The organism is Coriobacteriia bacterium (genome assembly GCA_031292615.1).
Lineage (GTDB): Bacteria > Actinomycetota > Coriobacteriia > Anaerosomatales > JAAXUF01 > JARLGT01.
Window position 1 is genome coordinate 1 of sequence record JARLGT010000008.1, and the last position, 41,592, is coordinate 41,592.

Annotated in this window: 37 protein-coding genes and 2 pseudogenes; 2 read left to right on the plus strand and 37 right to left on the minus strand. The window is 65.7% G+C overall.

The window, feature by feature from the left end:
* The 9 genes and pseudogenes from rpmE to P4L93_00500 all read right to left on the minus strand — a co-directional run.
* Nucleotides 1-342, minus strand: a 342-nt coding sequence (gene rpmE, locus P4L93_00460) for a 50S ribosomal protein L31 (GenBank protein MDR3685424.1), incomplete at its 3' end; no start/stop codon positions are given.
* An 85-nt stretch (nucleotides 343-427) separates the two neighbouring features.
* Nucleotides 428-1,714, minus strand: a pseudogene (rho, locus tag P4L93_00465) (transcription termination factor Rho).
* Nucleotides 1,715-1,785: 71 nt separating this feature from the next.
* Nucleotides 1,786-2,448, minus strand: a complete 663-nt coding sequence (gene fsa, locus P4L93_00470; GenBank protein MDR3685425.1) for a fructose-6-phosphate aldolase — start codon at nucleotides 2,446-2,448, stop codon at nucleotides 1,786-1,788.
* Between the two features lie 46 nt (nucleotides 2,449-2,494).
* Entirely contained in the window at nucleotides 2,495-3,400 is a 906-nt protein-coding gene (locus P4L93_00475; GenBank protein ID MDR3685426.1) for a 2-phosphoglycerate kinase, read from the minus strand.
* A complete protein-coding gene (locus tag P4L93_00480; GenBank protein MDR3685427.1) occupies nucleotides 3,397-4,749 on the minus strand; it encodes a 2,3-diphosphoglycerate synthetase in 1,353 nt (450 codons plus the stop codon). The genes P4L93_00475 and P4L93_00480 overlap by 4 nt, the downstream gene beginning before the upstream one ends.
* Nucleotides 4,746-5,543 (minus strand): metallophosphoesterase, encoded by a 798-nt coding sequence (locus P4L93_00485; GenBank protein ID MDR3685428.1) that lies wholly within the window; start codon nucleotides 5,541-5,543, stop codon nucleotides 4,746-4,748. The genes P4L93_00480 and P4L93_00485 overlap by 4 nt, the downstream gene beginning before the upstream one ends.
* A 21-nt stretch (nucleotides 5,544-5,564) precedes the next feature.
* Nucleotides 5,565-6,758, minus strand: a complete 1,194-nt coding sequence (gene sppA, locus P4L93_00490; protein MDR3685429.1) for a signal peptide peptidase SppA — start codon at nucleotides 6,756-6,758, stop codon at nucleotides 5,565-5,567.
* 112 nt (nucleotides 6,759-6,870) lie between these two features.
* Nucleotides 6,871-7,788 carry a homoserine kinase gene (thrB, locus tag P4L93_00495; protein MDR3685430.1) on the minus strand — a complete coding sequence of 306 codons (918 nt, stop codon included), beginning with the start codon at nucleotides 7,786-7,788 and terminating at the stop codon, nucleotides 6,871-6,873.
* Nucleotides 7,789-9,075 carry a homoserine dehydrogenase gene (locus P4L93_00500; protein ID MDR3685431.1) on the minus strand — a complete coding sequence of 429 codons (1,287 nt, stop codon included), beginning with the start codon at nucleotides 9,073-9,075 and terminating at the stop codon, nucleotides 7,789-7,791.
* A 297-nt stretch (nucleotides 9,076-9,372) separates the two neighbouring features.
* On the opposite strand from P4L93_00500, the gene P4L93_00505 reads away from it, so the two are divergent.
* Nucleotides 9,373-9,957, plus strand: a complete 585-nt coding sequence (locus P4L93_00505) for a hypothetical protein (protein ID MDR3685432.1) — start codon at nucleotides 9,373-9,375, stop codon at nucleotides 9,955-9,957.
* Nucleotides 9,958-10,167: 210 nt separating this feature from the next.
* On the opposite strand, the gene lysA is transcribed toward P4L93_00505, so the two are convergent.
* On the minus strand, nucleotides 10,168-11,529 hold the full coding sequence (lysA, locus tag P4L93_00510) for a diaminopimelate decarboxylase (protein ID MDR3685433.1): 1,362 nt from the start codon (nucleotides 11,527-11,529) through the stop codon (nucleotides 10,168-10,170).
* Between the two features lie 62 nt (nucleotides 11,530-11,591).
* Nucleotides 11,592-13,298 (minus strand): arginine--tRNA ligase, encoded by a 1,707-nt coding sequence (gene argS, locus P4L93_00515; protein MDR3685434.1) that lies wholly within the window; start codon nucleotides 13,296-13,298, stop codon nucleotides 11,592-11,594.
* Nucleotides 13,299-13,438: 140 nt separating this feature from the next.
* On the opposite strand from argS, the gene P4L93_00520 reads away from it, so the two are divergent.
* Nucleotides 13,439-14,377, plus strand: a complete 939-nt coding sequence (locus P4L93_00520; GenBank protein MDR3685435.1) for an FAD-dependent oxidoreductase — start codon at nucleotides 13,439-13,441, stop codon at nucleotides 14,375-14,377.
* Here the strand turns inward: P4L93_00520 and P4L93_00525 are convergent.
* The 26 genes and pseudogenes from P4L93_00525 to P4L93_00650 all read right to left on the minus strand — a co-directional run.
* Complete coding sequence (locus P4L93_00525) at nucleotides 14,374-14,970, minus strand: hypothetical protein (GenBank protein ID MDR3685436.1); 597 nt, start codon at nucleotides 14,968-14,970, stop codon at nucleotides 14,374-14,376. The genes P4L93_00520 and P4L93_00525 overlap by 4 nt on opposite strands.
* A 28-nt stretch (nucleotides 14,971-14,998) precedes the next feature.
* Nucleotides 14,999-15,517, minus strand: coding sequence for a hypothetical protein (locus tag P4L93_00530; GenBank protein MDR3685437.1), 519 nt, complete (start codon nucleotides 15,515-15,517; stop codon nucleotides 14,999-15,001).
* Between the two features lie 13 nt (nucleotides 15,518-15,530).
* Entirely contained in the window at nucleotides 15,531-15,995 is a 465-nt protein-coding gene (gene rlmH, locus P4L93_00535; protein MDR3685438.1) for a 23S rRNA (pseudouridine(1915)-N(3))-methyltransferase RlmH, read from the minus strand.
* Nucleotides 15,992-17,572, minus strand: a complete 1,581-nt coding sequence (locus P4L93_00540) for a trypsin-like peptidase domain-containing protein (GenBank protein ID MDR3685439.1) — start codon at nucleotides 17,570-17,572, stop codon at nucleotides 15,992-15,994. The genes rlmH and P4L93_00540 overlap by 4 nt, the downstream gene beginning before the upstream one ends.
* 173 nt (nucleotides 17,573-17,745) lie before the next feature.
* Nucleotides 17,746-19,119, minus strand: a complete 1,374-nt coding sequence (locus tag P4L93_00545; protein MDR3685440.1) for an NADH-quinone oxidoreductase subunit N — start codon at nucleotides 19,117-19,119, stop codon at nucleotides 17,746-17,748.
* Nucleotides 19,120-20,580 (minus strand): NADH-quinone oxidoreductase subunit M, encoded by a 1,461-nt coding sequence (locus P4L93_00550; GenBank protein MDR3685441.1) that lies wholly within the window; start codon nucleotides 20,578-20,580, stop codon nucleotides 19,120-19,122.
* A gap of 3 nt (nucleotides 20,581-20,583) precedes the next feature.
* The gene (nuoL, locus tag P4L93_00555) at nucleotides 20,584-22,509 is read right to left on the minus strand and encodes an NADH-quinone oxidoreductase subunit L (GenBank protein MDR3685442.1); all 1,926 of its coding nucleotides are present in this window, start codon (nucleotides 22,507-22,509) and stop codon (nucleotides 20,584-20,586) included.
* Between the two features lie 3 nt (nucleotides 22,510-22,512).
* On the minus strand, nucleotides 22,513-22,824 hold the full coding sequence (gene nuoK, locus P4L93_00560; protein MDR3685443.1) for an NADH-quinone oxidoreductase subunit NuoK: 312 nt from the start codon (nucleotides 22,822-22,824) through the stop codon (nucleotides 22,513-22,515).
* Nucleotides 22,825-23,334, minus strand: a complete 510-nt coding sequence (locus P4L93_00565; protein ID MDR3685444.1) for an NADH-quinone oxidoreductase subunit J — start codon at nucleotides 23,332-23,334, stop codon at nucleotides 22,825-22,827.
* Entirely contained in the window at nucleotides 23,327-23,887 is a 561-nt protein-coding gene (locus P4L93_00570) for an NADH-quinone oxidoreductase subunit I (GenBank protein MDR3685445.1), read from the minus strand. Before P4L93_00570 ends, P4L93_00565 begins: the two co-directional genes overlap by 8 nt.
* Nucleotides 23,884-24,894, minus strand: a complete 1,011-nt coding sequence (gene nuoH, locus P4L93_00575; GenBank protein MDR3685446.1) for an NADH-quinone oxidoreductase subunit NuoH — start codon at nucleotides 24,892-24,894, stop codon at nucleotides 23,884-23,886. The genes P4L93_00570 and nuoH (P4L93_00575) overlap by 4 nt, the downstream gene beginning before the upstream one ends.
* Nucleotides 24,891-26,591 (minus strand): NADH-quinone oxidoreductase subunit D, encoded by a 1,701-nt coding sequence (locus P4L93_00580; GenBank protein ID MDR3685447.1) that lies wholly within the window; start codon nucleotides 26,589-26,591, stop codon nucleotides 24,891-24,893. Before P4L93_00580 ends, nuoH (P4L93_00575) begins: the two co-directional genes overlap by 4 nt.
* A pseudogene (gene nuoB, locus P4L93_00585) lies at nucleotides 26,563-27,018 on the minus strand (NADH-quinone oxidoreductase subunit NuoB). The gene P4L93_00580 and the pseudogene nuoB overlap by 29 nt, the downstream one beginning before the upstream one ends.
* Before the next feature lie 41 nt (nucleotides 27,019-27,059).
* On the minus strand, nucleotides 27,060-27,401 hold the full coding sequence (locus P4L93_00590; protein MDR3685448.1) for an NADH-quinone oxidoreductase subunit A: 342 nt from the start codon (nucleotides 27,399-27,401) through the stop codon (nucleotides 27,060-27,062).
* Between the two features lie 262 nt (nucleotides 27,402-27,663).
* Complete coding sequence (locus P4L93_00595) at nucleotides 27,664-29,130, minus strand: NADH-quinone oxidoreductase subunit M (GenBank protein MDR3685449.1); 1,467 nt, start codon at nucleotides 29,128-29,130, stop codon at nucleotides 27,664-27,666.
* A 12-nt stretch (nucleotides 29,131-29,142) separates the two neighbouring features.
* Entirely contained in the window at nucleotides 29,143-30,603 is a 1,461-nt protein-coding gene (locus P4L93_00600) for an NADH-quinone oxidoreductase subunit N (protein ID MDR3685450.1), read from the minus strand.
* A 3-nt stretch (nucleotides 30,604-30,606) separates the two neighbouring features.
* Nucleotides 30,607-32,073 carry an NADH-quinone oxidoreductase subunit M gene (locus tag P4L93_00605; protein MDR3685451.1) on the minus strand — a complete coding sequence of 489 codons (1,467 nt, stop codon included), beginning with the start codon at nucleotides 32,071-32,073 and terminating at the stop codon, nucleotides 30,607-30,609.
* Nucleotides 32,070-33,986 (minus strand): NADH-quinone oxidoreductase subunit L, encoded by a 1,917-nt coding sequence (gene nuoL, locus P4L93_00610; protein ID MDR3685452.1) that lies wholly within the window; start codon nucleotides 33,984-33,986, stop codon nucleotides 32,070-32,072. The genes P4L93_00605 and nuoL (P4L93_00610) overlap by 4 nt, the downstream gene beginning before the upstream one ends.
* A gap of 3 nt (nucleotides 33,987-33,989) precedes the next feature.
* Nucleotides 33,990-34,298 (minus strand): NADH-quinone oxidoreductase subunit NuoK, encoded by a 309-nt coding sequence (gene nuoK, locus P4L93_00615; protein MDR3685453.1) that lies wholly within the window; start codon nucleotides 34,296-34,298, stop codon nucleotides 33,990-33,992.
* Nucleotides 34,295-34,867, minus strand: a complete 573-nt coding sequence (locus tag P4L93_00620) for an NADH-quinone oxidoreductase subunit J (protein MDR3685454.1) — start codon at nucleotides 34,865-34,867, stop codon at nucleotides 34,295-34,297. The genes nuoK (P4L93_00615) and P4L93_00620 overlap by 4 nt, the downstream gene beginning before the upstream one ends.
* Nucleotides 34,864-35,364, minus strand: a complete 501-nt coding sequence (locus P4L93_00625) for an NADH-quinone oxidoreductase subunit I (GenBank protein ID MDR3685455.1) — start codon at nucleotides 35,362-35,364, stop codon at nucleotides 34,864-34,866. Before P4L93_00625 ends, P4L93_00620 begins: the two co-directional genes overlap by 4 nt.
* Entirely contained in the window at nucleotides 35,364-36,431 is a 1,068-nt protein-coding gene (nuoH, locus tag P4L93_00630) for an NADH-quinone oxidoreductase subunit NuoH (protein ID MDR3685456.1), read from the minus strand. The genes P4L93_00625 and nuoH (P4L93_00630) overlap by 1 nt, the downstream gene beginning before the upstream one ends.
* Complete coding sequence (locus tag P4L93_00635) at nucleotides 36,428-38,131, minus strand: NADH-quinone oxidoreductase subunit D (GenBank protein ID MDR3685457.1); 1,704 nt, start codon at nucleotides 38,129-38,131, stop codon at nucleotides 36,428-36,430. The genes nuoH (P4L93_00630) and P4L93_00635 overlap by 4 nt, the downstream gene beginning before the upstream one ends.
* Complete coding sequence (locus P4L93_00640; protein MDR3685458.1) at nucleotides 38,128-38,643, minus strand: NADH-quinone oxidoreductase subunit B; 516 nt, start codon at nucleotides 38,641-38,643, stop codon at nucleotides 38,128-38,130. The genes P4L93_00635 and P4L93_00640 overlap by 4 nt, the downstream gene beginning before the upstream one ends.
* Before the next feature lie 8 nt (nucleotides 38,644-38,651).
* Entirely contained in the window at nucleotides 38,652-39,008 is a 357-nt protein-coding gene (locus P4L93_00645; protein MDR3685459.1) for an NADH-quinone oxidoreductase subunit A, read from the minus strand.
* A gap of 233 nt (nucleotides 39,009-39,241) precedes the next feature.
* Nucleotides 39,242-41,592 (minus strand): hypothetical protein (locus tag P4L93_00650; protein ID MDR3685460.1); only part of this gene is annotated, 2,351 nt, incomplete at its 5' end.

Below are 41,592 nucleotides of genomic sequence, written 5' to 3' on the forward strand. Positions count from 1 at the left end.
CTCCTCACGAGAGGCCTTCTCGACACGGACGGCCTTGGCGGCTTCCTTGGCCTCGCGCTCGACCTTGGCCTTGGCGACAGCCTCGTCGGCGGCCTTCTGGCGAGCGACCTTCGCAGCAGCTTCGCGCTCGAGAGCGGTAGCGGCGGCGTTGCCGAACTTGTCGGAGAAGCGCTGCACGCGTCCACCGGTGTCGACGAACTTTTGCTTGCCGGTGTAGAAGGGGTGGCACTCCGAGCACAGCTCGACGTGCAGATCGGGCTTGGTGGAGCGGGTCTTGAACGTGTTACCGCACGAGCAGTGGACGGTTGACTCCACGTACTCCGGGTGGATTCCTGGCTTCACTCTTCAAACACCTCCGTGTATGGCTCGGTTTCCGACCGAGCCCGGGGACAGCGGGCGCTAGTGTAGCATCGAGCGTGCCGATGCGCTACAGGTCGATACCGTTGTTCTTGGTTTGCGCCTGCTTGGCCATGCGAACCAGGAACTCCTGGTTGCTAGTGGTCTGCTTGAGGCCCTTGATGAGCATGTCCATCGCGCGCTCGGTGCTGTCGATGCCGTGAAGTACTCGGCGAACTCCCCACACGAACGGAGCCTCCTGCGGATCGAGGAGCAGCTCCTCCTTGCGGGTGCCCGACGAGATGACGTCTATAGCCGGGAAGATGCGGCGATCGGCCAGCCCGCGGTCGAGGCGCAGCTCCATGTTACCGGTGCCCTTGAACTCCTCGAAGATGACCTCGTCCATCTTGGAACCGGTGTCGACCAGCGCGGTCGCCAGAATGGTGAGCGAGCCACCGAACTCGATGTTGCGCGCGGCGCCGAAGAACTTCTTTGGCGGGTAGAGCGCCTGGGAGTCCACACCACCGGACAGGATGCGGCCGGACGCCGGCTGTGCCAGGTTGTACGCGCGCGCCAGTCGAGTGATCGAGTCGAGTAGGATGACCACGTCGTGGCCGCTCTCAACCAGGCGCTTGGCGCGCTCGATGACCAGCTCGGCGACGGCGATGTGGTTGTCGGCAGGCATGTCGAACGTCGAGCTGATGACCTCGCCGTGAATCGAGCGCTCCATGTCCGTGACTTCCTCAGGACGCTCGTCAACGAGCAGACACATGAGGTGGACATCGGGGTCGTTGGCGCTGATGGCCGCGGCGATGTCCTTCAGGACGGTCGTCTTGCCTGCCTTGGGCGGCGAGACGATCAGGCCACGCTGGCCCTTGCCGATCGGAGCGACCATGTCGATGGTGCGCGCCGTCATGAACTCCTTGCCGTGCTCCATGCGAAGGCGCTGGTCCGGATAGACCGGCGTCAGGTCGGCGAACTTCCTGCGGCCACGGTTGGCCTCGGGCGGCGCGTCGTTGATGGCGTCGAGGCGCTGGAGGGCCGGGTACTTCTCGGTCTCCTTAGGCGGACGGACCTGACCGCGGATCATGTCGCCGCGGCGAAGCTCGTTGCGGCGAACGACCGACATCGAGACGTAGACGTCGTGGTCGCCGGGCAGGTAGCCGCCCGTGCGCACGAAGCCGTAGCCCTCGGGCAGGACGTCGAGGACGCCGGTGATCTCGATGAAGCCCTCGGACTTGACCTTGGCTTCGAGGACCGCGTCGACGATCTCGTCTTTCTTCTTCAGCGGCTTGGTGTCGATGTTCAGTTCGGCAGCCATGGCGCGCAGTTCGGCTACCGTCTTGACCATCAGATCTTCGCGCTTGACCGAAGGCTGAGGCGGCTGCTCTTGCTGTCCGCCACCCTGCCCACTGCCGCCGCGGCGACCGCGCTTGCGAGGACGTGCGCTCATGCGTTCTTCACTTTCTCCCAGTCGGCCAGGAACGATTCCAGGCCGCGATCCGTCAGCGGATGCTTGACGAGATTCTTGAGCACCCCGAACGGCACGGTTGCGATGTCGGCGCCGATAAGCGCCGCCTGCACCACGTGGTTCGCGCTGCGTACCGATGCTGCAATGACCTCAACCTTGTGGCCGAAGTCGTAGTTCTCCAGCGCCCGGACCGTGTTCTCCAGGTGCATGATGCCATCTTCCGAGATGTCGTCGAAGCGACCGACGAACGGGCTGATGTAGCTGGCGCCCGCCCGTGCCGAGAGAAGCGCTTGCGGAACCGAGAAGCACAGCGTCATGTTGACCGTGATGCCCTTCTCGTGAAGGATCTTGGTCGCCGCCAGACCCTCGGGCATGACCGGCACTTTGACGATGAGGTTGGGCGCGATCGCCGCAAGCTCTTCGCCCTCACGGACGATCTCGTCGCGAGTCAGACCAACGGTCTCGCCACTGACCGGTCCATCGCAGATCTCGCAGATCCGCTTGAGGTGGTCATGGAAGCCGGACAGCTTGCCGCCCACACGCGAGTACAGCGTGGGGTTGGTGGTGACGCCGGCCAAGACTCCCCAGCTCGCCGCCTCTTCGATCTCGGCAATGTCCGCTGTGTCCAAGAAGAACTTCACTCTGCGAACCCTCCTCCGTGTCGCGTACCGGCTGCCGGGCCGGATGTCAGTCCTCTGCGATCGCCGCGCTGACCACTGTCTCGAGTGTGTCGGCGATGGTGCGGTCGAGCTGATGGCTGTAGATCACCGGGATGTCGTGCTCCCGGGCAAGGTCTTCGATGTAGCGGCCAAGCACCCTGATGCTCTCGAACTCGTCCTCGTAGCGCCTCTGCGGTCTGGTGCCATGAGTCTGGGCTTCTCGGATGTAGAAGTGGCTCCGGTGCGACTGTTCGTCGTCCACGCCGATGACAAGCTGGACCACCCGTACGTTCGCGAACTTGTGGGGGTCAAGGTATCCCGGCACGAGGTGGACTCCCTCGATCACCGTCGAGATGCCCTCGAGCGCGGCGCGAGAGATCAGCGCCTTGACGCCGGTGTTTACGACAGCCGACTGCTCTCGGAATCCGACGACTACGGGATTGGCGCCTTCCGGCACCGGGACTCGCAAACCTCGCCACGCTGAGAATGCGCTCTCGTAGATCGCAGGCATGAGGTCCTTGGTGAATATAGCACGCATGACTTCCCGAATGGAATCCGTCGACGAGATGCGGTTGATACCGAGCCGGTGCGCGACCTCGGTGGCGATTGTCGACTTCCCTACCCCAGTCGTCCCGCCGATCAGAACTACAAGCGGCCGCTCGAGGTGCGAAAGCTGGCGCAACGTCAGGTAGCGGTCGGCGTAGTGCTGGCCCTCGATGGCATTCAGGCACTCAGCGGCAATCGCCCTCAGCCGCGCCGAGGTGATGGTGGTCTCGTCGCGATTGCGCAGGTCCTCTTGGATAGCGCTGGCTACGGCGTAGGCACGACTCGGCGGCAGACCGGTGCCCATGAACGACTGTGCGAGCAAACCCTTGGAGAACGGCAGCCCGTGAGCCTTGTCCGAGATGGTGATGATCTTGTGCTCTTCGGTCACTGCGAGGCCTCGTTTCTTGCGCATCCCCGTTCGATTGCGAGCTGTGCGACGCGTGCGATCTGCGCGCCCAGGTCGCTGCCGTCCACCGCGACGGGCACGTTGTCGCACAGCACCGTCGGCACGCCAGCCTCCTCGCCCGCAATGGCCACAACGTCGATGGCGGCAGCCTTCAGCTCCGTGAGCAGCACGTCGTAGCCGCCGAGGCAGGCGTCCATGTCGGCGCCCAGGCGCATGCGGTCCGAGAGGTGCGCGCTCGCGCCGACGACGTGACAGCCGTGCTCGGCGGCAAGATGGGCGGCAAGGCTCGGCACGACCTCGGACGGCGCGGTCGTGGCGAAGAAGACGCGCTTGCCGGCGACCGACTCGATAGGGCGCGGCCGGAAGGTGGTCGCGATCACGGGCAGGTCCGGGCGCTGCGCCGCGATGATCGCGCGGATGCTGGCGACCTCCTCGGCGGTGGCGACCGGCTCCTCGGCACCGGCGATCACCACGAGGTCGGCCTGCGCGAGTCGGTACGGGCCGAAGTAGTCGCGCACGTACGTCTCGCCGCGCCCCGCGCCCACCACCAGCACCGCCGCGTCGAATGCGACCGGCGGAATCGCGGCGCCAGAGCCTTCGGCGATGAGTAGCTCCTTGCCGAGCGAATCGGCGAGCGCCGCTCCCTCGCGTACGTTGCTGAAGAACGTCGCGCCCGCCATGCCGCCACCGCAACGGCGGCAGCCGACGGTAGTCACGCGGCTCATGACGGCATCCTCGTAGTTGTCGGACGAGGCGTGCTTGCCCTGGCGCGCCAGCGCGAGCAGGTCGGCAGTTGTCAGCGCAACCTCGTCGCCGCGAATCAGCTCAGGCTCGGCCGGGCCGCCTCGGCCCATCGCGAGCACGACGACATCGCGGCCGCCAGCCTTCAGGCGACGCGCGATGTCGGCACTGAGGGCGGTCTTGCCCACGCGCTTGCCGGTGCCGACGATCGCCAGCACCGGCGTCGCGGGTTCTGCGAGCGAGCGTTGTGGCTCGAAGCCGAAGTCGGCGCCGCGGTAGGCGACCCCGTGCGCGAGCGCCACGCTCGCCAGCTCGAAGCGCTGCGCCGAGGAGAGCACAGGCTCGTCGGACAGGTCGATAACGAGCTCGGGTGCCCAATGCGCGAGCGCTGTCGCGAGTGTGGCGGCGGGCGTGGGGCCGGTGACGAGCGGGACGCCGTAGGTGTCGAGTCCGCGCTCCAGGTCGATCTTCTCGGTACCGCCGAGGAAGGCTGCGGCCACCACTTCGTGCTCGCGAGCGAGCTGTTCGAGCGCGAACCGGACGACCGGCGGGTAGTGCTCGCCGTCGATCAGCGCGACCACGCGACTCACGGCTCGTTCCCCACGACGTCGTCGGCGCGCCAGCCGCATACGCTCTTGTGGATGCCGTGATAGTCCGCGGCCGTCTCGGCGTCGACGAACGGCTCCTTGCGAAGGACGCGCACGTGGTCGCCGTCATCGTCGATCTCGATGATGTTGTAGCTGGGGCGCACGCGCCCACGCAGGCGATGCGTGCAGCAGGTGCCCGCGTTGATGATGAGCATGTCTTCGAGGCGCCAGACGTTGGGAACGTGCTTGTGGCCGCAGAGCACCAGATCGACATCTGCGTCGGCGAGCACGCGCAGCAGGTCGCCCGCGTCGTGAACGATATTGCGCTCGCGCCCCGTTCCGGGAACCGGCACCAGGTGGTGGTGCATCGCGACCACCTTGATCTGCTCGGGGTTCTCGGCAAATCGCTCGGCGAGCCAGCGATGCGCCTCGCGGCCGATGCGGCCGGAGTCGAGGTCCGGCTCGCTGGAGTCCAGGCCGATCAGCCGCATCTCGGGGGTGACCAGATCGCAGCGCCTCGCGCCGAACAGCTCCTCGAAGTGGACGTCGCCCACGTTGCGAGCGTCGTGATTGCCGATCAAGACCATGCGGCGCTCGGCGGTGATGCGATCGAGCATGTGCTGAGCCTGCCGAAACTCGCCGCGGTAGCCCATGTCGGTCAGGTCGCCGGTGACGACCACGATGTCCGGGTCCAGCGCGTTGAGCTCGTCGACCACGCGCGTGGCCAGCGACGGGATGTGGTAGCGCGAGCCGCAGTGCAGGTCCGAGATGTGTGCGATGACGGTCTTGTCTGCCATGTCGTGTCCCTTGCCGGAGGGCTACTTGGCGAGCGTCGTGCCTCCCACTGACGCGGGATTGGCCGGGCTCGCGGCTGCGATCGCCTTGAGCTGGCTCTCTATTCCCAGCAGCGACGAGAGCAGGTTGCCCAGCGAATCGGTCGAGTTGTAGACGTCCTCTTGGTAGTTGCCGTCCTTGATCCCGCCCAGCTTGGCCGCCGTCTTCAGCGCGTCCTTGTACGTCCCGATTTGATCGACCAGTCCCATCGTCTTGGCCTCATCGCCGTTCCAAGCCCAGCCAGTCGCCATGCTCACGACCTTGGCGCGCGGCAACTTGCGTCCGGAAGCGACGATGTCGATGAACTGCCCGTACACCTGGTCGATCTGGCCTTGGAGCATCGCCGTTTCGGCAGGTGTGAGATCGCGGAACGGGCTACCGGCGTCCTTGTACTTGCCGGCCGTCAGCACCTTAAACGACACCCCCACCTTGCCGAGCAGTGCCGAAGCGTTGGGGATCTCCATGATCACGCCGATGCTCCCCACCGCCGAGCCGGGGCCGGCCACGATCTTGCTCGCTTGCGACGACATCATGTAGGCGCCCGACGCGTCGACGTCGCCAACCGAGATGACCACCGGCTTGCGCGTGATCTCGTCCTTCACGTACGCGGCGATCTCTTCACTCGCGGCAACCGTGCCGCCTGGCGAGTTGACTCGCACGACGATGGCTTTGACGTTCGAGTCGCTGTCGGCACGGTCCAGCAGCTTGAGGAAGCTCTCGGGTGTGATGACGCCCGCGCCCGCCGAGCCGGCGATCGTGCCGTCGAACGGGATGACGGCGATAACGTTGTTGCCTCCACCGATGCCATCACGCCCGCCGCTCCCCAACGCCGAGACGAGCGACACGACGCTGACGATGACGATCAGGACGACCGCGATGCCCACGAGCCACCACAGCCACGCCAAGCTCGAGCGGCGGGCCGGCGCGGGGCCGACCATGCCGGGTGCGGGCTGCGCGTAGCTCGGCGGGTAGGCCGGCGGAACGTCGCCGCCGGGCTGCGCGTACGCCTGCGGCCCGTACGTGGGCGCCGCGTATGGCGGCTGCGGCGCGCCGGCGTGAGGCGGCTGCGAGTACGGGGGGTACGGCGGGTAGGCAGCCTGCTGGGGTTGCGGGCCTGGGCCGGGCCCCATCGGCGGCAGTGGGGCGTTGGGTGTGGTGGCGTCGTCCGGTGCAGTCATGCGAGCCTCCGGGTCAGATCACTTGGGCACGAGAAGGGCGCGAGGTGCGCGGGATACAACGTTTGTTCCCCAGCCGCAGCACGAGCGTGCGCGGCGAGTTCGTGGCGTGGCTCTAGAGAAAGCGCGCGCCGGCACGGTCGACTCGGAGTGCCTCGGGCGAGCGGCGTGTGCCGAGCGCACGCACGCGGTCTGCCGAGCGCTCGGCGACCACGGCGGCAAGCGCGTGAGCGATCTCGTCGGTGTCGCCAGCCACAAGGGCGATGACCGTGGGGCCGGCGCCGGAAAGCGCGACGCCGGCAGCGCCTGAATCGCGCAGGATGCTGTAGACCTCCTGGAGGTCTGAGACAGCCGACGCTCGATACATCTCGTGGAGCCGATCCTCGAGTGCCGCGCCCAGCAGTTCGGGGCGCCCGGTGGCGATGGATGCCGCGAGCAGGCCCGCGTGGGCGACGTTGAAGGCAGCGTCGGCGTGCGGGACCGCCTCGGGAAGCATCTTGCGCGCGGTGCGCGTCGAAAGCTCGCCGGTCGCGACCACCACCACAGCCGCCAGTCCCCGAGCGGGCTGGAAGCGGGCGAAGTGCGGCTTGGCGCCGTCGTTCCAACACACGGTAAATCCGCCCACGAACGCGGCAGCGACGTTGTCGGGATGCCCCTCCATCTCGGCGGCGAGTTCGAGAAGGCGCTGCTGGCCCAACTCGACCTCGGCGAGTCGCTCGCCCAGCAGCAGCCCTCCCACGATGGCGGCCGCCGAGGAACCCAGGCCGTTGCCCAGCGCGATATGGTTGACGCAGTCGATTGAAGCGCGCAGCTCGGGACGGCCGGCCTCGGCGAACGCTCGCGCCATCGCCTGTGCGACGCGGTTGCGGCCGTCGGTGCGTAGGTGACCCACGCCCTCGCCCTCGACGCGCACGCTCCACTCGGGGGCAAGCTCGGCCTCGAAACGGTTGAAGACGTCGAGCGCCAGCCCGAAGCTGTCGAAGCCCGGGCCGAGGTTGGCCGAGGTTCCCGGGACGAGAACCGCTTCTCCCACCTAGAGCTCCTCGACGCGGATGACCGACGCGATGCCGTTGACGACGTCGAGCGCCTCGATCTCGGCGAGCGCCGAGCGGACGTCCGCCTCACGCGCCTGGTGCGTGACGTAGACGATCTGCGCCAGGCCGCCCTCGGCACGCTTCTGGATGACACTGCCGATCGAGACGCCGTGATTGCCGAAGACGGTCGCGACTGCGGCGAGCACGCCGGTCTTGTCGGCGACGGCAAGGCGGATGTAGTACTCGCTGACGAGCTCGGCTATGTCGCGCACTGGCAGCTTCTCGGTGCAGGTGCAGCCCACGAGCGGCGCGCAGTCAGTCTGAAGTCGACGCGCCTCCTCGATCAGGTCGCCCACGACCGCCGAGGCAGCCGGCAGCGAGCCGGCACCCTCGCCGAAGAACATCGTTTCGCCTACGGCATCGCCCACGACGTAGATGGCGTTGTAGACGCCGTTGACGCTGGCGAGCGGGTGCGTCGACGGGATCATGGTCGGGTGCACCCGCACGTCGACGCCGGTGGGCGTGCGGCGGGCGATCGCGAGCAGCTTGATGGTGTAGCCCATCTCGCGGGCGTAGCTGATGTCTTCCGGCGCCAGCGAGCGAATCCCTTCGGCGGGAACCTGCGGCATGACCACTCGGCTGTTAAACGCGATCGAGGAGAGGATCGCGATCTTGGCAGCGGCGTCCAAGCCATCGACGTCGGCGGTGGGGTCGGCCTCGGCGAAGCCCTTGGCCTGCGCCTCAGCGAGCGCGGTGTCGTAGTCCAAGCCATCCTCGCCCATGCGGGTGAGCATGTAGTTGGTGGTGCCGTTGACGATGCCCATCACGGTTTGGATCTCGTTGCTGGTCAGCGAGTGCTTCAGCGGACCGATGATCGGGATGCCGCCTCCCACGCTGGCCTCAAACAGGATGTCGACGCCGTTGGCCTCAGCTGCTGCCATGACCTCCTCGCCGTGGCTTGCGAGCAGCGCCTTGTTGGCGGTGACCACGCTCTTGCCCGCGCCCAGCGCGGAAAGCACGACTTCGCGGGCGATGCCCGTGCCGCCAATCAGTTCGATGATGACGTCGATGGACGGGTCGTCGATGACGGCCTGCGCCTCGGTAACGCACTGCTCGGGCGCAAGGCCAAGGTCTGCAAAGCGCGCCGTGTTGCGGTCGGCGAACTTGACGAGTTGGATGTCGACACCGGCACGACGGCGGAAGTCCTCGCCGTGACGATGCAGAATCTCGACGACACCCGAGCCAACGGTGCCAAGGCCGATCAAGCCGACTCTCACAGTGCGCATGACGTTTCCTCCAACAGTGATGTGCTCGGCACCCGCCGAGCAACGCGACGACTATTGTAGCCGACCGCCAACGCGAGACGACCGCCAAACGGCCTCATCAACATCGGCCCTCGCGAAAGCCGCCTGGGCCAAGCCATCGGCGTGCGAAATGAGACCCCGGTCGTTGAGTATCAGTTAGAGAAGGCTAACTCTCGATTCATGGCGTCGTCACGAGCCGCCTTCATCCTCCGAGATGACCCGCAAGGGCGGTGGGCCAACCTTCTCACCGCGACTATGCACTTTCGGAGGTGCAACCGTATGAACAGGCGTTTGCTCGTGCCCGCGACGTACAGCTTCAGCGCTCCGGGAGCTACGGCCGTTGCCGTGTTCGACGGAACGACCAAACTCTTTACGTTCACCGCAGCATCGGGGCAGTTCAGCGTCCCGACAGGCAAGACCTACTCGCTCTTCGCCGTGACGGGCCCGACCACTAGCGACGGCGTCGGAACAACGAGCGTCAGCCCCGCGGCGCTGCAGGTAGACACGACCGCTCCGGTCACGACCTCCAACGCTGTCGCGACTTACGACTCGATCGCTGCCATCATGCTGAGCGCGACCGACTCCGGCTCAGGCGTGGCCGCCACGTACTACAAGCTCGACGGTGGCGCTCAGGTCGCTGGCACGTCGATCAGCGTGACCGCGATTGGCTCGCACACGCTCGAGTTCTGGTCGGTCGACGTCGCGGGCAACATAGAGGCGCATCAGACCGTGGACTTCACGATCACGGCGCCGGTGCCCACCCCCACCCCGACTCCCACGCCCGACCCCACGCCCACGCCCAATCCGACTCCGGGCCACGACCACTCGGGGCATCGCGGTGAGCACCACCGCAGCAAGCGGTGACGCGAGGTGCCGCGTTCTGACGAGGCTACCTTCACTGCACGGCCGCAGGACGATAAGCGGTCACGCTTGGTCGGACTCCCTTCCCCGCACGCGCCGTGCGAGTAGATGAGTCGCTGACGGGTGACAGAACGAAGGCCGGTCCCCGGGTCGGGGGCCGGCCTTCAGCGTGGGTGCTCCGCGACGTGGCGCCGAACGAAAGCGTTTTGGCACCTAGCCCAGTTCGCACTTCATCAGGTCGTCGTAGGTCTCTCGGCGGATGACGAATCGCCACTCTCCGTCGCGCACGAAGACCACGCCCAGCCGAACGTTCTTGTTGTAGTTGCTGCTCATCGACTGGCAGTAAGCACCGGTCGCGCACACGCACAGGATGTCGCCAACCTCCGGGCTCTGCAGCGGCGCGTCGCGCACGACGATGTCGCCGCTCTCGCAGTGCTTGCCGGCCACGGTCGCCACCATCTCGCGCGGCTGATCGGCCTTGTTGGCGATGAGCGCCTCGTAGTCGGCGTCGTAGAGCGCGGTGCGGATGTTGTCGCTCATGCCGCCGTCCACGGCGACGTACGTACGGATGCCTGGAATCTCCTTGATCGTGCCGACCGTGTAGAGAGTGACGCCGGCGTTCGCAACGATGCTTCGACCCGGCTCAACCGCCATACGCGGAACCGCTAGGCCGTGACGCTCGCACTCTTCCTTGATGCCATCGACGACGACCTTGCCGTACTCCTTGACCGTCGATGGTTCGTCCGGCACGCCGTAGGCCACCCCAAGTCCGCCGCCCGTGTCGAGCATTCGCACGGCAACGCCTGTCTCGGAGTGAATGTCATGCATGAACCGCACCGCGACCTCGATGGCCTTCGCGAAGCTGTGCAGCGCGAATATCTGGCTGCCGATGTGCATGTGCAGACCCTCGAAATCGATGCCCGGGAGCTCGACCGCGCGTTTCACAGCTCGCATCGCGAGACCCTGGTTGAGCCCGAAGCCGAACTTGGAGTCCTCGGCGCCGGTCATGATGAAGTCGTGGGTGTCGGCCTCTACGCCCGGCGTGACGCGTATCAGGATCGGCTGGCGCATGCCGCGCTCCTCGGCGATTGCCGAGAGCCTCTCGAGTTCGTCGAAGTTGTCGACGACGACGCGGCTTACGCCAGCCTCGACGCAATCGACAAGCTCAGATGGCGTCTTGTTGTTGCCGTGCACCTGAACGCGCGACATCGGGAAGTTGGCGCGCTTGGCGTAGGCGAGCTCGCCACCGGAGGCGCAGAGCAGGCAGCAGCCCTCCTCCTCGACCAGCTTGATCATCGCAAGCGACAGGAACGCCTTGCCGGCGTAGACGACGTCGACGTCCTTCCAGTGGAACTGCGTCCACTTCACGTACTCGGAGAGCTGGTGGCGGATGGTGGCCTCGTCCATGACGTAGAGCGCAGTCCCCGCTTCACGAGCCAGCGCCACCATGTCGACGCCGCCGATCCACAGGTGGCCGTCCTTGACCTCGAACGTCATCGGCATGACCGGGGCCAGATCGGCGGCGGTCTTGTTGTCCGGCGTCGCGGGCGGACGCGGTGCGGACGGCTTTCCCATGGCGGTGCCCCTTCTCGGTATGTAACGCGGCGAGCCATCCTCGACGGCGCCGCGGCGACCTCCTACATGCGCTCCGGCGCGCTCACTCCCACAAGCGCGAGCACTGTCTCCAGCGCGCCGCGCGTCGCGTCCACCGCGTAAAGGCGTGCGGCCGTGAGCGCAGCATCGTCAGTGAGCACGTGGCACTGCGTGTAGAACTGGTGGAACGTCTGCGCGAGGTCCTCGGCGTAGCGCGTCAGGCGATACGGAGCCAGATCGCGCGCAGCTCCCTCGACGACCTCCGAGAACTCCGAGAGCTTGCGAGCCAGCGTCAGCTCGCTTGGGTCGGTGAGCAGCGACAGGTCCGCGTCGCCGGGCACGAACTCGGCGGCAAGCGAGGCGATGGTGGCGTGGCGCGCGGTCAGCTCGTCGCCGGCGGCCTTGCGCAGGATCGAGCAGATCCGCGCATGCGCGTACTGCACGTAGTAGACGGGGTTGTCGGCGGACTGCTGGCGCGCCAGCTCGATGTCGAAGTCGAGCGGCTGGTCGGTGGACCGTCGCAGGAAGAAGTAGCGTGCTGCGTCGGGGCCCACCTCGTCGAGCAGATCCTCGAAGGTGACCATCTCGCCCGTGCGCTTGCTCATGCGGACCGCTTCGCCGCCGCGGAACAGGTTCACGAGCTGGCCGATCACCACGTCGAGCTGGCCCGGATGCCCGAGTGCCGCCACAGCCGCCTGCATACGCGCGACGTAGCCATGGTGGTCGGCGCCCCAGATGTTGATGACGCGGTCGAAGCCGCGGTCGTACTTGTTCTTGTGATAGGCGATGTCTGCGGCGAAGTACGTGTACTCGCCGTCGGCCTTGATCAGCACGCGGTCCTTGTCGTCGCCGAACTCCGTCGAGCGGAACCAGACCGCGCCGTCGAGGTCGTAGATATGGCCGGCCGCGCGCATCGCCGTGATTGCGTCTTCGACGGCCGTGGTGCCGCTCGCGCCACGCACGTGCAGCGTGCGCTCCGAGAACCACACGTCGAAGTCCACGCCCATGCCATGGAGCACCAGCTTGAGGTGCTCGAGAACGGCCGCATACGCCGTCTCCTTGAAGTGCTCCTCGCGCTCCTCGGCAGGCTTGTCCGCCCACTCCGGGCCCTCGGTGGCCAGGATCTGCTCGGCGATCTCGCCGATGTAGGCGCCCTGGTACCAGTTGTCCTCGAACGCCGCCTCGTGTCCCGTGAGCTGCATGTAGCGGGCGGCGACGGACTTGCCGAAGATGTCCATCTGCACGCCGGCATCGTTGATGTAGAACTCGCGCTCCACGCTCCAGCCGGCGTGCGCGAGGATGCGCGCCATGCTGTCGCCGAGCGCCGCCCAGCGACCGTGACCGACGTGCATCGGCCCCACCGGGTTTGCCGAGACGAACTCGACCTGGACGCGCCTGCCCGCGCCGCTCTCGTTGCGGCCGAACTCCAGGCCGCGCTCGCGCGACTCGCGCAATACGCGCATCAGAGCGACGGCGGAGAGGCGGATGTTGATGAAGCCCGGTCCTGCGATCTCGACCCCTTCGACGTCGCCGCTCGCATCGAGGCGCGCCGCGACGATCTCGGCGACCTGGCGCGGGTTCATGCCGGCCTGCTTGGAGCATCGCAGCGCAACCGTGGTGGCCCAGTCGCCGTGGCTAGCATCGCGCGGTCGCTCCACGCCGGGATCTGGCGCCTCGGACAACGGCAGTTCGCCGGCTTGGATGGCGGCCGCGATGGCATCGGATACGAGCTGGGAGATCGCGTCTCTCACGGGTGACTACGCCTCTTCAAACGCAGGGGATGTGGGCTGAAAGGATACCCGATGCGGCGTGCTCACGAAAGCGAGCGCGAGCGCTTGGGCATACACTCTGTCGACCCGCTCGAGAGCCCAGCCGATGAGGAGCAACAACCATGGCCGAGTCCCCCACCGCCCCCAAGGACCGCTACGACGTCGTGACCATCGGCGCCGGCCCGGCGGGACTGACGGCCGGGATGTACGCGGCACGGCAGGGGCTGGTCACGGCGCTGGTGGCCGGAAGCATCGGCGGCCAAGCGATGTGGGCCAAGCACGTCGAGAACTTTATCGGGTGGCGGTTGATCAGCGGACCCGAGCTCATCGACGCGTTCCACGAGCACGTGCACCGCTTCGACGTCGACTGCTTCACCGGAAACCTGGTCAACGCGATCGTGCCCGACGGCGACGGCGGCTTCGATGTCTTCACGCGCGAGGGCCTCGTGCTTCACGCGGCCGCAGTCATCATCGCGACGGGCAGGGCCGCCACTCGGCTCGCAATACCGGGCGAAGACACGCTGGTCGGACATGGCGTCTCGTACTGCGCGACGTGCGACGCGGCGTTCTTCATCGGCAAGGCGGTCGCGGTCATCGGGCCGGGCGAGTCGGCGGCCGACGCCGCGCTCGAGCTCTCGACGCTGGGCGCCGGCCCGATTGCGCTCGTGAGCGAGCGGCCGGTGGTCGCCCCAGAAGCCGTGCTCGCCAAGCTCGCTGCCGACCCCGCGATCACGGTGCACGAGGGCGCCAAGCCGCTGCGCATCGAGGGCGACGGCCACGTCGAGCGGCTGGTAGTGGCGCGCGATGGCGCCGAGGAAACGCTCACGGTGTGCGGCGTCTTCATCGAGGTGGGCTCGATCAGGGCCGACGACTTTGCGATGGGACTTGTGGAGGTCAACGACAAGGGCGAGATCGTCGTCGATAAGTCGGGCGCGACGTCCACGCCTGGTATCTACGCGGCGGGGGACGTTACCGACGAGTTCGGCAAGCAGATCATCATCGCCAGCGGCCAGGGCGCCCGCGCTGCGATGGCGGCTAACCGGGACCTGAAGCGGCGCTAGGGAGTGACCCCGGCGCCCACTACTCCCTGCCCGGTAGTCGAATTCGGCGTCGGGTACTCCGTGGCCAGCAGCTGCTCGCCGGTCGTGGCGTCGATGACGACGGTCGTATCGCCGTGGCGGACCGGTGTAGGCGTAGTCACCTTCCCGGGCGCGTAGGCCCCGCCGTGCGCTTGCTGCGTCACCCCGGTCCACGTGACGATCCAAGCGGTGGTTGGCTTGGAAGTCTTGGGATTGTTGACCACCGCGGCAACGAATATCTTCGGCAGCAGCACGTAGATCGCCGAGACCAGCGTCCCGTCTGATGGATGGCCGATCTCGATCGCACGGTCGCGCGAGATGGCAGGCGAGCCGCTCGCCACGACGACGTCGCTCGCCCCCGGCACGCCCTTGATTCCATCCTGCGGCACCGAGTTCGCATCGAGCCCGGGCATCGTGGGCGCCGCTACTACGGCCCCAGTCCCGCCGTCCGAGCCAAGCACCACGAAATGCGACGCGTCGCTTGCCGCCGGGACCGAATGCGCGCATCCGGCTGCAGCCAAACCCACCGCCACCACCGCCGCAACCCCGATCCACCTGTTCACGATTCCGCGCATCGAGCTGTCCCCCGTCCCTGCCTCGCTGCTACTTCGCGACCGGCTCGTAGGCGATGGTATCGGCCACGGCCCCGCTGCTGGAGTCGACGAAGATCGTGACGCTGCCGACGTTGGAAGTCGCACTTCCGTCTGCGCCGGGAAGTTGTCCTCCGTGAAAGGTGACCATCCACGCATCGATCGGAGGATTCTTGCCGCCGCTGCGCGCGAACAACACGTGCACGGCCGCCGGGTCCCGACCGCCGAGTGGCTTGCGCGTGGCGGCAATCTCGAGCGCCTTGGCCTGGGTGACCGGTGTGGCGCCGTACGCCGAAGACACTTGAACGCCGAGGCTTGCGGGGATGCCCTCAGCGGTCGCCGGGTTGGGCGCCGCTGTCTGAGTTGACTGCTTGGATGTCGCCGTTGAAGACACACGCGTCGAGGCCCCAAGCACGCTCAGTTCCGAGGACGCTACCTGCGGGGGTCCAGTTGTCGATGCGGTCTTCGCCGAGCAACCCGCCAGCAGCATAACGACGACGACCAACACGGCGATCCAGACGCTCGTGCGCATGCCAGCTCCCCTCCTACTTGTGGTACGGCTCTCCCCTGTTGATACGAAACGCTCGGTAGATCTGTTCGAGCAGTACGACCCTGGCCATGTTGTGCGGCAGCGTCATCGCCCCGAACGACATCCGTTCGTCGGCACGCGCCAGCACGTCGGCCGATAGCCCCACCGAGCCTCCGACAACGAACGCTACGCTACTTCGCCCATCCAGCGCCAGCTCGGCGAGGTGAGAAGCGAACTGCTCGCTCGATCGCTGCTTGCCGCCGATCTCCAGCGTGATGACGTGCGCGCCCTCTGGGATCGCGCGCAAGATGTCGGCGCCTTCCTTGGCGAGCGCACGCGGTGCGTCTCGGCCTGAGTCGCGATCGTCGATCTCGGCCACTCGTACGGTTGCGTACGGACCGAGTCGCTTGAGGTACTCGTCGGCCGCCTCGCGCCAGTAGCGCTCCTTGAGGCGGCCGACCGCGACGACCGTCAGCCTCACTGGGCGGTCGCGTCCGAGCCCATCGTCACCTGTAGCGTGACATTCTGATTGTTGCGAACGACCTCGACTGGCACGGTCTGCCCGATCTTGACCGCGCGGATGCCGGCGAACACGTCGGCGACGCTGGTCACATCCAGGGCACCGATCTTGGTGATGATGTCGCCAGCCTTCATCCCGCCCTTGTCCGCTGGCGAGCTGGGCGACACGAAGCGCACGAGCGCACCGCTCTTGACGGCCAGGCCGTACTGCGCCGCCACGCTCTCGTCGACCGTCTGCGTCGAGACGCCCAAGTACGGGTGCGTCGCCTTGCCGGACGCGATGAGCTGCTTGGCGATGTCGATGGCAAAGTCGATTGGGATGGCGAAACCGATACCCGCCGACTGCGCCACGCCCACGCTGCCCGACGGCGAGGAGATCAGCGAGTTCAAGCCAACAATCTTGCCGTTCTCATCGACGAGCGCACCACCTGAGTTGCCCGGGTTGATGGCAGCGTCGGTCTGGATGAGGTTCGTGTACGTCGTGATGTCGTTGCTCGTCTGGCCCTGCGCCTGTTCGGAGCGCTGGAGTGCCGAGACGATGCCGCTGGTCACGGTTTTCTCAAGCCCGAATGGGCTGCCGACGGCCATAACCCACTGCCCGACCTGCAGGTCTTTGGATGACCCGATCTCAATGGCCGGGTATCCCGTACCGTCGACTTTGATGACGGCGATGTCTGTGGTCTTGTCGACGCCCACGACCTTGGCGACCTTGCTCTCCACGCCCACCGTGACCATGATCCGATCGGCACCGTCGATCACGTGGTTGTTGGTCAGGATATAGCCGTCCTGCCGGATGATGACGCCCGATCCGCTTGCAACGTCCTGGTAGGACTTGGTGCCGCTGAACGGGTCTACCACAGCCTGCTGGATCGTAATGCTCACGACGGACGGAACGGCCTTCTTGGCGACGGCCGTGGCGACGTCGACATTCGAGTTCTTCGCGTTGATCGAGATCTTCGCCGCCGAGATGTTGGGGCTCGGCGAGGTGACGGTAGCGGTCCTGGTGCCAAGCGGCAGGAGCCCAAACGCCCACACGAGGGCGGCCGCAACCAGCAGCCCTCCCACGAGCGCGCCGAGCGTCGCCGAGGTCACTACCGCCGCGCTCGACCAGCGCTTGTCTTGAGCTGGCTCCTCGCACGGTTCCTCGCTCTCGCCCGTGTAGTCGCACACGGGCAGCGGCTCGTCGTACGCGCGAGAGGGCGGCGTCCACTCCGGAGCTGGAGGCGCCGATGCTGTTGGTGGCACTGGTGGCTGCCACGCCGGCGGCGCAGCGGCTGCGGGCGTCTCCCACGGAGCATTCGGCGCGGCCACGGGCTGTTGCGGGGCGGGCGGCGCTGCGGGTGCAGCCGGCATCGGCGGCACCGCAGGGGTGGGCGGCTCGGTCGGGACGACGGGTGTCGGCTGCGTCGGCGGATACCCGGGAGCAGGCGGCTGCGGCGTCGCGGGAGGGACGCCCGGAAGCGGCTGCGGCGCGGACGGAAACTCCTCGGCGCTGGGTTCTTGGCCGGACGGGTTTGGATTCATGGAATCGGTGCTCATGGCTCACCTCGGACGACGACGGTGCCGGTGTAGACATCCGGTTACAAGCAAGCGTACTACCGGCGTGTATGCATGGCAGGTGCTTCCACAGAAAGCACACGCCGGCGACGCAGCTCCTGCACGGCCTCTAGAGCGAGCCGCGCCTGCGCGTGAGAGCGCCGCAGAGTCGCAGTCTAGTGAAGGAAAGCGCCGATCGACCCGTAGACCGAACCGGCGGCCAGCCCAGCAACCAACGTTATCGCCACGCACATGGCGAACGCGAACGCCGCAACGAAGCTCGGCTTTTGGCCGCGAGCGGACGAGGGTGCCTCGGCGAAGAACATCGCGCGGACGATGCGCATGTAGTAGCCGGCCGAGACCACGCTCATCACAACGGCGATCACGACGAGGGTGATGAGGCCGGCTCGCTGACCGGCAAGCAACAGGTTGAGCTTTCCGAAGAAGCCGATCATCGGCGGCACGCCCACGAGCGAGAGCAGCAACAGTACGAGGCCCCAGGCGGTCGCCGGACGGCGTTGTGCCAGCCCGTTGAAGTCGCTGAGCTGAGGGCCTTCCTCGGCGGCGATAAGCATAATCGCCATCGACGGGAAGGCGTAGGCCATCGAGTACGCGACGGCTGCCACGAAGCCTAGCCGCGACAGTGCGGCGACGCCGATCAGCAGGTAGCCGCTGTGAGCAACGCCCGAGTACGCCATCAGGCGCCTCATGTCGGTCTGCGTGAGAGCGGCAAGGTTGCCGAGCAGCATCGAGACTCCCGCAACGACTGCGAGCACGATTCCGGTCGTAGCGGCGCTGGCCGACACGGCGGACACGAAGCGCACCATGGCGACGGCTCCGGCGACCTTTGGGACAGTCGAGACGAAGGCCACGGTCCATGGCGACGAGCCGGCGTAGGCGTCGGGCGCCCAGTAGTGGAACGGCGCGGCCGTGAGCTTGGCGAACATGCCCACCAGCGCCAGCATCACCGCGACCACGCCGAGAGCTCCGGCGCGCGTCAGGTCGATCGAGTCGTAGCGGGTCGAGCCCGACAGGCCGTAGACGAACGAGAAGCCGTAGAGCATGACCAGCGTCGTCAGGATCGACATCAGGAAGTACTTGATCGCGGCCTCGAGGCTCTTGGTGTCGCCTCGGCGATAGCCGATCAGCACGTACGCCGGAATCGTGGCGAGTTCGACGCTGACGAGCAGCGTGATCAACTCGCGGGCCTCGGCCATGAGCATGCAGCCGACAAGCGAGAACATCGCAAGCGAGACGGCCTCGCGCACGCGACCTTCACCGCGCCCGGCAGTCCAGAGCATCCACGCGGCGCCTAGGAGCAGCACGACAACGCGCGCGAATCGCGCAGGCCCATCCAACACGATCAGGCCGCCGAAGGGCTGCGCGTTGGCTGTCGCCGGCAGCACCGCAACCAACGCGGCGGCCAGCGTGAGGATGGCACCCAACCACGCGGCGCCGCGATCGCCACCGGGCAGCAGCTCGGCGAAGAGCGCCAGCAGCGCGCCGACTACCAGCAGGAACTCCGGGATGAGGATGGAGTAGCCGGCCACCTAGGCCCCCAGCGTCTTTGCCAGCAGCCGCGCGAACGGATCGGCGTAGCGAAGCAGAAGGTCCCAGTCCAGCCCGATGGCGACGATCATCACTACGAGCGGAGCCACAACCAAGACCTCGCGAAGCGAGGCGTCCGGGCAGTCGGCGATGATGTAGGACGGTTGGCCCAGCACCACGCGCTGCATCATCCACAGCATGTACGCCGCGCCGAGCAATACGCCCATCGAGGCCGCGAAGACGATCCAGTGCGCAAGGTCAGGCGACTGCCACGCACCTAGCAGCGACATGAACTCGCCGATAAACCCGGATAGCCCTGGCAGCCCCATCGAGGCGATCGATGCGAAGGCGAGCAGTCCGGCGATCATGGGCATCTGCCCGGCGAGACCGGAGAGCTGCGAGATCTCGCGCGTGTGGGCGCGGTCGTAGACCTGCCCCACCATCAGGAACAGCATGCCGGCAATCAAGCCGTGACTGAAGCTGACCGCCATCGCACCGCCGATACCGATTGCCGTGCCCGAGGCGATGCCCAGCATGGCAAAGCCCATGTGCGACACCGACGAGTAAGCGACCAGCTTCTTGATGTCGGTCTGCGCGAACGCGACGGCAGCGCCGTAGACGATCGAGATCATCGCGAGAACGGCCAGGAACCACTGCCACTGATGAAACGCGTTAGGCAGCATGGGCAGCGAGACGCGAAGGAACCCGTAGACGCCCATCTTCAGCAGGACGCCGGCGAGCAGCGCGGACGCGGCGGTTGGTGCCTCGACGTGCGCGTCGGGCAGCCACGTGTGCAGCGGCCAGATCGGCACCTTGACGGCGAAGCCGAGGAAGAACAGCAGGAAGAGCCACCACTGTAGGCCTGCCGGCAGGAGCGTGGACCAGCGAGTCGTCAGGACGACCATGTCGAACGTGCCAGTGTTGAGGAACAGGGTGACGATGCCCACGAGCATGAACACCGAGCCGAACAGCGTGTAGAGGAAGAACTTCATCGCCGCGTACTCTCGGCGCGGACCGCCCCACTGCGCGATGAGGAAGTACATCGGAACCAGAACGAGCTCCCAGAACACGTAGAACAGCACGAAGTCCATCGCGAGGAAGACGCCGTTCATGCCCACCTGGAGCAGCAACATCATCGAGAAGTAGAACGCCGGCTTCTTGTCGATCTTCCACGACGCGATCACGGCCAGAAACGTCAGCAGCGCCGAGAGAAACAGCAGCGGCAGCGACAGACCGTCGACTGACATCGAGTAGTTGATCTGCGCGGACGGCACCCACGCGAAGCTCTCGGCGAACTGCCGACCGCCACCTGGCACGAAGTGCAGGGCCAGCCAGACCACCAGCGCAAGGTCGACCGCCGAGAACGCCGCGGCGACCCAACGGGGCCACTGCAGGTTGTTCTTGGGCAGCAGTGCGCAGACAGCGGCGCCGACCAATGGCAGAAACACAATGAGGGTCAGCACTACTTAGGCCCCTTTCACAACGACGTAGATCATCAGGTACAACATGAACAGCACGACTGCCGAGAGCACCAAGCGCTGGTAGCCCTGGAGTTTGCCGGTCTGGAACGATCGCAAGAGCGATCCGGTCTGCTTGGCCAGCGTGGCCAGGCCGTTGACCGCACCGTCGATGACAACGCGGTCAAACGCAGCGGCGGCGTCGGCGAACCAGATCCAGCCCGTCGCTACGCCGTTGACGACACCATCGATGCCGGAGCGGTCGACCACCGCAAGCACGCCGGCAAGCGCCATGTACGGGCCGATGAAGACTCGGTCGTAGACGAGATCGAAGTAGAGCTTCTGCTGCAGGGCGCCGTAGACCGGTCCCAGGAAGGCCTTGTACGCCTGCGTGTTGACCACCACGGAGCGACGGCCATAGAACCACCAGCCGATACCGATGCCCGTGGCGGCCACGGCGGTGGACGCGAGCACCAGCGGGATCGCGGGCCACTCCCCGCGCTCGCCCAAGAACTTGGCGAACGCGAGCGAGCCAGCTCCGAGGAAGGTCGTGATCGTCGCGAGTGCGACCATCGGGATGAGCATGAGGGGCGAGCCCTCGTGCAGGTGTTCGGTCTGCTCGGGACCCTCGAAGACACGGAAGTACATGCGCGTCATGTAGAACGCCGTCAGGCCCGATGCGAGGAAAACGACCGCGACGGCCCAGTACTGGTGTGCCGCGAGCAGCGAGCTGATGATCTCGTCCTTGCTGAAGAATCCCGAGAACGGCACCACACCGGCCAGCGCCAGCGAGCCGATCAGCACCGTCGCCCACGTGATGGGCATGTGCTTGCGCAGCCCGCCCATCTCGCGCATGTCCTGCGTGTGCGCCGAGTGGATGATCACGCCAGCGCCTAAGAAGAGCAGCGACTTGAAGAACGCGTGGGTCACGAGGTGGAACATCGCGCCCATGACGCTGCCCGCACCCAGGGCCATGAACATCAGCCCGAGCTGCGAGATCGTGGAGTACGCGAGCACTTTCTTCACGTCGTGCTGCACGCTGGCGAGCAGGCCGCCAACAAGCGCGGTGATCGCGCCGATAATGAGCGTCGCCATGAGCACCGCAGGCGCGGCCTTGAAGATGTCGATCGTGCGGGCCACGAGGTAGACGCCGGCGGCTACCATGGTCGCCGCATGGATGAGCGCCGAGGCGGGCGTCGGGCCTGCCATGGCGTCGGGCAGCCACACGTGCAGCGGCACCTGGGCCGACTTGCCCATCGCCGCGAGGAGCAGACCACACGCGACTGCGGTCGCGACACCCGGCGCCCAAGAGTGGACGCTACCCAGCACGAGGGTGATATCCCACGTGTGCTGCGGCTGCGCGTAGATCACCGCAAGCGCGAAGAGGAAGCCCAAGTCACCGACGCGCGTGGTAAGGAACGCCTTTTGCGAGGCCTTTCTCGGCGCCTCGAGCTCGTACCAGAAGCCGATGAGGAGGTAGGAGCACAGCCCCATCATCTCCCACATCGCGAAGACGAGCAGCAGGTTGTCGGCGAGTACGAGCGTGAGCATCGCCGAGGTGAACAGCGACAGGACGGCAAAGTACCAGCCCTCGCGCTCGTCCTTGCTCATGTACGCGAGCGAGTACACCTGGACGCATGTGCCCACGAAAGAGATGACGACCAGCATGACCGCAGTGATCGCGTCCATCTGGACCGAGAGCGAGATGGGATGTCCCGCGATCACGCCCAGCATCCAGGGGTGGTCCCAGCGCACAGAGGTAAGCGCGTCGCCCCCAGGCCAGACGCGGCCAAACGCCAGGAACGAGAGCGCCAGAGAGCCGAACATCGCGCCGACAGGAAGCCAGAGCGTGCGGTTACGCCACGTCCGGGGCAGGAAAATCAGCCCCACGAAGGCGATGGCGGGAAGCAGAGGTATGGCGACAAGCCAGTTCATCCGCTATCCCTTCAGTTCCGACAGGTCGCTGACTTCGCTGTGGTTCGAACGCTTGAAGACGGCCAAGACAAGCGCGAGTCCCAGACCGATCTCGGCCGCCGAATCGACCATGCTGAAGACGGCGAAGAACCAGCCGTCCATCGTACGCGGGGTGACGAATCGCGACATCGCCACGAGGTTGATGTTGACGGCGATCGCCATGAGTTCAAGCGACATCAGAATCTGGACGGTGGCCTTCTTGGACACGGCGCCATACAGGCCGAGGGCGAACAGCATCGCGGCGAGCAGAAGGAAGGCTTGTACTCCAACACGCATCTACCTGTCCTCCTCCCTCGTCCACCATACGGCGCCCACAAGCGCTGCCGTGAGCATCAGCGAGGCGATCTCAAACGGAAGCGACCAGCCCCGAGCCGAGAACATCGTCTTGCCGAACGCGAGAAGGTCGGGGGCTACCACGGGGAACTTCGTCGCCGCCGGCGCATGGAAACCGCGCAGTACAAAGAACATCCCGACGCAGAACGCGAGGCCCAGTGCCAGCGCGATCGGAGAGAAGTCGCGCGAACGCACCGAATCTTCCAGCCGCCGCAGCGTGATCATGATCGAGAAGATCATCAGGATCGCGACGGCGACGGCGTAGACCAGCAGCTGGACGAGGGCCACGTACTCGGCGTCGAGCAGCACGAAGATACCGGAGGCGGCCACCGAGACCCCAAGCAGCCAGAATGCCGAGTGAACGATGTTCTTGGTGAACAACATCCCAATCGCCCCGCCGAGAAGCGCGGCGGCGAGCAGGATGAATGTGACTCCGGACACGGAGTCAGTCATCAGAGCCTCCTTGTGCAGGCGTTTCGGGCTTCTGGTCAGGCTCGGCGGGTGCAGCGGTTGTTGCTTCGGCCGTGGCATCGGCTGCCGGCTCGGCGGCCGCCGCGGCCGCAGGATTGGGCGCGGGTTCCTTGCGCTTGGGACCCACAGCTGCGACGTCGACCAGCAGATCTTCGACGAGGGTCTCGGGGGCGATGCGTGCAAGCTCGTACTCGTGGCTCATCTCGATCGCGTCGAACGGGCATGCCTCGACGCACAGACCGCACATCATGCACGCGCCAATCTCGTAGCGCCACCGGTCGATGTGCTTCTTGCGCTCCTCGCCCGTCGTCACGTCGATTTGGATGATGAAGTCCGGGCAAGCTCGCTCGCACGCGAGACAGGCGGTGCACTTGTGCTCGCCGTTCTCGTCGTACTTCATGCGCACGGCCCACCTCGACCGCTCGGGTAGCTCGACCTTCTCGTGCGGGTACTGCACGGTAATGGGCGGCCGAAAGAAGTTGCGGAAGGAGATCCGCATGCTGCGAAGCAGGCCGTATCCGTAGATGCGCTTCATCGGGCACCCACCAGGGTCTGGCCGACCTTGATGATGAGCGCCGTGATCATGACCCAGGCAAGCGACGCCGGGAGCAGCGCCTTCCATCCAAGGGCCAGCAGCTGGTCGACGCGAACGCGCGGCATCGTTCCGCGAATGGTCATGAGGAAGAAGATCCCGATGTAGGTCTTGATCAGGAAGACGATCGGAGCGATCGGCTGAATCAGATCGCCCGAGACCCACGGAATCTGCCAGCCACCGAAGAACAGCGTCACCATCAACGCCGAGAAGATGAAGTTGTTGCTGAACTCCGAGAGGAACAGCAGTCCGAACTTCATGCCCGAGTACTCGGTGGCAAAACCCGCGACGAGCTCCGACTCAGCCTCGGCCAGATCAAACGGCGTCTGGCCACTCTCGATGAGGCCGGCAATGAAGAACAGGACGAACGCCGGCACGTTGAGCACGAACCAGCGAGGGATGACGTAGAGGATCGTGCCGGACTGGGCCCGCACGATGTCGCCGAGGCTCAGCGAGCCCGCCATCATTACCACCGGAAGCGCCGCAAGCAGCATGGGCACCTCGTAGGTGACCTGCGAGCCCACGACGCGCATCGCGCCGACGAGCGACCACTTGTTGTTCGACGCCCACCCAGCGGCCAAGATGCCGAGCGGCGTGAGCGCCATGACGGCAAAGACGAAGAGCAGCCCTAGCGGCAGGTCGGCGATGACCCAGGTGCGCGAGAACGGCAGCACGATGTAGGCCATCAGCGAGGGCACGAAGACCAGCGCCGGGGCTAGGAAGAACAGCGCACGATCCACGGCCTTGGGCGTCGGGTCTTCCTTGGTGAGAAGCTTCAGAACGTCGAAGACGGTCTGGAACATGCCCCACGGCCCGTTGTCCATCGGCCCGAGGCGAACGTGCAGACGCGCGAGCACCTTGCGAAGCATGTAGATCATGACCACGCCGTTGACGAGCATGAGGCTCAGGGCGGCGAGGAAGCGAAGCGCGGCGGAGGCCCACGGGTTCATCGGTCCACCTCGCCCAGGATCAGGTCCATGCTGCCCATGAGCACGACCGCATCGGCGATGAGTGTGTTGTGGAGCATGGCCTCGCCGGCCTGCAGCGCAAAGAGCGCCGGCGGGCGGTAGCGCATCCGGTACGGTGCGTCCGAGCCGTCCGAGACCAGATGGATACCGAGTTCGCCGCGAGGCGACTCGACAGCCGCGTACGCCTCGCCTGCGGGCGGGCGAAGCACCTTGGCGACCTTGGCCGTATGCTCGCCTTCGGGCAGGCCGTCGAGGCACTGGCGGATCATGCGAGCCGACTGGCGCATCTCCTCGAGCCTCACGGCGCAGCGCGAGTAAACGTCGCCGGCCTCGGCCACGGGAATGTCGAAGTCGAGCTCAGAGTAGGCGGCGTAGGGCCTGTCTCGGCGGATGTCCCACGACACGCCACTTCCGCGCAGGTTGGCGCCGGTCAGCGCAAAGGCAAGCGCCGCCTCTCGGCTGAGCACGCCCACACCCTGCGTCCTGGCCTGGAAGATCTCGTTGCCCATCAGGAGCTCGGCGTTCTCCTCGATGTGGGTGGCAAAATCGTCGAGGAACTTGCGGATCTTGGCCTCGGCCGTAGGGGTGATGTCGCGAAGGACGCCGCCAGGGCGAACGTAGTTAAACATCATGCGAGCGCCGGTCAGGTCCTCGAGGATGTCGAGGAGTACCTCGCGGTCTCTAAATACGTAGAGGAAGGCGCCCATCGCTCCGGTATCGAGCCCCATCGGGCCGTACCAGCAGATATGACTCGAGATGCGGTTTAGCTCGCCCAGCAGACTGCGCAGGTACTGAGCGCGCCTGGGGACTTCGACGTCCATGAGCTTCTCGGTGGCGAGCGCGAACGCCAGCTCGTTGTGGATGCCAGAGACGTAGTCACCGCGGTCCATCAGCGTGCCCACCGCCGAGTAACGACGCGACTCGGCAAGCTTCTCGATGCCGCGATGCAGGTAGCCGATCGACGCCTCGCCAGCTCGAATCGTCTCGCCATCGAGTTCGAGGATGAGTCGCAGGACGCCGTGAGTCGACGGGTGCTGCGGGCCCATGTTGAGCAGCAGGTGGTCGGCGCGGGTCGCGTCTACGCTTACGGGAACGCGGCTCAGCCCGGCCGGCAGCGTGGCCGGAATCTCGAAAGCGGGCGGCTCGGCGTCCTCGCCGAGCGGGACGATGTCACCGGTGGTCACGGTCAGGTACGCCGGATCCAGCAGCTGCGCGGCACGATTGCGGACCTCGGAGGCCTCACGCACGGCCACCGCCTTGCGCAGGTATGGAGCGCAGCCGTCGGTAGTGAGCAGGCGACGCGGATTCGGGTGGCCTTCCAGCGCCAGACCGAACAGCTCTGCAAGTTCGCGCTCCGGCATCAGGGCCGCCGGGAAGATGTCCCAGACGCTGCGCAGCGGTGCGTCGTAGTCGTGAGCGGCCTTGAGCGTGACCTCCTCATCGCGAGCGAAGGACCTCATGCGGTAGACGACGTCGATGCCCTCGCCCGTATCGATGCCGAACACGTCGACAAGGAAGTCAAACGCGAGGTCAGAGTCGCGTAGAGCCACGACAGCAGCACGCGAGTCGCTCGCGGCGACGCGACAGACCGCGCCGACGTTTGCGACGTCTTCGATGGTCGGCTCTATGCCGGAGCGCGAAAGCGCGCTCCTAATGACCGTCGTGTCGGGCTGCTGCAAGGCGCTCCTCCGTACGCGCTTTGATCTTGTCCATGAGCGTGATGAAGCCGTACTGGACCGACTCTGGCCGAGGCGGACAGCCGGGGATGTAGACGTCGACCGGGACGACCTTGTCCACGCCCATCACGACGTTGGGGTACTCGCGGAAGGGGCCGCCCGTGCAGGCGCACGCGCCCATCGCCACGACCCACTTGGGCTCGGGCATCTCGTCGTAGAGACGCTTGACGGTGGGAGCCATCTTCCAGTTCACCGTGCCGGCGACGATCATCACGTCGGCCTGGCGCGGGCTAGCGCGAAAGAAGACGCCCATGCGGTCGAAGTCGAACTTGGGGCCCGAGGCGTGCATGAGGCCCTCGATAGCGCAGCAGGCGATGCCGAAGGCCATGTACCACAGGCTTTTGCGCCGTGCGACGTCGAACAGCTGCTCGCTGCGGATGAAGAGCATGGAGTTCTCGCCCGTGAAGCGCTCTAGTGCCACTTGAGCGCACCTTCCTTCCAGGCGTAGGCCAATCCGCAGGCGAGGATCGTCACGAAGATGACCATCTCGCCGAAGACGAACCACCCGGAAGCCGGTTGAGAGAACGTCAGCGCCCACGGATACAGAAAGACGGTCTCGATATCGAAGATCACGAAGAGCAGCGCGTAGACGTAGTAGCCCGCGTGGAACTGCACCCAGGGCGGCCCCATCGGCTCGACGCCGCACTCGTAGGTCTCGGACTTCTCGGCGGAGGGTTTCTTGGGGCTGAGCAGCCACGAAGCGGACAGCGTTGCGACCACGAAAAAGGCGCCGAGGACGATGAACGCTGCGATAGTAAGACGCTCGATGGGCACGCTTCCCCGACCCTCCTATCCCGGTGCGCGGCATGCGCGCAACTTGCTTGCAGAACCGTCCCGGAATCGGTGCTCAAAGCCCGTCCAACGGTTGTCGGACTGTACCATATGGCCACTCACGCGCCGCCACCCGAACGGACGATTCTTTCGGTGAGCGGGTGCTCAGCGGCGGTGGGCGGTCAGGAATGCATAGAAGCACTCCCAGACGAGTGTATCTCGATAGGCGCTAGCGCGCTTCTAGCTAGCGCGCGATGGCCCGAACGATGCTCTCGGCGCTTGATGAGACCACGCTGATGAGCGTCTGCGGCAGCACGCCGATCAGCACGATCAGCACACACAGCGGGCCCATCGAAAGGCCTTCGCTCCAGCGGATGTCGGGCATGGTGGCACGCTCGGGGTTCAGTGGACCGAAGGCGACGCGCCGAAGCATCCACAGCAGGTAGCCGACGGTGATGATGACCGCGAACGCGGCGATCACCGCGTAGGTCGGGTAGACGCCCAGCGCCCCGACGATGACGAGGAACTCGCCGACGAAGCCGCTCATGCCCGGCAGCCCCAGAGAAGCGAACGAGGCGAACACCAGCAGGCCCGCCAGGATCGGCGTGACCTTGGCCACGCCACCGAACGCCGAGATCTCGCGGGTGTGTGCGCGCTCGTAGAACGCGCCCACGAGGAAGAACAGCAGGCCGGCGATCAGGCCGTGCGAGAACATCTGCACCTGCGCACCGATGATTCCCGCCGCCGTACCTGTCGAGATGCCCAGCATGACGTAGCCCATGTGCGAGATTGACGAGTACGCCACGAGCTTCTTCAGGTCGGTCTGCATGAGCGCCACCGCCGCGCCGTAGACGATCGAGATCACAGCCAGCACGCCGAGCAGAGGCAGAAGTGCCTTGAAGCCGAGCGGCAGAAGTGTGGGCCCGAGCCGCAGGAAGCCGTACGAGCCCATCTTGAGCAGCACGCCGGCGAGCAGCACCGAGACTGCTGTGGGCGCCTGCACGTGCGCGTCGGGCAGCCACGTGTGCAGCGGGAAGATCGGCACCTTTACCGCGAGCCCGATTGCTATGGCGATGAAGATCGGGATCTGTACGCTCGCCGGAAGCTTAGCCGCGAGCGCGCCAACTTCGAGCATGTCGAAGGTCTTGGCGCCCGTCGCCATGTACAGGGCGATGATCCCGCCCAGCATCGAGAGGCTTCCGGCCAGGGTGTAAACGAAGAACTTGACCGCAGCGTAGGCGCGGTTGTCGCCGCCCCAGATGCTGATCAGGAAGTACATCGGGATGAGCACGACTTCCCAGAAGAGGTAGAACAGCATCAGGTCGAGTGAGACGAACACGCCGATCAGCCCGGCCTCGAGCATCAGCACGAGCGTGAAGTACTGCGCGGTACGGTCGCTGATGTTGCGAGACGCGATGACCGCCAGCAAGGAGAGCAGCGCCGTGAGGAAGACCATCGGCAGCGCCAGACCGTCGACACCCAGGTGGAATGCGGTCCCGAGCTCGGGAATCCACGTCAGCTTCAGCGCGAACTGCATCCCGCCCTTGGCGCGGTCGTAGACCGCCCACAGCCAGCTGGCGGCTAGCAGGTTCGCTCCGGCCAGCACGAGCGCAAGCGGCCTCGCCAGATGATGCTGGGCACGTGGGAGGAGCGAGATGGCGATGCCGCCCACGAGCGGTACCACGATCATCGCTGCGAGAAGGTACTGCAAGCCTCCCACCCCCTAACGTCCGAAGAGGGCTGCCGCGGCGTGTGTCGCTGCAACCATCGCTGTGTCGGGCATGATTCCGAGCGCAAGAACGCCGGCCAGGCAGACGGCGAGCGCGGTCGCTGCATGACGATCGATTCGCAACGGCTCTGCGGGGCCTTCGCCCACGTACATGACGAGCACGACCTGCAGGTAGTAGTAGACCGAGATGACGCTGTTGATGACGCCAATGGCGACCACCCAGAACAGCCCGACCTGTGCCGCCGAGACGAACACGAAGAACTTCGCCATGAAGCCGGCCATGAGCGGCAGCCCGGCCAGCGACAGCAGCGCCGTCATGAGCGCCAGGGCCAGCAGCGGGTTTCGCTTGGAGAGCCCCGAGTAACTCTTGATCTGCTCACTGCCCGTCGCGTTTGCGACGATGATCACCACCGCGAACGCCGCGAGGTTGGCGCACGCGTAAGCCATCATGTAGAAGAGCAGCGACGAGATGCCTTGAGGGCTGAACGCGGCCACACCAACGAGCAGGTAGCCGGCTTGCGCGATGCCCGAGTAGGCCAGCATGCGCTTGATGTTGGTCTGCCGAATGGCGCCGAGGTTGCCCAGCGTCATCGACAGAGCGGCCATGACGCCGAAGATCAGGCGCCAGTCCAGCGGCACGCGCTCGGCGGCGGTGATCACGCGAAGCGCGAGTGCGAAGCCGGCGAACTTCGAGCCAACCGACATGAACGCCGTCACCGGTGTGGGAGCGCCCTCGTAGGCGTCTGGAACCCAGTAGTGGAACGGCGCGGCCGTGATCTTGAAGGCGAAGCCGGAGAGCAGCAGCACCAGCCCAAGCACGATCACCGGCTCGATGTGCTTCTGGGTAGCCAGCTTCACGCCAATCTCGGAAAGCGTGCTCGTGCCGAGCGAACCGTAGATCAGGCTCATCCCGTAGAGCAGCACCGCGGTCGAGACGAGCACGAGCAGGAGGTACTTCAGCGCAGCATCGCCGCTCCTCGGGTCGCGCTTCGCGTAGCCCACCAGCACGATCAGAGGCAAGCTCGTCAGCTGCAGCGACAGGAAGATCGTGAACAGCTCGGCGGCCGAGGCCAGAAGCATGCTGCCGAGGATGGTCCACGCGATGAGCGCGTAGAACTCGGCGGTCCATCGCGTGAACTTGGGCACCGCCTCGACCGACATCAGGATGACGATCACGCCGATGCCGATGAACAGCAGTTGGAAGAAGGCCGAGAGCTGGTCGATCTCGATGATGCCGTTAAACAGTGTCTTGGTCACGCCGACGATCGGCACGACGGAGACGGCTGCGGCGAGCAGACCAAAGATGGCCAGGTAGGCGGGCCACGTGCCCGTATGTCCGGTGGCCTCGTCGTGCGCGGGCCAGATCAGGTCGGCGACGAGCAGCCCCACTCCGGTCAGCGCAACGATGATCTCCGGCAGGAGGTAGTAGTAGGTGGAGACCGGTACCTGCACCATGGTCTACCCACCTACCAGTTTCGCCACGATCGGCGCGACGCCGGAGGTGACGGTCGAGTATAGGGAGGCCGGCAGGATACCGACGATGAGGATCGCCGCGGCCAGAATCGCCATCGGCAGGAATCGCAGAGGGGGTGCGTCGTGGATGGGCAGGACCACTTCCGACGGCTCGCCGAGCAGAATGCGGCTCAGGAGGCGCAGTACGTAGGTGGCGGTCGCGACCACACCGACAAACGCGATGGCGGCGATCCACGGCGACTGGGTGACCATGCCCACGTAGACGAGCAGCTCGGAGACGAAGCCAGCCGTCGACGGCAGGCCCATGCTCGAGGCGCCTGCAATGACGAAGCATGCGGCAACCAACGGCACCTTGCTCATCAGCCCGGTGATCTTGGCGATCTCGCGGGTGTGCGTCTGCTCGTACACGAAGCCGATAAGCGCGAAGAACAGCGCCGTCATCACACCGTGGGCAAACATCTGGAACGCCGCACCAGCTAAACCGAACCGGTCGCCCAGACCCAAACCTACGAGCACGTAGCCCATGTGGCTGACGCTCGAGTAGCCGATCACATACTTGAGGTCCGTCTGACTCATCGCACAAAACGCGCCGTATACGATGTTGATCAGCCCGATGCCGATGAGAAGCATTCGCCAGTCCGACCAGCCTGCAGGAAACATCGTCAGACCGAGGCGGATAAGCCCGTAGGCGCCGATCTTGAGCAGCACACCTGCGTGCAGCATCGAGACCGCAGTGGGAGCGGCAACGTGGCCATCCGGCGACCAGGTATGCAGCGGCCATATCGGGATGAGCGTGCCGAATCCAAGAAGCGCCAGCAGGAACACCCAGCGCTGGAACACTGCGCCGAACTTGTGCTGCGACCAGATGCGCATGTCGAACGTGTGCAGGCCAACGGCCCAGTACGTCAGCACCAGCACCACCACGAGCATCGCGCTTCCCGCGAACAGGAAGAGCGTCAGCTTCATCGCCGAGTACTCCTTGCGCGTGGAGCCCCAGATCGCGATGAGCAGGTACATCGGAAGGACGGCCATCTCGTAGAAGAAGAACAGCAAGAACGCGTCGACCGAGGCGAATACGCCCATGACGCCCGTGACTAGCAGCAGCAGCAGCGCGAAGTACTCGCGAGGCCGCTCCTTGACGTCCCAGGAGACCAGCGTGCCTGTGAACACGACCAGCGACGTGAGCAGCAGCATCGGCGCCGAGATCCCGTCGACACCCACGGTGTACGACACGCCGAGCGACGGGATCCATCGAACTGACTGCACGAGTTGGTAGCCGCCGGCCACGCGGTCGTACGTGGCGTAGACCCACGCCGAGCCCAGCAAGCTCACCGCCGAGACGACCAGGCCGATGATTCGAGGCACGCGCGGATTGCCGCCGAAGAGCGCGATCAAAAGCGCTCCGGTGGCCGGGGCGAGCACGATGATGGAGAGGATCGGCACCCCGCTCATCGGGCAAACACCAGTACCAGAACGATGATGGATGCGACGAGCAGAAGCAGATATGTCTGGACGTTGCCAGTTTGAATGCGCCGCACTTGTCCCCCGCCACCGACTACACCGGAACCCAGACCGTCCACCGCGCCGTCGACGACGCTGCGGTCAAACACCGCGAGAAATGCACTCAGCGCCATGCCCGCGCGCCCGAAACCGCGCACGATGCCGTCGACCACGGCCACGTCCGCCTTGCGCAACAAGTCGGCAAGCACCATCGCGGGAGCAACGATGACGCGCTCGTAGGCGTCGTCGATCCAGAACTGGTGAACGAGCACCGGCGAGATCCGCCGATTGCGCAGGTACCAGTCGGGCGACGCCCAACCGCGCTGGTACATCACCCAGGCGTACGTGATGCCGCCGACTGCTGCCGCAACCGCGATGGATGCAAGCACGATGTTGAACGGATCGGCATGCTCGCCGAGGAACCCGGCGAACGCATACAGCGGAGGCGCGCCGACGAGCCCGATAAACGCCGCGAGTGTTGCAAGCACCACGAGCGGCACGACCATCACGGCCGAAGACTCGTGCGCATGCGGGCTCTTGCTCGTGGCACCCGGCTCGGCGAAGAACGCGAGGAACGTGATGCGTCCCATATAGAACGCGGTGAGAACCGCGACCACGAGCCCGGAGACGAGCAGCACCATGTGCCCGTTGTCAAGCGCGTCGAGAAGGATCTCGTCCTTGCTCCAGAAACCGGCAAGCGGCGGAATCCCGGCAAGCGAGAGTGCGCCGATGACCCATGCCGCAGTGGTCCACGGCATCTTGCGCCACAGTCCGCCCATCTCGCGAGCGTCTTGCGTGTTGGTGCCATGGATGACGCTGCCCGCCGCGAGGAACAGCAGCGACTTGAAGAACGCATGCGTCATCAGGTGGAAGATCGCCGCGCCCCAGCTACCCACGCCAAGCGCGATCATCATGTAGCCGAGCTGGGAGATGGTGGAGTACGCGAGCACCTTCTTGATGTCGTCCATCGCGCATGCGATGAGCGCCGCCATTACGGCCGTGATCGCGCCGATGATGGCTACGACCTGCAGCGTGACGGGGTTCGCCTCGAACAGCGGGTAGGAGCGCGCCACGAGGTAGACGCCTGCTGCGACCATCGTCGCTGCGTGGATGAGTGCCGAGCCCGGCGTGGGGCCGGCCATCGCGTCGGGCAGCCAGACATGGAGCGGGAACTGCGCGCTCTTGCCCATCGCGCCCATGAACAGCAGCAAAGCGGCCGCGATGAGCGTCGGCCCAGCCCAGCGGCCAGAAGCGACTGCCTGGAAGACTGTTGCAAACGAGAAGCTGCCCACGGCCAGCCACATGACGGCCAGCCCGAGCCCGAAGCCCACGTCGCCGAGGCGGGTGACCATGAACGCCTTCATCGAAGCGGCCGAGGCGGTTGGCGTCTCGTACCAGAAGCCGATGAGCAGGAACGACGCCAGCCCCATGACCTCCCAGCACATGTACATGAGCAGCCAGCCGTCGGAGAGCACGACGCCGATCATGGCGGCCGTAAACAGCGAGATCGCGCCGAAGTACCAGCGGAAACGCTCCTCGGTGGCCATGTAGCCGATCGAGTAGATCTGCACCAGGACGCTGACCAGCGAGACGATCACGAGCATCAGCGACGAGAGCGGATCGACCAGGATACCCACGACGACGTTGAGGCCGAACGCGTGAATCCACGACACGTCGGCGTTGAACCGCGCCCCGTGCATCGTCGCCCACAGCATGGCGAGCGACGCAAGGAATACCAGCGACATCGTCGTGATCCCTGCAGCCGGCGCGACCATGCGCGGCAGCTTGCGACCGGTGGCGATCACCAGCGCGAACGCCAACAACGGGAGAACCGGCAGAATCCATGCGTATGCGAGCAGGTTCATCGGCTACCCCCTCAACCTTCGGATGCTACCGATGGCGCCGACGTCGCTCGTGCGGTTCAGCGAGATGATGATCGCCAGCGCAAGCCCGACCTCGGCAGCGGCGACGACCATCAGGAAGATCACGAAGTTCATGCCGACGGCCTGCTTGGGCGCGACGTACGCCGAGAAGGCCGCGAGGTTCAGGTTCACGGCGTTGAGAATGAGCTCGACGCAGATGACGACGCGCAGCGCGCTCTTCGACGTCAGCGCGCCAAAGAGCCCAATCGCGAACAGTGCCGCGCCGAGGAACAGGTAGTGGTTCAGCCCAATCACTTCGCCGCCCCCTCTTCGCCGGCGTGGTGACGGTAGGGCTCCTCGGGATCGGGCTCGGCAGCCGTCTCGTAGACGACGCCAACCATGTCGTCCTGACGCGCGATGACCACTGCGCCGATCAGTGCGATCGTCAGCGAGAGCCCGGCAATCTCGAACGGGAGTACGTAGCGCGAGAAGAGGATCGTGGCGATGGCGGCGGTGTCCAGCGCGTGCGGCGCCACGACGTCCCACTTGGCTTGCGCGACAACCAAGGCGATCGCGACGAAGAACACGACGCTGATGATCGCCGGGAACCAGCGACTGCGCAGCGGAGTGTTTTCGGCCTGCTCGACCTTTGGGCCGGAAAGCATAAGCGCGAACATCACCAGAATCGTGATCGCACCGCCGTAGACGAACAGCTGCATCGCGGCGAGGAACTCCATGCCCAGCAGTAGGTACAACCCGCCCATCGCAACCAGCGTCGCGAACAGAGACATCACGCCGTGAAGCAGCTTCTTCGCCGAGACAAGCCCAAGCGCGCCGGCGATTGCGACGACCGCATAGAAGTAGAACAGGATCGTCGTGGTCACTCGGCACCCCCATCCTTCGCGACGGGAATCGCGCCGAAGGTCTCGGTGACCTCGGCGAGTTGTTCGGGGGTGGACTCATCCATCGGTGAGGGCGCCGCGGGTTCGAGGGACGCGTCGAAGAGGACGAGGATCATGTCCTCGCGCTTGGTCGAGTTGTTCTCGTAGTCGCCGGTGTGATGCAGGCCGTCGGAGGTGCACTGCTCGACGCACAGGCCGCAGTACATGCAGCGGCCCAGGTCGATGCTGAACTTGGTGAGCACGCGGCCGGGGCCGTCGGCGCGCTTCTCGGACTCGATGACGATGGCCTCGTCCGGGCAGCTGCGTTCGCACAGCATGCTCGCCTTGCACTTCGCCGAGCCGGACTCGTCGCGCGTCATCCCGAACGACATCCGGGCCCGTTCGGGCAGCGTGCGCTTCTCGATCGGGTACTGCTCGGTGACAGAGGGCTTGACCATGCGGCCGAACACAGTGGCCAGCCCCTTTGCGATGCCGAGCATTACGACACCTCCGGCGCGTTGCGGCGAACCTTGGCGCCGGCACGCACGCCAATGCGCGAGATCAGCCAGAAGAAGCCGACAACCATGGCAACCTGCAGGATGACCAGCACCCAAGTGCCGGCGAGGATGCCCAGTGCGGTGAGAAACGCGTTGAGAATCGCGGCCGGAATGAGGACCTTCCAGCCGAACTCCATGAGCTGATCGACGCGGAGTCGCGGAAGCGCCCAGCGCATCCAGATGACAAGGAAAACGACGGCGTATGTCTTGACCAGCAGATAGAGGAATCCGAGCACGGCTGGCCCCGGACCGCCCCAACCGCCGAGAAAGAGCATCGCAGCGAAGAGCGACCAGGTGAACATGTTGGCGTACTCGGTGAGGAAGAACATCGCGAACTGCATGCCCGAGTACTCGGTCATGTAGCCACCGACCAGCTCGGACTCGGCCTCCGCGAGGTCGAAGGGCGTGCGGTTGAGCTCGGCGAGCATGCCGATGAAGAACAGAAGGAAGGCGAACGGCTGTGTGACGATGTTCCACAGGTGCGCCTGCGAATCCACGATCGTGGACAGCCGCATCGAGCCGGCCAACATGATGACGCCGAGAACCGACAGGATCATCGGCACCTCGTAACTGATCTGCTGGGCAACCGCTCGAAACGCGCCGAGCAGCGAGTACTTGTTCCGCGACGACCAGCCGGCGATCACCATCGAGACCGGGAACAGCGCCGCGATCGCGAACACCATGAAGATGCCGACGTCGAAGCTGTAGCCTGCGAAGTTAGCCACCCAAGGGGTAGCGCAGTAGACGAAGATCGCAGGGGTGTACGCCAACACCGGCGCGATCGCGAACAGGATCTTGTCGGCGTTGTCGGGAACGAACTTCTCTTTGCCGAGCATCTTCAGAGCGTCGGCGAAGGGCTGCATCAACCCGTGCCAGCCCGTGCGCATCGGCCCGAGGCGCGACTGCATGTGCCCGGCCCACTTGCGCTCACACCACATCACGACAACGGTGTTGACCAGCGCGAAGATGATCAGCACCACAATGCCCAGAAGGATTCTCAGCGCCATCATCGGTCGATCTCCCCCATGACAACATCGACCGAGCTCATGATCGCGATGATGTCGCCGATGCGCCCACCGGGAATCACGGCTGGCGTGACGTGGAGGTTGGAGAAGGCAGGCGACCGAATCTTCATGCGCCACGGCTGAGCGGTGCCGTCGCTTTCGAGGTACACACCCAACTCGCCGCGCGGGCTTTCCACGCGCTTGTACGCAGCGCCCGCCGGCGGCTTGACCGCGCGCGGCACTCCAGGCGTCACGAAGTCGCCCTCCGGCATGCCGTCCAGCGCCTGCAGTGCAAGGCGAGCCGACTCGCGCATCTCGAGGATGCGCACGGCGTACCGGTCGTAGGTGTCGCCCACATGTCCGAGCGGAACGTGTACGTCGAAGTCGCCGTATGCCGCGTAGGGCTCGTCTCGGCGAAGGTCGATGTTGACGCCCGAACCGCGCGCCATCGGGCCGGTGACCCCGAAGTCGACGATGAGTTCCGGCGACATGACGCCGATGCCTCGCGTGCGGTTGCGGAAAATCTCGTTGTTGGTGAGGAGTGCCTCGTACCCATCGATCGAGGCATCAACTGTCTTGAGGTACGCGCGAAGCCTGTTGGCCGCGCCAGCCGGCAGGTCGGACTTGACGCCGCCCGGCCGGAAGTAGTTGAACATCATCCGGCCGCCAGTGACCTCTTCGAAGAAGTCGAGAATTGCCTCGCGGTCTCTGAAGGAGAAGAGCATCGGCGTGAATGCACCCACGTCGATACCGCACGCCGCCATCCACGTGGTGTGACTGGTCAGTCGGCACAGCTCGCTCATCAACACGCGCAGGTACTGCGCCTTGGGTGTGACTTCGATTCCGGCGAGCTCCTCGACGCCAGTCAGCAGCGCGAGCTCGGTGAAGAAGCCGGAGACGTAGTCTGCGCGATCCACGAGTGCCGTCACTGCCCGATACGAGCGGGTCTCGGCGAGCTTCTCGATACAGCGATGCAGGTAGCCGTGCGTGACCTCGCCGGCGAGGACCTTCTCGCCCTCGAGCGCCAGCCACAGGTGCAACACGCCGTGCATGCTGGGGTGCTGCGGTCCCATGTTCAGGATCTCACGCTCGGAGTGCATCCCGGACCCGTCTTCGGCTCTGATCGCGTCGGCAACGAGCGGGTACGGCAGCGTGACGTTCAGGCTTGGGTCGCTTCGCTCCGGCGTGGGATCGGGACCGTTGTCGCCGTGACTCGAGAGCGCCCAGGCGAGGTCCTCGGCATCCACACCGCTGGCTTTCATTGCGAATCCCTTGCGCAAGGGATGCCCCGGGAAGTCGTCGCGCAGGACGATCGGTCGCAAGTTGGGGTGTCCCAGGAACACGATGCCGAACAGGTCGAAGACCTCGCGCTCCAGCGTAGCCGCACCGGACCACAGGCCGCAGATCGTGGGGATTCGCAGCTCGCCCTCGGGCAGGTCGACCGTGAGCATTGCGCGTGCCTGGTCGGTCCGGCGCGTCACGGCGTAAACCATCTTGACGCCGGGTGTCTCGATGGGAAGCTCGGCGGCAGTCAGCAGCGAGAGGTGTGTGAAGCCGCGGTCCTTCAGCTCGCCGAGCACACCGCGAAGCTCGCCCGGCGTTGTGCGCGCGATCTTGAGCGCCTCGGAGCCGAGGATACCGACGTCGGAGACGCCCGAGATCCCCTCGAAGACGGTTGCGGCGCCCGTGGTCGAGAGCGGCGTCACTCGGCCGCTCCTGCCGAGGGCTGCTTGTTCTCGGCCGCGAAGACCTCGGCGGCAGAGAGTTCGCCCGCTGCGTTGCGCTCCATGACCATGAGCAGCGCATTCATGAGCGCTTCGGGGCGAGGTGGGCAGCCTGGGACGTAGACGTCGACCGGGATGATCTGATCGACGCCTTGGACCACGTTGTAGCCGTCGGCGAACGGACCGCCGCTCACGGCACACGAGCCCATGGCGATGACGTACTTGGGAAGCGACATCTGCTCGTAGAGCAGTTTGACGCGCGGGGCAATCTTGATGTTGATGGTGCCGGCCACGATCATGCAGTCGGCTTGACGCGGAGAGTTGCGGAAGAAGATGCCGTAGCGCTCGGTGTCGTAGCGCGCGCTTCCTACCGTCATCATCTCTATGGCGCAGCAGGCAGTGCCGAACGTCAGCGGCCACATCGAGTGCCCGCGCGCCCAGTTCATGAGGAACTGCAGCGGCGCAACAAGAATCTTGCTCTCCTCATCGACCATCGAGGGTTCTACGACCAAGTCAGCACCCCCTTGCGCCACGCATACGCCAGTCCGAGTACCAGGATGCCGACGAAGACCGCCATCTCGACGAAGCCGTACATGCCGAGCTGGCGGAAGATGACGGCCCAGGGATACAGGAAGACGGTCTCGACGTCGAAGACGACAAAGATGATCGCGAAGATGTAGTAGGCCACGCGGAAGCGAATCCAAGGGTCGCCGATCGGCAACTCCCCGCATTCGTAGGAGCTCCCCTTCTCGGCCGAGTGACTGTGCGGCGCGAGTAGATTAGGGAGCGTCACCAAAATAAGCGCCAGCGCGGCGCCCACGAGCAGGAAACCCGTGAACACCAATGCGGCGACAGCCATTCCCTACCCCCTGCCCCGGTTGGTCTTGTCGCTTACCCTTGCCGTTGACTTGGGAAATACGACATCACCGGGGGGAATCCTGCGTCGGCGTGACAAACACCGAGGGCTTGCGGTGGCGTGTAGTCGCCGTAGGCGCCTGAAACGTGTCCGGACTCGACCCGTCCCAGCGGACAACGAGGCGCGCAACGAAACGGCGATCCACTGGGGAAACGCCGTTCGCTGTGCTCGCGGGATTACCAGTTCAGCGTGACGGAACCGTCTCCGGAGTTCGTTCCGGTGTAGTCCGGTGCACCGATGTGCGTCGCCGAGACCCAGCTGGATCCTCCGGTGCCGCCCTCGTAGTTGTTCGATCCGCCGGCGCCGCCGTCCCAGCCGCCGCCACCGCCACCGCAGTCATCTACGCCGTCTCCGCCGCGCTTGTTGCCGACACCGGCACCAGTGCTGACCCATCCGCCGTCACTGCCGTCGCCGTCCTCGCCGCCAGCTCCGCCGCCACCGGCCTCAAGCAGTGTCGCGCCGGCGCGCTGTATCGATGATGAGCCACCGCCACCTCCACCGCCCTCTAGCTGAGGGTCGTTATCGCTGTCGCCGGTGCCGCCGTTGGACCAACCGCCGTTGTTCGAGACCCTGACGTCGTCGCCCTGGCCTCCCACGTGAATCGTGTAGGTCAGGCCAGGCGTGACCGCGATTGTCGCTCGCACGCGGCCACCATTGCCCGCAACCCCGCTCCAGCCGGCCCCGCCAGCTCCACCCTTCGCGTCAACCGTGAGCTGCGTTACTCCGGCCGGGACCAGGAAGGTCTGATCGGCGCCGGTGAAGTTGAACGAAACGGAGTTACCAGAACCCGCGGGATTCACATCGAACGTCGCTGACTTCTGAGACTCGACGTTTCCGGCTCCGTCGACCGACCAGAACCGCAGCGTATGGGTGCCGAGCGCGCTGACGGTAAGCGAGGTGCCGGTACTCTGCGCACCGTTATCGATCGTGTAGCTGGTCGACGCCACACCCGAGCCGCCGACGTCGGTCGGGGTCAGGTGAATCGTTGCAGGCCCGCTGTAGGAGGCGGCAGCGTCGGACGTGGTCACTGGCGCGGTGAGGTCAGGCGTTGCCCAGGTCACCGTGGCTACGCCGTTGCCAGTGCGTACCCCGGCATCGAGCAAACCCGTGCCGACCGCGATGTAGCTTGTCCCGCCGTCAGCACCGGCCGCGTCGCCCTCGACACTACCTGCGCCGCCGTTCCAGCCGCCGCCACCGCCGCACGAGTTGGTCTCGCCAGCTTGGTTGCCGCCAGGAAGCGTGCCCTGTGCCCCACCGGGGCCTCCGTCGCAGTCCGGGTTGCTCGGAGGTGGTCCACCGTCACCGGCGCCGCCACCCGCCCCAGCCTCAGCGAGAATCTGAGAGGCCCTGATGATCGAAGTCGATCCGCCACCGGCAGCGCCGTGACCGCCCGTTCCGGAGCCGCCGTTGGGCCAGCCACCGATGACGTCACCACCGTTGCCGTCAGCGCCCTTTGCGCCAACCCGCAGCGACAGCACGTCGCCCGGCGTGACCGAGATCGTGGCGTGGACGTGACCGCCCAAGCCGCCGACACCCTCGTACGAGGGGAAGTCGCCGCCTGCCCCGCCGTACAGATCGACGGTGAGCGTCGTGACACCAGCCGGGACGACGAGGCTCTGTGCCGAGCCCGTAAACGCGAAGCTTGCGCCCCTCGCAACATCGAACGTCGCGGTTTGCGCGACCTCCTTGTTGCCGGCGTTGTCGACAGACCAGAACTTGAGAGTGTGCGTGCCGACAGCACCGACCGTGACCACGGTGCCTGTGGTCACGGCTCCAGCGTCGACCGTGTACGCCGTTCCCGCGACTCCGGATCCGCCAACGTTGTCGATGGCCGTCAGGTTTATCGTGGCCGTGCCCACGTAGGACGCCTGCGCGTCAGAGGTGGTCGTCGGGGCAGTCGTGTCGGCCGGCGGGCCCTGCAGCATGATCGTGTCGGTCAGCGTCAAGACATTGCTGGCGTTATCACGGTACTGGACGTTGACCGTCTTGGTGCCGTCCCCGGAGGGCAGAGTGATCGCCGAGCTGGCCGCGTACGAGACCCAGGAGCCGTAGGTGCCTGTGCCCGGGTCGATGCGCATCTGGGAGAGGCCTGACAGCGCATCGGTCACCGTGGAGTTCACGGAAGCCGAGAGGGTCGCCGTGATGGCTGCGCCGTTGTTGACCGACATGGTGCCGGTGGGTGCCGCCGTGTCGAGCACGATCGTGTCGGTCTTGGTCGTCGTGAAGTTGTTGGCGTCACGGTACTGGACGTTGATCGTCTTGGTGCCGTTGGCCGCCGACAGTGTGATCGCGTAGCTCGCGTTGTAGGCGATCCAGCCGCCGTATACGCCGGTGCCTGGGTCCACGTTCATCTGCGTGACGCTCGAGCCTGCGTCGGTCATCGTCGCGTTGATCGTCGCGGCGACGACGTTCGTGTACGCGGCGTCGGCGTTGACGACCATCGTGCCCGTCGGGCCGGTCGTGTCGAGTTTGATCGTGTCGGTCAGCGTGGCGACGTTACCCGCCCCGTCCCGGTACTGGACGTTGA

Bases quoted from the DNA above. Each gene is read 5' to 3' on its own strand.
- P4L93_00485 (MDR3685428.1), bottom strand. From the start codon at position 5,543: ATGGCAGACAAGACCGTCATCGCACACATCTCGGACCTGCACTGCGGC.
- sppA (MDR3685429.1), bottom strand. From the start codon at position 6,758: ATGACTGCACCGGACGACGCCACCACACCCAACGCCCCACTGCCGCCG.
- P4L93_00500 (MDR3685431.1), bottom strand. From the start codon at position 9,075: ATGCGCACTGTGAGAGTCGGCTTGATCGGCCTTGGCACCGTTGGCTCG.
- P4L93_00505 (MDR3685432.1), top strand. From the start codon at position 9,373: ATGAACAGGCGTTTGCTCGTGCCCGCGACGTACAGCTTCAGCGCTCCG.
- lysA (MDR3685433.1), bottom strand. From the start codon at position 11,529: ATGGGAAAGCCGTCCGCACCGCGTCCGCCCGCGACGCCGGACAACAAG.
- P4L93_00520 (MDR3685435.1), top strand. From the start codon at position 13,439: ATGGCCGAGTCCCCCACCGCCCCCAAGGACCGCTACGACGTCGTGACC.
- P4L93_00525 (MDR3685436.1), bottom strand. From the start codon at position 14,970: ATGCGCGGAATCGTGAACAGGTGGATCGGGGTTGCGGCGGTGGTGGCG.
- P4L93_00530 (MDR3685437.1), bottom strand. From the start codon at position 15,517: ATGCGCACGAGCGTCTGGATCGCCGTGTTGGTCGTCGTCGTTATGCTG.
- P4L93_00540 (MDR3685439.1), bottom strand. From the start codon at position 17,572: ATGAGCACCGATTCCATGAATCCAAACCCGTCCGGCCAAGAACCCAGC.
- nuoL (MDR3685442.1), bottom strand. From the start codon at position 22,509: ATGAACTGGCTTGTCGCCATACCTCTGCTTCCCGCCATCGCCTTCGTG.
- nuoK (MDR3685443.1), bottom strand. From the start codon at position 22,824: ATGCGTGTTGGAGTACAAGCCTTCCTTCTGCTCGCCGCGATGCTGTTC.
- P4L93_00565 (MDR3685444.1), bottom strand. From the start codon at position 23,334: ATGACTGACTCCGTGTCCGGAGTCACATTCATCCTGCTCGCCGCCGCG.
- P4L93_00570 (MDR3685445.1), bottom strand. From the start codon at position 23,887: ATGAAGCGCATCTACGGATACGGCCTGCTTCGCAGCATGCGGATCTCC.
- nuoH (MDR3685446.1), bottom strand. From the start codon at position 24,894: ATGAACCCGTGGGCCTCCGCCGCGCTTCGCTTCCTCGCCGCCCTGAGC.
- P4L93_00600 (MDR3685450.1), bottom strand. From the start codon at position 30,603: ATGGTGCAGGTACCGGTCTCCACCTACTACTACCTCCTGCCGGAGATC.
- P4L93_00605 (MDR3685451.1), bottom strand. From the start codon at position 32,073: ATGAGCGGGGTGCCGATCCTCTCCATCATCGTGCTCGCCCCGGCCACC.
- nuoL (MDR3685452.1), bottom strand. From the start codon at position 33,986: ATGAACCTGCTCGCATACGCATGGATTCTGCCGGTTCTCCCGTTGTTG.
- P4L93_00625 (MDR3685455.1), bottom strand. From the start codon at position 35,364: ATGCTCGGCATCGCAAAGGGGCTGGCCACTGTGTTCGGCCGCATGGTC.
- nuoH (MDR3685456.1), bottom strand. From the start codon at position 36,431: ATGATGGCGCTGAGAATCCTTCTGGGCATTGTGGTGCTGATCATCTTC.
- P4L93_00640 (MDR3685458.1), bottom strand. From the start codon at position 38,643: ATGGTCGATGAGGAGAGCAAGATTCTTGTTGCGCCGCTGCAGTTCCTC.
- P4L93_00645 (MDR3685459.1), bottom strand. From the start codon at position 39,008: ATGGCTGTCGCCGCATTGGTGTTCACGGGTTTCCTGCTCGTGGGCGCC.